The sequence below is a fragment of the Bifidobacterium choladohabitans genome, assembly GCF_016102005.1.
Taxonomy (GTDB): Bacteria; Actinomycetota; Actinomycetes; order Actinomycetales; family Bifidobacteriaceae; genus Bombiscardovia; species Bombiscardovia choladohabitans.
The window spans coordinates 230686-288356 of sequence record NZ_JACFPL010000001.1 but is presented as its reverse complement, the minus strand read 5'-3'; the positions used below and the strand labels follow the sequence as shown (position 1 = coordinate 288356).

Genomic DNA, 57671 nt, shown 5'->3' with positions numbered 1-57671 from the left:
TTGGGACAGTCGGGGTCCACCCCTGTCTGCTCCTTTAGATTGGGCTCTACACCGTCCTATTACGATGCTGCAGCTGGGGTGTGGAAACGAAAATCCACCACCTGGCTGACGGTCAAAGCCTTCAGGACTCTGGCGGTCAATGCCCTGGCCTGTCTGCACAAGGGTGATCCGGTAATGGTTTCCGGCTCCTTGGTAACGGAGGAGTGGACCAGTGACGGTCAGCCGCATAGCAGCCTGGTCTTGGTGGCGGATGGCATCGGTCACGACCTGGCACGTGGACAGGACACCTTCACCAGGATCCGATCTGGTGATGCGTCTATTGATGAGGGGGCCGACGGTCCGGATCCGTGGACCACGCCGCCGTCATCTTCGCCGTCCGAAACTGAATCGGCTCCTGCCTCATCTGTGTCATCTGCAGACGATCGTACATCGGTGAAGAATTCCAATGCCGGATGAGCAAAAGTTGTTGAGGCCGAGCAAGACGAAGGCGGGAGGCCAACTGATTCCCGTCGACCTCCCGCCTTGATCAGCGGGCTGATTGAAACCGTCAACCAACCAACGATCTCAATCGAACCGGTTTACCAGATCTTGACCCGTGCTTGGGGTTCCAGCCACATGCCGTCGTCGGCGGTGACCCCGAAGGCCTGATAGAAGCGATCCACATTCCTGACGATGCCGTTGGTACGGAATTCAGCAGGGGAGTGGGGGTCGATCTGCAGATATTGTTCGGCCAGCTGATCCCTGTTCTTGGTCCTCCAGATGGAGGCATAGGACAGGAAGAACCGTTGCAGGCCGGTGTAGCCGTCCATGACCGGAGCCGAGGCCAGTGCCCGGTCCATGGCGGCATCGTCCGTCCCTTCTGTGCCGCCCTCTTTCTTCTGCAAGGAGAGGGCGTAGGCCTTGATGGCGATGTTGACGCCTCCCAGGTCCCCGATGTTCTCGCCGATGGTCAGAGCTCCATTGACATGAGGTGCCTGCTCGGGCTTGTCGGCGTACTTCTCGGCAAGTTGCTGGGGGACAAATCCGTTGTACTGCTCAATGAGTGCCTTGGTCCGCTGCTCGAAGTTCTCACGGTCCTGCGGGGTCCACCAGTCCTGCAGACGTCCGTCGCCGTCGTACTTGGAGCCCTGATCGTCGAATCCGTGGCCGATTTCGTGACCGATGACCGAACCGATGCCTCCGTAGTTGACGGCGTCGTCGGCTTCAGGATCGAAGAAGGGCGGCTGCAGGATGGCCGCGGGGAAGACGATGACGTTCAGAGTGGGCTCGTAGTAGGCGTTGACCGTCTGAGGGTTCATGAGCCACTCTTCCTTGTCCACAGGCTTACCGGCCTTGCCGAACTGGTAGCCGGACTCGTAGAGGTTGGCCCGCCGCACGTTGTCGACCAGACCCAGCTTTTCATCCACAGCCAGTGCCGTATAGTCGCGCCAGTGCTCGGTGTATCCAATCTTGGGCGAGAATTTGTCCAACTTGGCAAGAGCCTTGACCTTGGTCTGTTCGCCCAGCCAGTCGCTGGAGGTGATGGAGACCCGATAGGCGTCGATCAGGTCTGAGACCAAAGCCTCCATCCGGGCCTTGCTGGAGGCTGGGAAGTGCCGACGAACATATTCGCGTCCGACATCCTCGCCGCAAATGCCGTTGACCAGGGAGACGGCTCGCTTCCAGCGGTCACGCATCTTGGTCGTGCCTGAAAGGACCTTGCCATAGAAGTCGAACCTGGCCTGATCGAAGTCGCCGCTGAGCAGACCTGCCCACTCGATCAGGGTGTGCACGCGGGCCCAGAGTTTCAGATCCTCCAGGTCGCTGGTCTTCCAGAGCTCGTTCAAACCCTGCAGGAAGGAGGGTTCGTGCACGATGGTCCTGGACAGGGCCGAGCTCAGATCGACCGGCTGCAGATTGGCGACAGGGCTGGCTGCGTATGCCTTCTGCCAGGACTCGATCCAGGTGTGCAGGTCGAAATCGGCGAGTGTTGATTCCAGGTCAGTCAGGGTGGTGGGGTTGTAGGTACGATCCTCATCTCTGGTGGACACGTTGTCCCAGTGGCGTGCCGCTATGCGCGTCTCGATCTCGAGGAAGGACTCCGCCTGCCTGTGGGCATCCTCCTGGTCGCCGGCGTAGCCGGAGAGCCTGAGCAGGGAGGCGACCATGTCGGTGTAGGCCTGGCGGACTGGAGCGTAGCTCTTCTCCCGGTAGTAGGCCTCGTCGGGAAGCCCTAGCCCGGCCTGTTCCATATGGGCCACGTTGACACCGGCGTTGCCCGGGTCGCCATAGATGGCAATGCCGAACAGATCGGGGCCGCCAGTGGGATTGAGCCGGCCCAGCAGGCTGGTCAGTGCCTTCTTGTCGGTCACGGCATCAATGGCCTGCAGGTCTGGGCGAATGGGTTCCATTCCAGCGGCTTCGATGGCCTCGGTGTCCAGGAAACTGCGATAGAGCAGGGCTGACTTGACAGCCGGGGATTCCGGGTCCTCGAGGATTTCATGGATCTGGGCCTCGGCATCCTCGGCGAGCTTGTCGAAAGAGCCGAACCGGGAACGGTCCTCGGGCAGACTGTAGGTGTCGATCCAGGGGCCATTGACGAAGCGGAAGAGGTCGTCCTGGGGGCGAATGACCGAGGAGAAGGAGGCCGGATCGAGTCCGGAGGAGGTCGTGGATTCTGTAGATTGTGCCATGCCACAAGCCTAGCCATATTTGGTGACATGCCATGCCCCGGGGTCGCCGGGAATCAGCGGACCGGCGAACCATCCGCCGAAGGAAAAGCTGCGATTGCCTCCTTGGTGATTTAAACTTGGTAGACGGTAACAGGACGGCCGCTCGGTCGCCCTGAGTGAGCGAAAGAGGACGGTATGACGGATCCCATGCAGGGCGGTCAGCCCAATCAGTACGGTGGTCAGGATTCTTCGCAGAATAACGGCCAATACCAGAATTATTACGGACAGAATAATTATGGTCAGTATGGGCAATACCCCGGCTACCAGGGGCGCCCGCCACGGATGGATCCATTCTCCATGATCGCAGAGGATCTGGGATTCAGAACCCTGCGGGCCATCCGCATCATTATGGGCGTCATGGGCGTGATTGGCGTCATCCTGGGCCTGGCTCTTCTGCTCAGACCGGACAAGACCCTCATTGCCGTGACTGTGGTGCTGGGCATCTACTTCATCATCTCCGGCGTGGTCCGTCTGGCCACCTCCATCGTGTCCAAGGGGCTTCCTGGCGGTTGGCGGGTGCTCGGTGTCCTCTTTGGCGCCCTGATCGCCGTCGGCGGCATTGTCATCGTCAGGAACACGGCCCTGTCCGCTTCAGCGCTGACCCTACTAGTCACCATCATCGTGGGCATCAGCTGGATCATGGAGGGCGTGATGAGTCTGGCCGCATCCTGGGGGCTCCCGCATTCAGGCTGGGCCATCTTCTCGGGCATTGTCTCCATCATCGCCGGGATCATCGTCATGATCTACCCGCTGAGCTCCGTCATCTTCCTGGTCATTTTCAGCGGGTGTGCACTTCTGGTGCTGGGAGTCGTCTCCATCATCAGGGCCTTCACCTTCGGTCGGAACTGAGAGCCGGACTCGTCCGACCGACCCGATAATACTGAGTGGTAGTACTTGGGCAGGATTCTGAGGGGCGGCACCCGCGGGCACCAATTATGAAAGGACGCAGAGGATGATCGAGCTCAAAACCAAGCAGGAGATCGAACAGATGAAGCCGGCGGGCAGGTTTGTCGGCAGCATCCTCAAGGAGCTCAAGGCCATGAGCAAACCCGGGGTCAACCTGCTGGAGCTGGACGACTACGTCAAGGACAGGATCAACTCCCGTAAGGGAGCCACCTCCTGCTATGTGGACTACGCGCCTGATTTCGGCACCGGCCCCTTCGCCCACTACATCTGTCTGTCCGTCAACGATGCCGTCCTGCACGGGGTGCCATATGACTACAACCTCAAGGATGGCGATCTGCTCTCCCTGGACCTGGCCATCAACGTGGACGGCTGGGTGGGCGACTCGGCCATCAGCTTCGTGGTGGGCGAGCATGCAGATCCAGAGGATCTGCGCCTGATTCGAACCACGGAAGAGGCCCTGAAGGCGGGCATCGCCCAGGCTCAGCCCGGTAACCGCCTGGGTGATATCTCCGCCGCAGTCGGTCAGGTTGCCCATGAAAACGGATACAGCGTCAACCTGGAGTTCGGCGGACACGGAGTAGGGCGGATTATGCACGGTGACCCCCATGTGCCCAACGACGGCACGCCTCATCACGGCTACAAGCTGCGCCCGGGCCTGGTCATCGCCATTGAGCCCTGGTTCCTGGCGACCACCGATCAGATTTACCAGGATCCCAAGGATGGTTGGACCCTGCGTTCTGCAGACGGATCGCGCGGCGCCCACAGCGAGCACACCATCGCCATCACCGAGCAGGGGCCTGTCATCCTGACGACCAGGGACTGAGTCATAGGTTGCTCGCGGCCGAGCTAGGACTATAAGGGACCCAGGAATGTCCACAATGTGGATGCTCCTGGGTCCCTCTTTGATACCTGCCCTGTTTGACACCGGCCTTTTCTTCCCTGGCCTTGTGCCCCCAGGCTGGTGTGGGAACGAGGACGGCACTGGCCTGGACCTGCGCGTCGTGGGTGGAGGTGACGGATTCATGCTTGTGGTTACAAGCCGGTAATCGAAGTCGTGGTTGTTTCTGCTAGCATGTCGGCAATTCCACGCCGGTACAGGTGCCGGTAGCCTGATCCGGCATGGCCGTCGACTCTCACTGGCACCTCACTGGTTGATTGACAGGAGGTGCGTGGTGTCCACAGCACGGTTGTCCATCGATTCCGAACAGGTTGATCTTCCCCTGGTTCGCGCCACCGAAGGGCCCGACGGCATTCTGGTCTCCTCCCTGCGCAACGACGGCTGGGTCACGCTGGATCCCGGCTTCCAGACCACTGCCCAGTGCGTCTCGGGAATCACCTTCATTGACGGCAAGCGGTCCATACTGCGCTACAGAGGCTATGCCATAGAGGACCTATGTGCCCAGTCCAATTTCCTCGAAGTGGCCTGGTTGCTGTCCCACGGTGAGTTGCCTGATGCCGAGCAGTACCAGCGGTTCCGCAGCCATGTCCTGGGCTACACGGTCGTAGGGGAGGACTTCCGCCATCTGCTCTCTTCCTTCCCCCGCCAGGCGCATCCCATGAGTGTGTTGGCTGCGGCGGTCAATGCTCTGGCCGGCTTCCACCCGGATACCTGTAATGTTGACGATTCCGATCAGCTGGATGAGGCCAGTGCCATCATCATGGCCAAGGTGCGCACCATCGTCTCCCTGATTCACCGTCGTCGCCGTGACCAGCCGCTGCTTTACCCGGACAGGACCTGGGGCTATGTGGAGGACTTCCTGCGGATGAGTTTCGCCATGCCCTACCAGCCCTATCAGGCCGATCCTCTCAAGGTGCAGGCCCTGGACAAGCTTCTGATCATCCATGCCGACCATGAACAGAACTGCTCCACCTCAGTGGTGCGGATTGCCGGTTCGGCCCGGGCCAACCTGTATTCGGCAGTGGCCGCCGGCATCAATACCCTGTCAGGTCCCCTGCACGGCGGGGCCAACGAGGCCGTGCTGCGTCAGTTGAAGAGCATACGGGATTCCGGTCTGGGCGTGCGGGGGTATGTGGACCAGTCCAAGAGCGAGGGGCGAAAAATCGCGGGTCTGGGCCACCGGGTCTATAAGTCCTATGATCCGCGCGCGGCCATAGCCAAGCAGTGGCTTTACAAGCTCATGGACGAACCCGACCAGGATAGGAATGCCGAGGATGCGGAACTCTTCGACGTGGCTCTGGAACTGGAGGACCTGGCCCTGCATGACGACTACTTCGTCGAGCGCCACCTCTATCCAAATGTGGACTTCTACACCGGGCTCATCTACCGCGCCATCGGCTTCGACCCGGAGATGTTCACCACGCTCTTCGCATTAGGACGCATCCCCGGATGGATCGCCCAGTACAGGGAGATGCTGGACGATCCTGACACGAAAATCGGGCGTCCCAGGCAGGTCTATACCGGCCAGGGTCCACGTGACTACCTGCCCATGGAGCAGCGCTGAGTCCGATGAGCGCCTGGGCTCAGTTGGCGTGCAGCCGCTCGTTCAGCTCGATCCCCTTCTTCCGGGGCAGGGCCTTGACCTGGCCGGTGCGGGAGTCGCGGATGAAGAGCAGATGATCCCGTCCGCTCAACTCCGCTCCTTTGACCACTTGGTCGCCCAGGCCGATTTTGGTACCAGCGGTGACATAGAGCCCGGCTTCGACCACGCAGTCATCGCCCAGGGAGATGCCGATGCCGGCGTTGGCTCCCAGCAAGGAGTGCTCACCGATGGAGACCCGATGGCGGCCTCCACCGGACAGGGTGCCCATGATGGAGGCCCCGCCGCCGATGTCCGAACCGTCGCCGACCACAACCCCCTGGGAGATTCGCCCCTCGACCATGGAATGGCCCAGGGTTCCGGCGTTGAAGTTGACGAAGCCCTCATGCATCACCGTCGTTCCCGGCGCAAGGTGGGCGCCGAGCCGAATCCGATCGGCATTGCCGATGCGGACTCCCTCGGGAACCACGTAATCAACCATACGTGGGAACTTGTCCACGCTCATCACCGTTACCTGCGTCACCGGGATACCCGGCATGGACCGGCTGGCTGCATCCATGACCCCTGACCTACGCAGGGCGAAGTCCTCCACGGCGAAGGGTCCGTAGTTGGTCCAGACCACCGTGGTCAGTTGTTCGAAGATCCCATCCAGGTTCATGCTGTTGGGCGGGGTCAGGCGCATGCTGAGCAGGTGAAGCCGCAGATAGGCGTCGGCGGCATCGGCTATCGGGCCATCCAGATCGGCGACGGTGAAGACAGGCACCCTGCGGATGCCGCGGGCGTCGGGCTGGTTGTGAACCTGGTCGCCGAAGTCGTGGTTGGGACGGTTCGCCGGGGTCGGCGGTGTGGAGATCTCGGCCTTGGGGTACCAGACGTCCAGGGTCCGGCCCTGTTCGTCCTGGCTGGCCAGGCCCCAACCCCATGCGGTGCGTGCTGTGCTCATCGTTCCTCCTTCAGGCGGTGCAGTCGTGTTGACATCAAGTTGTCTTACAGGATAAACCGGGTGATGCTCAAACACGGGCGGTCCGTCCGACAGCCGGGTCTGGATCGTCGTCAGCCAGGTCCCAGCCGATAGGTAAAATCATCAACTATGAGTGCCTACAGTCATGAGCGGGAGCGCCGGGAGCGCCGGCGTCGCAATACGGCCAGGGCGGTCTGCCTGGTCATCGCCGTGGCGTTGCTGGCCAGTCTCGTCATCCCTGCCATCTTCAGCGGCCTTTGACCCGGCCCGTCCGGTCGGCGGGAATTCGGCCGTCACAGGCAAAGGCAAACAGGAATGAAGACGGTGGCCGGCTCGTGCGGAGCCGGTCTGGAAAGCGGTGAGACGGTATGGCAGAGATGGATTTTGCTCAAGCATTGGAGCAGGCCAAGGCCAAGTACGAGATGATTTCCAAGGCGCTGGACCCGGAGGGTCTGCGCTCGCGGATTGCTGATTTGGAGCGTCAGGCCAGCGCGCCCGGACTCTGGGACGACCAGGAGAATGCGCAGAAGGTGACCAGCAGGCTCTCGGCCCTGCAATCCCAGCTCAAGCACCTGGAGTCCGCCTCCTCACGGCTGGACGATGTCCAGGCACTGGAGGAGCTGGGCCAGGAGGAGCATGATCAGGACACCCTGGTGGAGGCCCGTAAGGAGATCGACTCTTTGAGGTCCGACCTGGATGACATGGAGATTCAGACCCTGCTGGACGGGGAGTACGACGAGCGCGCTGCCGTGGTCACCATCCGCTCGGGCGCCGGCGGGGTGGATGCGGCCGACTGGGCCCAGATGCTCCTGCGAATGTACATGCGATGGGCTGAACGGCACGGCTTCTCTACCAAGGTCATGGACACCTCCTACGCGGAGGAGGCCGGCATCAAGTCGGCCACCTTCCAGGTGGACGCCCCCTATGCCTATGGGCGGTTGTCGGTGGAGGGCGGCACCCATCGTCTGGTGCGGATCTCGCCCTTTGACAACCAGGGCAGGCGGCAGACTTCTTTCGCTGCTGTCGAGGTCATCCCCCTGGTGGAGCCCACCGACCACATCGACATCCCCGACTCGGACATCCGAGTGGATACCTACTGCTCCTCCGGCCCCGGCGGCCAGGGTGTCAACACCACCTATTCGGCTGTGCGCATCACCCACCTGCCGACCAACATCGTGGTCACCATGCAGGATGAGCGCAGCCAGATCCAGAACCGCGCGGCTGCCATGGCCGTTCTGCAGTCCCGGCTGCTGGTTCTGCGGCATGAGGAGGAGGCCAAGAAGAAGAAGGAGCTGGCCGGCGACATCAAGGCCAGCTGGGGCGACCAGATGCGCTCCTATGTGCTGCATCCCTACCAGATGGTCAAGGACCTGCGCACCGGATACGAGACCTCGGATACCCAGGGGGTCTTCGACGGTGACATTGACGCCTTCATCGAGGCCGGCATTCGCTGGCGGCACCAGCAGCGGGTCCAGGCCCGCGAGGAGGAAGCCGACAAGTAGAGCTTCGTCCGGCTCAGGTCCGGTCGGTGTTTCATGGGTGAGTAGTGTCGGTCTTCTTGATAGCCTCTGTATGGGAATACCGAGGAACGGAGTGTAAATGGCGTTGATTTCGCTCAAGGGCGTGACCAAGATTTACCCCAAGGGGTCCCGTCCAGCCTTGGACAACATCAGCCTGGATGTCAATCGCGGGGATTTCGTCTTTCTGGTGGGTGCCAGCGGGTCGGGCAAGACCACTCTGCTGCGTCTGCTCCTGCGCGAGGAGGAGGCCACCGAGGGGGAGATCCGCGTGGCCGGCAATGACCTGCGACGTCTGCGCAACCGCGAGATTCCCGGCTATCGGCGTTCCATTGGTTTTGTATTCCAGGATTACAAACTGCTCAACAACAAGACAGTATGGCAGAACGTGGCCTTCACGCTGGAGGTCATCGGCGCCCGTCGGTCCACCATCAAGACCCTGGTGCCCCAGGTACTCAAGACTGTGGGACTGACCGGCAAGGAGCACAACTATCCCCACGAGCTCTCCGGCGGCGAGGCCCAGCGTGTTGCTCTGGCCCGGGCCTACGTCAACAACCCGGAAATTCTGCTGGCGGATGAGCCTACCGGCAATCTTGATCCCACCACTTCCTTGGGCATCATGGAGGTCCTGGACGCCATCAACAGGACCGGTACCACCGTGGTCATGGCCACCCACAACGAGGAGATCGTCAACTCCATGCGCAAGCGTGTGGTGGAGCTGCATACAGGTCGGATCATGCGTGATGAGGCCCACGGCTCCTATGATTCTTCTCGCTTCTTCCCCGATGCAGAAGTGGCTGCACGCTCCCATCATGCCATCGGGGATCCCGCTGACGGCGATGCCCTGGATCGTGTGCGTAAGGCTGGAGTTGCAGGGCGCCGTCCGGTGCAGGTCGTTGTGCAGGATGGGAACAGCTCGGCTACCGAGCCCATCGCGGATGGGACCAAGGGGGCCAAGCAGGTGGTCCAAGCGGTTGCACAGGCCGTCAACCAGGGTCAGTATGGCGACGAGGGGATCGCGCGTCTGGCCAAGTCCATGCATTCGGGCAGAACCGGGCGTTATGGACAGGTCTTCACCTCGGTGGAGGACACCCTGACCTGGGGCAAGGGTCTGGGCAGCCTTGAGTCCGCCCAGGAAGATTCCAGCCAGCACGAAGACACGGCTGCAGGGCAGCCCGATCGGAGCAAAGGCTCTGACTCGGATGAGCGGTTCCGCAGGCCTGCGGCCCAGGGCAGCCAGGGTCGGTCAGGTCAATCAAGGGACAGGGACAGGGACCGCGACAAGGCAGGAACTGATCGTGATGAGTCCGCCAATCATCCCCGTGTGGAACGTACAGCCTCCAGAAAATCTCGGAACTCCGCATTTGGTTCGGATGTTGCCGAACCCAAGGCGACCGCTGAAAGCGGGTCCCGGGATCGGCAGACTGAAGATCCGGGCCTTCGGAAGCAGGACGGAAAACAAGGCATTGACCGTGGCCAGGGGGATAAACGAGACAGTGATGGCCAGCCTCAGAAGAATGAAAAGACCGAGGAACGTCCACACTTGAAGAGCTCTTCAGCCAAATCCTCTGATTCTGAACAACGGTTCAAGAGGCCCGATCAGTCTTCGGAGTCCGATGGCTCCAGCCCGGCAGAGCCGACCGGCAAATCAGATCAGACTGCAGGCCGGAAGAAGCAGGGCGTCCCCAAACCCTCAAAACAGTCCTCCAACAAGGCCAGGGCCGATAAAAAGGTATCAATGAGCGAAAATCATCATGATGCTGAGCCCATGGGAGCCCCGCCGGCTCCTCCTGCTCCGCCTGAAATCCCCAAGGCGGCCAGGAAGTCCCATGGAGAGAACGACGCACAGGCTCGGGATGAGCATGATGACAAGAAGAAGGCAGCACGATGAGACTGCGGTTCATCCTTTCCAGCACCTGGGACAACCTGCGCCGCAATGGGTCCATGATCCTCTCGGTCATGCTGGTCACCTTCATCTCCTTTCTCTTCATAGGCGCCTCGGGCCTTATGCAGGCTCAGATCAGCAAGGCCAAGGGAGACTGGTACGACCAGGTGGAGGTGGTGGTCTGGCTCTGCCCGGACGGCACCAGCCAGGCGGCCTCGTGTGCGACCGGCAAGGCGCCCACCAATGACGAGATCGTCAAGCTGGAGAACACCATCAATACCGAGCTGAGCGACTCCGTGGCCAAGATCACCTATCAGAGCCGTGAGGACTTCTTCAAGAACACCTTCCTCAAGCAGTACCCTGACGGTACCTACGAGGGAAGGACCATGACCGCGGCGGACATGCAGGGCTCCCTGCGGCTCAAGCTCAAGGACCCGACCAAGTACCAGGTGGTTTCCGAGGTGCTGTCCGGACGCGATGGGGTGGAGGAGGTCTCCGACCAGCGTCAGATATTCGATCCGGTCTTCAAAATCCTCAACAGGGCCACGGCGGTTACCTTGGTCCTGGCCGTGGTCATGGTGATTGTAGCCATTCTGCTGACCGGCACCACCATAAGAATGAGCGCTGCCGCACGTCGGAACGAGACGGAGATCATGAGACTGGTGGGAGCCTCCAACTGGACCATCCGGCTGCCCTTCATCCTGGAGGGCGTGGTGGCCTCCCTGCTGGGTTCGCTTCTGGCTGTCGGAGCCCTGAGCGCCATCGTCAAGCTCTTCATTACCGACTGGCTGGCTCGCACGGTCCAATGGATGCCCTACGTGGACCAGTCCACGGTCCTGCTCATAGCCCCAGCCTTGATTCTGGGGGCCATGCTCTTGTCCGCGCTGGCCTCCTCCATCTCCCTGCGACGGTATTTGCGGACCTGATTTGTGGCGACCGGCCAATCGATTTGGGGCGCAATCTCTGTCATAATGATGACTAGCATGGATAGTGATAGTGAGGGACTTGACCATGAATCGTACCAAACGGTGGGAGGCTATCTGCGGCCTCGTCGGATCGTTGGCCATGATGCTGGGCGGCGGAATCCTCGGACTGTCCGTAGCGCCTGAACCGGCGCGTGCCGACTGGAGCAGCTACCAGCAGAAAGTCCAGAACCACGCGGCCCTGAAGAGCAAGCTGGCTGGTGTCAGCGCCCAACTTGCCAACCAGATACTAAGTCTCGATGATCTGACCTCCAATCAGATTCCGGCTGCGCAGCAGAGTGCCATCGATGCCCAGCAGAAGGCCGAGCAGGCCGACAGCCTGGTCCAGGCCACCAACGATCGCCTGGAGGCGGCCCGCAAGGATCGCGCAGATCTGGAGGCCAAGATACGTCAGACCGGCCTCGATTATGACGATGCCAAGGCTGGCGTGGCTCAGATGGCCAGAAAGAGTTTCCACGGGTCCGAGACTTCTCAGATCATGGATGTGGTGACCAAGTCCTCAAGCACCCAGGACTTTGTAGACAAGATGCAGTCCGATGCGGCTGTGACCAGGTCCGAAGCCAATACGGCCAATGATGCGGCCAACACCCTCAACTCCTCCATGAACCGGAAGCAGCGTCTGGATGCTATCGAGGAGCAGATCAGCACGCTGAAGGCCAAGGCCGATCAACAGCAGGCGGTAGCCCAGCAGGCTGTAGCGGCGGCCCAGGCCAAGCAGGACCACCTGCAGGCCCTGCGTGACCAGGGGACCGCAGCCCGCAAGCAGCTGGAAAGCCAAAAGGCTGCCCTGACCACACAGTCGGCTCGTGAAGCCGCAGATATCGTGGCCACCGAATCCATGATCGACTCTCTGAACACCGGCAATCCGGGCGGCAGCGCCGACCCGCATGCCGGAGGAGCCCAGCAGATCAGCAATGGCGGCGGATCCCGTCCAGCACAGAATTCACGGCCTAATCCGCCCAGAAACAATGGCGGCGGTGGCAATAGCGGCAGAGGCAACGGTGGCGGCGCCTCCGGCATGAATTACGCAGTGCCGGGCAGTTGTCCCTCAGGTTCCGGATTCTGCTATGGCCATAGCACTGGCTACGACAGCAGGGTTGGAGGTAACGCCTACCCCGCTCGTCAATGCACGCTCTGGGCCTACATCCGTCGCTCGCAGCTGGCTCTGCCTGTGGGTTCCTATATGGGCAATGGGGCTGATTGGGCCAATACGGCACGTGGTCTGGGTTATCTGGTCAACAACACCCCCCATGTCGGTGCTGCCATGGTATTCGCCCGTGGCCAGCGGGTCACTCGTTGGAACGCCAACTGGACCTATGGCCACGTGGCTGTGGTCGAGCGGGTCAATTCGGATGGATCGGTGCTCATCTCCGAAGGGGGCACCGGCTTCGCATCCTTCCCTACCTATGAAACGGTCTATGGGGCAGGCAACTACCAATACGTTCATTACTGATGCCGCTGCGGGCCAGGTCCGTCGCTTGGAACGGTATTATCGCTGTCCGGAGTGCCAGGTAGCCTCCTTGGCGCGATCAGGAGGAGGATATTATGGCTAAGGAAACCGGCACGTCGATGATCGCCCAGAACCGCAGGGCCCGTCATGACTATCAGATTGAGGATCGGTATGAGGCCGGCATCGCGTTGACCGGGACCGAGGTCAAGTCTCTGCGCGAGGGGCGTGCCTCCTTGGCCGAGTCGTTCGTCAGCATTGACAGGCGGCACGAGGTCTGGCTGGAAAACGCCAACATCCCCGAGTACCTCAATGGCACCTGGAACAACCACGCACCCAAGCGCAAGCGCAAGCTGCTCCTCCACGCCCGGCAGATTGTTCGCTTGGAGCGGCAGATTCAGGCCAAGGGCTATACCATCGTTCCTTTGAGTCTGTATTTCAAGGACGGCAAGGTCAAGGTCGAGATCGCTGTGGCCCGAGGAAAGCGCGAGTATGACAAGCGCCAGTCTCTTCGGGAGGAGCAGGATCGCCGCGAGGCCCAAAGGGCCATGCGCTACCGCAACAGGCGCGGCTGAGTTCACAGATCAATTTTCCAATTCCTCAACAAACCGACAGTCGCCCGTTTAAGTCTGCCTGCGCTATGCAGGCTCGACACGCCCGGGGCTGATGGCGATCGACAGTGTCGAATAGCGCCTTTGGCCTGCTATAGAGCCAAAAACACCAGGGTAAGCGGTCTGCAATAACTAGTTAACCTTCATCTGTATGCATAAAAATACAAATGTGTGCATAATAGTGCATGTCACTCAAGAGCAATGAGGGGTCGCTTCGGGGCGGTCCGGAAGAGGAGAAGACATGGGCAAGATCAAGGCGGTGTTGGCGGCGGCTCTGAGTATCACCCTGCTGGCCTCCATCGGAGCCTGCGGAACCACTGACGAGGCGGACACCAGCAGTGCGTCGGGCAAGGCCACCACCAGCTCCCATCCAGCGGCTTTTGACGTCAGTGGCATCAAGAAGGATCCGGCCATTGCGGCCAAGGTGCCCGAGTCGGTTTCCAAGGACGGCAAGCTGACCGTGGGTATGGAGACCTCATATGCGCCTGGCGAGTTCATGAATGAGGATGGAAAGACCCCCATCGGCTATGACGTGGACCTGTCGAACGCCATTGCCAAGGTCATGGGGCTCGAGGGGGAGATGGTCAGCGCCTCCTTCGATACCATCATCCCGGCCATCGGCAGCAAGTATGACGCGGGCATCTCCAGCTTCACCATCACCAAGGAGCGGATGCAGTCGGTCGACTTCGTCACCACCTTCAAGGCGGGCACGGCCTTTGCCGTCAAGAAGGGGAACCCCTCCAAGATCAATCCTGACGACATCTGCGGCGTCAAGGTCGGCGTGCAGACCGGGACCATCGAAGAGCAGCAGGCAGCCGACAAGATCTCGGCCGACTGCAAGGCCAAGGGCAAGAAGCCGGTGGATGTGCAGTCATACAAGCAGCAGACCGATGCCGCCACGGCAGTGGTCAATGGCAAGATCGACGTCTTCTACGCCGATTCCCAGGTGACCGGGTATGCCATCAAGCAGACCGATGGACAGCTGGAGAAGCTGGGCAAGGATACCGATATCGTCCTGCAAGGTGCCGCTCTGAAGAAGGGCAGCGGCATGGCCGAAGCCACCCAGGCGGCTCTTCAGAAGTTGATTGACGACGGCGTCTACGCCAAGATTCTCAAGAACTGGGGCGTCCAGAGCGGTGCGATCGAAAAGGCCGAGATCAACCCTGCGGTCTCTGACTGAGGCAAGGCCAGGCGCGGGTCGTCATATCGGGCGACCCGCGCCTCAGCAGGTGGTTAGGCAGTAGATCAGGCCTCAACAAGTACAGCAGTGCGGAAGGAAGCAGGAGATGCATACCAAGAAGGGGACGGACCAGATTCAGATCCCCGGCAGAATACATGCCAGGCCGGTGCGCAAGCCGGGGCCGATCGTTGCTGCCGTCATCGTGGCCATCTTCGTGGCCATGCTGATCCACGGCATGGTGACCAATCCCAACTTCGATTGGCCCACGGTCTGGAAGTACCTCTTCAACGAGCACGTCCTGGACGGCATCAAGTGGACCCTTCTGCTGACCGTCTACGCCATGGTCCTGGCCACAATCCTGGCCATCATCCTGGCGGTCATGCGCAAATCGTCCAATCCGGTCCTGCGCTGGGTCAGCTGGTTCTTCATCTGGTTCTTCCGCGGTACTCCTGTATATACCCAGCTGGTCTTCTGGGGCCTGCTTTCCGTGCTGATTCCCAAGCTGGCCATCGGGATCCCCTTCGGTCCCGAATTCTGGAGCATCGATACCAAGACCGTGCTGAACGCCACCGTGGCCACGGTGCTGGGCCTGGGACTCAACGAGGCCGCCTATCTTTCCGAAATCGTGCGTGCCGGCATCGAGGCTGTGGACCCCGGCCAGGAGGAGGCAGCCAAGGCACTGGGCATGCCGCCGTCCATGATCATGCGGCGGATCGTCCTGCCTCAGGCCATGCGCATCATCGTGCCGCCCACCGGCAATGAGACCATCGGCATGCTCAAGACCACATCCCTGGCTCTTGCCGTGCCCTTCACCCTGGAACTTCAGTTCGCCACCAACGCCATCGCCAACCGCATCTACAAGACCATCCCGCTGCTGATTGTGGCCTGCATCTGGTACCTGGTCATCACCTCCGTTCTCATGGTCATCCAGGCCCAGCTGGAAAAGCACTATGGCAAGGGCTTCGACTCGCGGCCCCTGGCCGGGTCGGGGACCAAGGACGGCAAGGATGGCGAGGACCCGCAGACCCGTCAGGAGACTGACAAGGTCAACAAGGTCATGATGGCCGGGCTGAACGCCTGAGCGCAGGAGGAGAATCATGGACGAGGACAGGCAGATCAAGAAGGACGGTCAAGGCGGCAAGGATCCGGCCATCGTCATCAGGAATGTGCACAAGGTATTCGGCGACCAGCATGTGCTGCGGGGAATCAACCTGGAAGTCATGCCCGGCACGGTAACGGCAGTCCTGGGACCTTCCGGTTCAGGCAAGTCAACGCTGTTGCGGCTGATCAACCAGCTGGAGACCCGCACAGCCGGCGAGATTTATGTGGACGGCGAGCTGACCGGATACCGGAAGCTCGATACCGGCAAGGGCTTTGTGCTGCAGACCCTGGATGACAAGGCCGTTGCCAGGCAGCGCTCCAAGATCGGGATGGTCTTCCAGCGTTTCAACCTCTTTCCTCATATGACCGCCTTGGAGAACGTCATGGAGGCGCCGGTCCATGTGGGACGGGTTCCCAAGACCGATGCCCGCAAGGAGGCACAGGCCCAGCTGGAACGTGTGGGGCTGGAGGACAGGATGGATTACTATCCCGCCCAGCTCTCCGGCGGCCAGCAGCAGCGTGTGGCCATCGCGCGAGCACTGGCCATGCACCCCGACATCATGCTCTTCGACGAGCCCACCTCGGCCCTGGATCCGGAGCTGGTGGGGGAGGTCCTGGGGGTCATGCGGCAGGTGGCTCAACAGGGCATGACCATGGTGGTGGTCACCCATGAGATGGGCTTCGCCCGCGAGGTGGCCGAGCAGATCGTCTTCATGGACCAGGGCGTCGTGGTGGAACAGGGAGGCCCTGACATCATCGACCATCCTCATACCGAGAGGTTCGCTGAATTCCTGCATACCGTGCTCTAGAAGCAGGCAGGGTTCAGGTTGTAGAAATTCCGGCAAGAAGCCTTTCGGACGGGCAGCGGCGGAATTCCCATGGCTAAACTGGGGCCCATGTGCGGAATCGTCGGTTATGCGGGATCGGTACGGACGGCCTGCGGCAGGCCCCTGGAGGTCTGCCTCAAGGGTCTGGAACGCTTGGAGTACCGGGGTTATGACTCGGCCGGAGTGGCCCTGGCTGCCCCTGGGATGGCGCGGGTGGCCGTGCGCAAGAAGGCCGGGCGCCTGGGCAACCTGATTGCAGATTTGAAGGCCAAGCCCATGCCCGAGGCCACGGTGGGTATCGGCCACACACGTTGGGCCACCAATGGCGAACCCACTGACGTCAACGCCCATCCCCACATCAGCCGTGACGGCAAGGTCGCGCTGATCCACAACGGGATCATCGAGAACGCCTCCAGGCTGCGGTTGGACCTGGAGGCCGAGGGGTACACCTTCGTATCCTCCACGGACACCGAGGTGGCCGCCAAGCTTTTGGGCAAGATCGCCCAGGAGATTATCGATGCCACCGGCCAGCCCGACATCTTCGAAGCCATCAGGCGGCTGGCCCGCATGCTCAAAGGAGCTTTCACCATCCTGGCCGTGGACTCAAGGCAGCCCGATCTGGTGGTGGGCATCCGACACGATTCACCGCTGGTGGTCGGCCTGGGGGACGGGGAGAACTACCTGGGATCCGATGTAGCGGCCTTCGTGGCCTATACCCGTCAGGCCATGGAGCTGGGGCAGGACCAGGCTGTCTGCATCAGCGCGGACCAGGTCCTGGTCACCGACTTCCAGGGGCATCCTGTGGAGCATCCCCGCCGCTACACCATTGATTGGGATGCTTCGGCTGCCGAAAAGGGCGGATGGGACTCCTTCATGGACAAGGAGATCCACGAGGACCCCGCGGCGGTCTCCAACACCCTGCTGGGCCGGTACGACGAGTCGGGCGACCTGGATCTGGATGAGGTCCACATCGATGAGGAGGTCTTCCGCCAGATCGACAAGATCATTGTCGTGGCCTGCGGAACGGCCTCCTACGCAGGGTTGGTGGCCAAGTACGCCATCGAGCATTGGGTTCGCATCCCGGTGGAGGTCGAGCTGGCCCACGAGTTCCGCTACCGTGATCCCATTCTGACCCCGCGCACCCTGGTCGTGGCCATCTCCCAGTCCGGGGAGACCATGGACACGCTGATGGCGCTTCGGCATGCGCGCGAACAGGGTTCACGGGTTCTGGCCATCTGCAACACCCAGGGGTCGACCATCCCCAGGGAGTCCGATGCCGTGCTCTACACGCACGCCGGCCCCGAGGTGGCTGTGGCCTCCACCAAGGCCTTCCTGGCCCAGATTGTGGCGGCCTACCTGCTGGGGCTCTACCTGGCCCAGGTCAAGGGAACCATGTACCGGGACGAGATCCACCAGACCATCGACAACCTCAAGGCCATGCCTGCCAAGATCCAAAAGGTGCTGGACAGCCAGGCCGAGGTCATCAGCCAGACGGCTCAGCGCATGTCCAAGGCCCGCTCCTTCCTCTTCCTGGGGCGGCATGTGGGCTATCCGGTGGCACTGGAGGGGGCGCTCAAGCTCAAGGAGATCGCCTACATCTTCACCGAGGGGTTCGCCGCCGGCGAGCTCAAGCACGGGCCCATCGCCCTGGTGGAGCCGGGTGAGCCCGTGGTGGTCATCGTCCCCAGCGCCCGGGGCCGTAATGTGCTGCACGACAAGGTCATCTCGGCCATCGAGGAGGTCAAGGCCCGCGGGGCCTTCACCATCGTCGTGGCTGAGGAGGGCGATCCGGATGCCGACCGCTATGCTGATGTGGTCTTTTGGCGGCCGCCCTGCCCGACCCTGCTCAGCCCTCTGGTGGATGTGGTCCCCCTGCAGTTGTTCGCCCTGGACATGGCCAGGCTCAAGGGTCTGGACGTGGACAAGCCCCGCAACCTGGCCAAGTCGGTCACTGTGGAATAGAGGCTGTCCATGGTCGTCGGGTCCGAGCAGCGGGGGCATCGGATCGTTCTGGATGAGCCCTTGATTCCCTTCGAACCCAGAGTCATCTACGAGGACCGTCGCATCATTGTGGTTGACAAGCCCCACTTTCTGGCTACCATGCCGAGGGGGATGTGGTACGCGGGCACCGTACTGATTCGAATGCGCCAGCTGTATGGGGAGCCCGACATCATACCCGCCCACAGGCTCGACAGGGCCACTGCGGGCGTGCTGGTCCTGGTGCGAGATCCGGCTGCCAGGCGGGCCTACCAGATGCTTTTCCAGGAGCATCGCGTGCGCAAGGTCTACCAGTGCCTGGCGCCGGTGCGACCCATGGTTCGCCCGCGGACCGGCATTGTGCGACGCCTGGATCCGCCTCGGGTCTTCCCGCTGGAGCGCCGCTCCAGGGTGATCAAACGCCGAGGGATTCTCCAGGCCTGGGAGGAGCGTGGACCGGTCAATGCCGTCACCAGGGTCGAGCTGACGGCGGGCCGGGGATGTCTGGCTATTTACACCCTCTATCCGCAGACCGGCAAGACCCATCAGCTTCGTGTGCACATGAACGCTCTGGGCCTGCCCATCGTGGGCGACGATCTTTACCCCAGAATCCAGACCCGGGCCTACGAGGACTTCTCCCGGCCACTGCAATTGGTGGCCCGTCGTCTGGAGTTCACCGACCCCTTCACCGGAGTTAAACGCATCTTCACCTCCTCCGTTCCCTTCGATTCTCAAGAAGAAGCCTGAACAGTCAGCCTGGTGGGACATAATGGTCAGGGGATACCGGAGCCGCGGGACGACGTGGACGCGGCAGGCATCCCCGTCCGAGGGTTGAGATGGACCAGGAGGTTCTACCCATGAGCAAACCGACAAGGCGGGCCTATCGATGGCCCAAGCATCTCAAGGGTCAGCAGTCCCTCTGGTACGGATGCGACTACAACCCCGACCAGTGGCCCGAGGATACATGGGATGAGGATGTCAGGCTGATGACCAAGGCAGGGGTCAATGTGGTGGCCCTGGCGGTCTTCTCCTGGTCGCGTATTGAGCCCAGCGAGGGCGTTTTCGACTTCGATTGGTTGGACCGGATCATCGACAAGCTTGGTCGTGCCGGCATCGGGGTCAACCTGGCCTCGGCCACGGCTTCGCCGCCGCTCTGGCTGACCCAGGCCCATCCCGAAATCCTGCTCAGGGACGAGCGAGGCGACACGGTCTGGCCCGGGGCCCGGCAGCACTGGCGGCCCACCTCGCCGATCTTCCGCTCCTACGCCTTGAAGCTCTGCCGGGCCATGGCCGAGCACTACCGGGACAACCCCTATCTGGTGGCCTGGCATGTTGGCAATGAGTATGGCTGTCACAATCGCTTCGACTATTCCGACGATGCCATGAGGGCCTTCCAACGCTGGTGTCGTCGCCGCTACAAGGACATCGACGCCGTCAACCGCACCTGGGGCACGGATTTCTGGTCACAGAAGCTGAGCGACTTCTCGCAGATTCTGCCCCCGCGTTTCATCGGCCAGGGGAATTTCCAGAATCCGGGCCGCATGCTGGACTTCGAGCGGTTCAGTTCCGACGCCCTCAAGGATTTCTACATGGCCGAGCGTGACACTTTGGCTGAGATCACCCCGGATATACCCTTGACCACCAACTTCATGGTCAGCGCCGGCGGATTTACCCTGGACTACGACGACTGGGGCAACCAGGTGGACTTTGTGGCCAATGACCACTACGCGACGCCAGGCAGGGATCATCTGGAGGAGCTGGCCTATTCCTCCAGCCTGGTGGACGCCATTGCCCGCCGACGTCCCTGGTGGCTTATGGAGCAGTCCACATCGGCGGTCAACTGGCGGCCGGTCAATCCCCGCAAGGAGCCTGGACAACTGGAGCGCGACTCCCTGGCTCACCTGGCACTCGGTGCTGATGCCATCTGCTACTTCCAGTGGAGGCAGTCCCGGGCCGGCGCGGAAAAGTTCCACTCGGCCATGCTGCCCCATGCCGGCGAGGACACGGCTGTCTTCCGCGATGTCTGTCAGCTGGGTGGGGACCTGCAGGGGCTCTCGCAGGCTGGTTTGGCTGGCACTTCGCTGGCCAAGGCGCCGGTGGCCTTGATCCTCGACTACGCAAGCCAGTGGGCCAGCTCCCACGCGTCCTCGCCCAGCGACCGGGTCGAACATGGCCAGGAGCCGCCGGTCTGGTACCGGGCCTTTCTGGACAACGCCATCCGGCCTGATGTCCTGCCGGTCAGGGCCGCCTGGGAGGAGTACCCGTTGGTGGTCCTGCCAGCCCTCTACCTGATTGACACTGATCTCTCCAAACGGTTGCACAAGTATGTCCATAGTGGAGGGCGGCTGATTGTCACCTGGGGCAGCGGTATCGCCGACGAGCAGGACCGCGTCTGGACCGGTGGGTATCCGGGGCCGCTTCGGGACCTGCTGGGGCTGTCGGTCGAGGAGTTCGCACCCATGGCTTCCGGCATGCCCGGTCTGCAGGACCATCTGGACCTGACCGACGGGGTCACCGCACACGATTGGGCCGATGTCATCGGCAACCTGGACAAGGACACCAAGGTCCTGGCAGGCTACCGGGCCGATCCCTGGACAGGGATGGATGGCATGCCGGCCATGACCGTCCATGATTGGGGTCATGGCAAGGCCGCCTACCTGGGCTGCCGTCTGGATGCCCGGGATCTGGCCAAGGTCCTTCCTGCCCTGTTGGAGGCCCTGGATGTGGCCGAAATGAGGTCGGCCCAGGGCGACCCCGATCTATTGAGAGTTGAGCGGGTCTGCAAGGATGATCGAACGCGTTTCGTCTTTCTGTTCAACCGGACCAGGCATCCGGTGCAGGTTCAGCTGGAAGGCCAGGTCCTGGTGGGTTCGCTGGCCAGCATCGCCGGGGACGGCAAGCAGGCCGATCTGCAGGTCAATGGTGCGCTGGTGCAGCGTGTGGTCGGCCATCGGCATTGAGCTGGTGAATCCTGTACATGCCGGTGAAGATCAGCTCGGGGTCGTAGACCTCGATCAGGTCGGTGTCCTCTGAGAAGGTACGACCCATGCCGCCCGTGGCCACTACGTGGAAGTCCCGGCCTATCTCGCTGCGGTACTGGCGGATGATCCGCTCCAGGCCGCCGAGGAAGTTGTAGTAGAGCCCGGCCTGCATGGCCGTCCTGGTGCCCGTGGCCATGATGGTCTGCGGACGGGTGATCTCCACCTGGGGCAGCTGGGCGGTCTGACCGGCAAGGGCCTGGGCCCCTGAGCGGATGCCCGGCACGATCAGGCCTGAGCGTATGGCGCCCTTGGCATCCACATAGTTGAAGGTGGTGGCCGTGCCGAAGTCGATGACCAGGACCGGCCCTCCGTAGCGGTGGAAGGCGCCCACGCAGTCGGCCAAGCAGTCGGCGCCCAGGGAGCGCGGGTCGTCCAATCGGATGTTCATGCCTGTCTTCACGCCGGGGCCGACCACCATGGGGTCGATGGAAAAGAAACGGATCAAGCAGGACCTCAAGGCGTGCATGACCGCAGGAGCCACCGAGGAGATGATGGCATCCTGCACATCCGCAGTCCTGTAGCCGGCCAGGGCCATGAGCTGTCCCAACAGAAGCCCGAACTCATCGGCCGTGTGATCGATCCTTGTGGTCAGTCTGTAGGAGGCGGCGACCCGGTCGCCCTCCATGAATCCGACCTCGATGTTGGTGTTGCCGATGTCGATGGCCAGCAGCATGTCTTTTCCTCCCTGCCGTCGTCCGGGCGCGTGGCGCTTTCCGAATCCATCCTAAGCGCATAAGCCCAGGTGATGGCTTCGGGGAGTATGCTGGTGGGCGGTGATCGACCAGAACGGCGGTCAACCGCAGCATAAGGATTTGTCAATGAATGCAGATCGACACGGCACGCATGCCCACGGCAGCGTGACCGCAACAGATACAGACGCGGCCCAGGAGTCGGGAGCCAGCACCGATCCCGAACTCAACGCCAGGATCAGGCCCATGAGGTCGGGTGGCAACACCCTGCCCTGGAAGTTGCTCAGCCTCCTGCTGGCTCTGGCCTTGGCTCTCTCCCTGTGGACCGGGCATCGCGGAGCCGTAGGTCAGGCCGAGGGAGGAATCTTGGCGGACACGGTCACGGTGGGGCTCAAGCTGGCTCCCACCAACTTGGACATCCGCAACCAGTCGGGCACGGCGCTGGATCAGCTTCTGATCGGCAACGTCTATCAGGGCCTGGTGTCACGGGATTCCCGGAACCGGGTGCGTCCGGGCCTGGCCAGGACCTGGGATGTCTCCGAGGACGGGCTGGTCTACACCTTCCACCTGCATGAGGGCATCCGTTTCTCCAACAATCATGCTCTTCGGGCCCAGGACGTGGTCGACTCCATACGCGGGCTTATGGCAGGCCACTATCAGGGTAGCGAGATGCTGGAGGGTTTCCAGGGCGTTGATGCCACGGATCCGCTGACGGTGCGTCTGACGCTGTCCAGGCCCTACCAGGACCTGCTCTGGCAGCTGAGCGGCCGGGCTGGCCTGGTCTTTGACCGGCGGGCCCATTACGACATGAAGACCCAAGCCGTGGGTTCCGGTCCATATCTGCTGGAAAGCTTCCGCCCAAACGACTCGGTCACGCTCAAGGCCGATCCGCATTACTGGGGCAGCGACAAGCCTAAGACGCCAACCATCGTCATCCGTTACCTCAATGACGACAATGCTGCCGTCAACGCCCTGCGCAGCGGGGATGTGCAGGTCCTGGCTCCGGTCACTGAGAATCTGGCCAGCCCCTTCCGGAACAGTCCCAATTTCCAGGTCAAGGCGGGCAATGACACCGACAAGTACGTCCTGGCCATGAACGGCAAGGGCGCCGCCACATCCGACCCGCGGGTGCGGAAGGCCATCCGCCATGCCATCGACCATCGGCAGCTGATTGCCTCCCGGGGCGGATCGGACAGTGCCCTGGGTGGGCCCATACCCTCCCTGGATCCCGGCTATCGGGATCTGACCGGGCTCTACCCCCACGATCCGGAGCAGGCACGGAGGCTTCTGGCCCAGGCCGGGTACGGTCCCGAGCACCGGCTCAAGCTTCGGCTGACCTACGCCAATACCTATGGCAGCGAGTTGGGCGATCAGTTGCGCTCGCAGCTGCGTCAAGTGGGCATCGACCTGGATGTCAGGGTGGTGGAGTTCTCGGTCTGGCTCCAGGACGTGCATGCCAACAAGGACTACGACCTGTCTCTGGTGGATCATGGCGAGAGCCACGACTTCCATCAGTGGGCCAACCCCGGCTACTACTACAACTATGACAATCGTCAGGTCCAGGAGCTCTATAGGCAGGCCATGGCCACGACCTCCGCCGATGACTCCGACAGGCTCCTGGCCCAGGCCGCACGGATTGTCAGCAGCGATGCGGCGGCGGACTGGCTCTTCAACTACCGGGTGACCACGGCCTGGCGGACGGGGCTGGAGGGCTTCCCGGTCGACCTGAACCAGTCCCTCATGCCCTTGTCCGACCTGATCTACAGGCGAGGATGACCATGGCCAGATTCCTGATGCGCCGTCTGGTGCTCTTCATCTTGGCACTGATGGGCATCTCCCTGCTGATCTTCCTGGCCCTGCGTATCCTGCCAGGGGATGTGGCCGCCGTCATGGCCGGGCTGGATGCCCCGCCTGAGCGGGTCGACCGGCTGCGTCGGCAGATGGGCCTGGACCGCTCCTATCCCCGGCAGTATCTGGATTGGATCAGCGGCTTTCTGCAAGGGGACCTGGGCAGGTCCATTCTGACCAACCGTTCCATCGCCTCCCAGGTGGGTATCCGGGCCCAGATCACTTTCCCGCTGATTCTTTTGGGACTGGGCATGGCCCTGCTGCTGGGCATCCCCCTGGGTTGCGCAGCCGCCCTGGCGCGCTCGCCGCGGATGCAGTCCTTCAGCCACATGGCAGCCATCGTGGGCGGATCAGTACCGGCCCTCTGGTCAGGACTGCTGCTGATCATGCTCTTCGCCAAGGGAAGCGGCCTGATTGGTTTGCTGCCCTCCCAGGGCTTTCCTGCTCTCGGCTGGGCTCAGCCTGGGCAGGCCTTGGCAGCTTTGATTCTGCCCGCTCTGTCCACCGGAATCATCGTGGGCGCTGGCATCATGCGGTACACCCGCTCTCTGCTGGGCGACATGCTTTCTTCGGGGTATGTGGACATGGGCATGGCCTGCGGGATGACGCGAACCCAGGCCGCCCTGCGGATCGGTCTGCGGCTGGCTTCCCCCCAGCTGGTCTCGGTGATTGGGCTGACCATGGCCGAGATGGTCACCGGGGTCATGGTCAGCGAGAACCTGTTCGCCCTGCCGGGACTTGGCTCCATGCTGGTCACTGACGTGGGCAACCGGGATCTTCCGGCCGTTCAGTCCGAACTGCTTCTTCTGGCGGCCTTCTTCCTCTTCCTGGGACTGCTGGTGGACGTTGTCCATAGGCTGATCGATCCGCGTTTTCGAGGTGTGGCCAGGCAGGAGGTGGCTGACTGATGAGCTGGGAGCATACAGACAGGCCTCGCTTGGGATTGAAGGCCGCCTTCCCCGGCCGACTGGGATTCCTCGGGCGGATGCGGGTGGTGCTGGTCAGCATGTGGTGCAAGGCCTCGGGGCGGTACTCGCTGATTGTTCTGGCCATATGGATCCTGGTCTCCCTGGTCTCCAGGTTCTGGACCCCGGTCCCTATCTGGACCACCGACGGGTACCGGATCTGGCAGGCCCCCAGCCGCACCCACCTTCTGGGAACGGATGGTACCGGAGCAGACATCCTCTCCTGGCTGATGGCGGGGTCGGCAACCAACCTGGTCATCAGCCTTCTGGCGGTCATCCTGTCGGGCGTATTGGGGCTTCTTCTGGTCATGGCCATGGTCTCGCGCAGTTCTGGAGTATCGCAGACGGTCGTGGTCCTGGTAGATGCCCTGATTTCCCTGCCCACGGTTCTGCTGGCCCTGATTCTGGCCGTCCCCCTGGGACCCAGCATCGCCGTGGTCGTCGTGGCCTGCGGATTCGGCTACGGACTCAACCTGGCCCGGATTGTAAGGCCCCAGGCGCTCCTGGCGGCAGAGTCGGACTACGTGCAATCCGCCCGGCACAGCGGGGTCGGGTCCTTCAGAATCTTCTGCACCCATCTGGTGCCCAACATCATTCCGGTCCTGTGCGTGCAGCTTTCCATGTCGGCGGGGACCTCCGTTCTGGCTGAAGCAGGGTTGACCTACCTGGGGGTGGGTGTTCCATCCGGCCTGCCCTCCTGGGGGCACTCGCTGACCACCTCGGTCAAGTTCATCAACGTCTTTCCGCTGACCGTGCTCTGGCCTGGCCTGGTGGTCACCATGGTTGTGGTGGCGCTGAACCTGTTCGGTGATGCCTTGCGTGATGCCATCGATCCGGTCACCAACCCCAGGTTCAGGGTCGCCGTGGCTGCCTCCGGACGATCCGCTCTCCAGTCTGAGCGCCAGACACCTTCTGCGCAATCGGATGACTCCGGTCATCACGTCGAGAATGCGATCCATACAGGCGAAGGAGGTCGATGATGTCGCTGGTTATTGACGGCCTAGGTCTGTCCATCGGTGGTCGCACCATTCTTGACCGGGTGAACCTCAGGGTGGCGGACGGTCAACGGGTCGGCCTGATCGGCTCCTCGGGCTCCGGAAAGTCGATGATCGCCCGCAGCGTTCTGGGTACCGCACCACTGACGGCCTCCCTGTCCGGCTCCATTCTGGTGGACGGGCTCCAGATTCTTGGTTCCGATGACCGGTCCCTGGCGGACCTGCGCGGTTCCCGGATGGGCATGATCTTTCAGAATCCTTCCACGGCCCTGAACCCGGTCAAAAAGGTCTACAGCCAGGTGGAGCTCCCTCTTCGCCGCCACTATCGCCTGAGCGCCCAGGAAAGGCGCAGACGGGTCATGGAGATATTGCAACAGGTCGGGTTGGATGCGGATCTGGCTGGCTCCTATCCGCATGAGCTGTCCGGGGGTCAGCAACAGCGGGCGGCTATAGCCACGGCCCTCGTCACCAAGCCAAGACTGATACTGGCAGACGAGCCCACCACAGCCCTGGATGCCATCACCCAGCGGCAGATTGTGGACTTGCTGGTCTCCCTGGTCGACCAGAGCGGGGCCTCCCTCCTGTTCATCACCCATGACTTCTCCGTCCTGGCCCGGGTTGCTGATTACTGCTACATCCTTGACGCGGGCCGAGTGGTGGAAAGCGGGCAGACGCAGAGCATTCTGCGCGACCCATCCAGTCCACAGGGCAGGACCCTGGTGAGGGCGGCCAGAGAATTGACGCTGCGCGCGGATGGAGGCAAGCATGAGGACGACTGATGGTGCACAGGTCGACCCGATCCTGGTCGGGAAGGGCCTGACCAAGGTCTATGCTCCCGCCGGAAGCGGCATGGCTCGAAAGGCCGCGGTTGACGGAATCGATGTCTCCCTCCTGCCAGGGGAGTGCCTGGCGATCATAGGGGAGTCCGGTTCAGGGAAGACCACGCTTTCCCGCCTGCTTCTAGGGCAGTTGAGGCCTGATGGCGGACAGGTGATGTATCAGGGCAGACCGGTTCTCCACGGTTCTCCGGCCGCCAAGGCGCTTGCCCGGGACTCTGCTCTGGTCTTTCAGAATCCCTTTGCCTCCCTCGACCCCCGGTGGACCATTGGCCGGTCAGTCGCTGAGCCTCTTCTGGCTGCCAGACGCAGGGGGAGCGGGCACCTATGGCATCGTCGTCAGGGTGGGACAGACCTTGCTGAGCGGGTGGCCGAGGTCTTGTCAAAGGTTCAGCTTGATCCGTGCAGGATCATGACGGCTTATCCCTCGGATCTGTCTGGAGGCCAGGCTCAGCGGGCGGCCATAGCCCGGGCCCTGATCGTCAAGCCCCGGATACTCTTGGCCGATGAGCCCATGAGCGCCATCGATGTCTCGGCACGCGTCGGGATCCTCCATACCCTTCAATCCATCATGACCCAGTCCAGGCAGCGGAGTGATTTGTCAAGTGGCATGTCCATGATCATCATCTCCCATGATCTGGGCGTGGTCCAGAACATAGCAGACAGGGTCATGGTGCTCGTCCAGGGGAAGGTGGTGGAGGAGGGTCCGGTGAAAGCCATCCTCAATCATCCCAGGCAGTCCTATACCCGGCAGTTGCTGGCAGCTGCAACCCTGTAGGTATCCGTCTTTGTCAGGCAATCGGAATACCAGTCATCGATAGCTGCCCGTGATCCAAGGATACGACCTTCTGGATTGGCTACCGGGGAATCGTGAAGCTCGGAGACGATCGACCACATGGTCGTTCGCCCACTGCTTGACTCCTGCCGGGGCAATAGACTGGGGAACCATGGTGGACATCCAGGATGCAGGGCAGGCGCTGAAGCGGTATTTCGGATATGAGTCCTTTCGCCCGGGTCAGGAGGATCTGGTCAAGGCCATCCTGAATGGGCGGGACTGCCTGGGTGTTATGCCGACCGGGGCCGGCAAGTCCATCTGCTATCAGATTCCTGCCACCCTCCTGGACGGTCTGACCATCGTCATCTCTCCCTTGGTCTCCCTGATGAAGGACCAGGTGGACGGGCTGGAGGATGCCGGCATCCCGGCTTCCTTCGTCAATTCCACCCAGGATATGGATGAGCAGTCCCTGGCCCTGGCTCAGGCTGCCCAGGGACGCAGCAAGATCCTCTACGTGGCCCCCGAGCGGCTGGATGCCCCCAGGTTCAGAGATTTCGCCCAGCATACGAAAATCTCCCTGCTGGCAGTGGATGAAGCCCACTGCGTATCCCAGTGGGGTCAGGACTTCCGCCCTGCCTACTTGGGCATCGGCGACTTCATCAGGTCCCTGCCTAACCGGCCCACGGTGGCGGCCTTCACCGCTACGGCGACCGAGAAGGTCCGGCGCGATATCGTATACATGCTGGGTCTGAACGATCCTTACGTAGCAGTGACGGGATTCGACAGGCCCAACCTTTTCTTCGACGTGATCAAGCTGGAGAGCAAATACAAGAATCGCTGGGTGGTCCGGTACGCCCTGAAGCATGGAGACGATTCGGGCATCGTTTACTGCGCCACCCGCAAGGAGACCGAAGCCCTGGCGGATGATCTGACCAAGGCCGGTGTCAGCGCTGTCAGCTATCACGCTGGCATGGATACCCAGGACAGGGAGCAGGCGCAACGGGACTTCGTCAACGACAAGGTGCAGGTGGTCGTGGCCACCAACGCCTTCGGTATGGGCATCGACAAGTCCAATGTGCGCTATGTCATTCATCACAACATGCCTGAGAGTATCGAGGCCTACTACCAGGAGGCAGGCAGGGCGGGACGCGACGGCGAGCCCGCCAGATGCTCACTGCTGTGGAACGAGAGCGACATCGTCACCCGCAGGCGCCTGCTGGACATGGACAACGGCAATGACAGACTGACCGGTGAGCAGGCCGAAGCGGTCAGGGCCGAACACCGGCGTCTGCTCAACGTCATGATCGGCTACTGCAGGACCACCGGCTGCCTTCACCAGTACATGCTGCGGTACTTCGGTGAGGAGGTGGACCAGGCTGCCGCGGGTCTTTCGCCTGCCGAGGCCGACAAGGGCAAATCAGTCCCGGTCGGGCATCCCGACACGGGCAGCGGCGGCTGTCAGAACTGTTCCAACTGTCTGAGCACCTTCACGACCATCGACGTCAGCGACGTGGCCCGTGCCATCAGCAGGTGTGTGCATGATGTGAACCAGGGGTTCGGCTCCGGCAAGATCGCCCAGATCCTTCGGGGTTCGCGCTCGCAGGACCTTCTTCGGCGCGGGCTGGATAGGTGCCCCAGCTATGGCGCTCTGGCCCAGGTTCCAGAGGCGCGGATTCGCGACGTGCTCAACCAGATGGCCTCGGACGGGTATCTGTATATCACCGAAGGACGGCTGCCCATGGTCCATTTCGGGCCCAAGGCCGCGCAGACGGTCAGTCCGGACTTTCACTACGAAATCAAGCGGACGGAACGACCACGTGCCTCGGGCAAGGTCTTCGGCGGCAGATCCTCTTCAACAAACGACGATGATGGTCTCGACCAGGCCGGTGCAAGCGATGCCAGCCCAGAGGATGAGGAACTTTTCCAGAAGCTGCGCGATCTGCGGACCAGCATAGCCCGCAAGATCGGCAAGCCTCCCTACATCGTCTTCTCCGACAAGGCACTGCGAAATATGTGTCGCCTTCGGCCCGTCGATGATGCGACCTTCCTGGCTGTCAACGGAGTGGGGCAGCACAAGCTGGAGCAGTATGGGCCCCAGTTCATGGGGGTCATCTCAGAGTTCTCGGCCAGAAAAGCAGTGAATGTGGTCATGGGTGCCGCCGGATCTGATAGGTAGGTCGGCCTACCATGAGATATACATGACTTCATCAAGGTTGCCTTTCATACCGGGCGCCCGACAGGAAAGGAAATAACAATGGCTGACAAACCTATTGTAGAGAGCTTCCAGCTGGATCACACCAAGGTCAAGGCGCCCTACGTTCGTCTGATCGACGAGGAAAAGGGTCCCCAGGGAGACATCATCTCCAACTATGATCTGCGCCTGGTCCAGCCCAACCAGAACGCCATTCCAACTGCAGGCCTGCACACCATCGAGCACACCATCGCCGTGCTCCTGCGCGAGCGCATCCCCGGCTACATCGACTGCTCTCCCTTCGGTTGCCGGACGGGCTTCCACCTGCTCGCCTGGGGCCGTCATTCAACCGAGGATGTGGCCAAGGCACTGAAGGAGTCGCTGGAGTTCATCGCCGAAAAGGCCACCTGGGACGACGTACCCGGCACCGAGATCACCTCATGCGGCAACTACCGCGACCATTCGCTCTTCTCGGCCAAGCAGTGGAGCCGTGACATCGTCGCTGCCGGCATCAGCTCCGATCCTTACGAGCGCAAGCTGGTCTGAGCGCTGACAGACAAACAACCGGGCCTGAGGAAGGGTGGGTTCCCTTCCTTAAGCCCGGTTCAATGAAGAGACGAAAGCTCAACTACGCAGTATGGTTTCGATCTGTTTCATCTGGTCGTCATCAATCTGCATGGCAGGTTCGCGGATGCGTGTGCTGATGGGCAGACCCTGCAGTCGCACGGCTCCCTTGATGGCCGATACGAACAAATCCGCAGTGTCGTAAATTGCCATCAAGTGGTTGATGCGTCGGGCCTTGTCTAGCGCAGTCCGGTAATCGCCCTCTTGATAGGCCCGATGCATGGCAACGAAGGTTTCCGGCTCCACGTTGGTCAGGCCCGATAAAACACCGTTGCCTCCGCAAATGCGGTTGACCATATAGTATTCGTCGAATCCAGAGAACACCGAGAACTCAGGGCTGACACGTCTGACTGCTGATACGACCCGACGTGTGTGGCTGATTGTGTCCACCGTGTCTTTGATGCCAACGATGTTTGGACATTCCTGAGCCAGTCTCGCGACCAACTCCGGTGAGCAGTCGTTACCTGTACGAGCAGGGAAGTTGTAGAGGATCACCGGTACAGCCGAGGCCTGGGCGATGCTGATGAAATATCGGTAAGCGGTCGGTTCCGAAGGACCGAAATAATAGGGACTGACAGCCACCACGGCATCGGCGCCGATTTGTCCAGCAAACTTGGTCAGATCCATAACCCGGTCCATGTCAGTGTCGCCTACTCCGACGAATACTTTCATGCGCCCCCGTATATGGTCGACGGCGAATTGCAGGGCTGAGCGCTTCTCTTGGAGATCATAGGCATAGAACTCGCCGATGCTTCCGAACAGGAGCACCCCATTAATGCCAGCCTGGATCAGATGGTCCAGATGTCGTCCCCACAGGTCGGTGTCGATGACTCCTTGATCGTCGCTGACGGTTATCGATGGGCAGAATATTCCCTCGAATTTGGCTGATGATGTGCTCATGTTCACCCTTTCACAGTAAGCATATCGGCATCGATCCCATAGGCCCTCATGGCATTGTGCTTGAAGAAGTCCTCATCAGGGCCAAAGATGTCCAGCATCAGTTGCCAGTGTTCCCTGAGTGAGGAGTGCACGGTGACGACCGGCCAGTTGGAGGCATAGAGGATCCTATCCGGGGGAAATGTGTCTCTGACGAAGGCGACGATATCGCGATCGACCGGCAAGTCGCCTGACACCTTGATATAGCAATGCGGCAGGGCCGCCATGGCCTGCATGGCCTTTCTGCAGGCCGGCGACAAGTCGGGCATGTTGCCCAGATGGTCCATGATGACAGTCAGGGAAGGAACCTGAGAGAAAGCCTGAGCCATGTCCGGCAGTTCTACCCCCCGGTTGCATAGCTCAAAGGGCAGGCCCTTATCAGCCATGGCGCGGAGCCCAGCGATGAAGGAGGGTTCCATGCAACGGCCGCGAGGGGCAGAGTCAGTATGCAGTGGCTCTCTGATGCCCGTAGCGTTGATGGGCACTCTCATATAGGGCCCTACCTGGGCTCGGAGCATTCGGGCAAGGATTTTGGGGTCATTGTTCTCATAGACCAAGCGGTCCTCTAACAGGGGGTCATCCGAGTCTACTTCCACATAGACTCCGCCCAGAAATTCCGCTCCCAGCTGCTCGTACTCGTTTTCGAGCTCATGAAGGGGAAAGCTTCGGTTCAGTAAGGGCATTCCGTCCAGCCAAGGCAGATGCTGCCGCTCAAGATCCCACATATGGAAGTGAGCATCGATGACCTGTAGTTGTCGTGTCATGTCAGGCTCCCTGCTTAAGACCTATGCGGCACCCACGGAAGGCATACCAGGCGATGTAGAGGAATCCGGGCACGGTCACCAGCATGGCGATTTCGATGCCCATGGCATCCTGAATGGCACCCAGCAGCAGCGGGATCAGGGCTGCTCCGACAATACTCATGACCAGCGCCGAAGAGCCGGTCTTGGCATCGTTGCCCCTGATGCCCTTGAGCGTCAGCGAGAAGATGGTGGGGTAGCCGATTGATATGAACAGATAGGCAACCAGGAAGCAAATGACCGAGAATCGTCCCAGACCTAGGAATACCAGAACCATCAGCACGGCTGTGATGCACATGTAGATGCCCAGTATCTTGCCGGCATCGAATTTGGTCATTAACGGAGTGGTCAGGAACCGCCCAAGGGTGAACAGTAGCGACAGCAAGGCCAACAGTGTGGCAGCCAGACCGGCGGTGATGCCGGCGCCCCAGTGTTTGAGGGCATAAGCGGAGAACATGGCCATGCCTGCCACCTGCAAGCCGATAAAAATGAACTCGGCAATCACGCCCAGTACGAAGTAAGGGCGTTTCAACAGACTTGAGGTGCCGGAACCGGTGCCAGTTTCCCCCTCCTGCTCGTCATCGCCGGGCGGTGTTGGCAGTTTGAAGACGATGAAGACAGCTAACACCAGCAGCAGGACGATGCCGATGACGATATAGATCATTCTGGTATCAGACAGGAACTTGACCTTGGCTTGCTCAAAGCCCGGCTCTTTTGGGGTCAGGGTTTTGGACAGGACTCTGCCCAAAATCAGAGGCCCTACCACGTTGCCGACGCCGTTGAAGCTCTGTGCCAGATTGAGTCTGAAGGATTCGCCTTTTTCGTCGCCCAGCTTGGTGACATAAGGGTTGCAGTTGGTCTCCAGCGAGGAGGCTCCCAGCGCTACCACGAACATGGCGAATAAGAAGAGTCCGTAGCTGGCCATATTTGTGGCTGGCACCACGATGAATGCTCCAACCGCGAACAGTATCAGTCCGGAAATGACCCCGCCCTTGTAGCCGAAGCGCTTGGAGATGATTCCTGCTGGGATGGCCATGACGAAGTAGGCTCCGTAGTAGGCCACCTGCAGCAGCGATGCCTGGGTGCTGTTCAGCTCCATGTAGTTGCTGAATGGGCTGTTGAGGGCGTTGACCAGATTCATGGTCAATCCCCAGATGAAGAAGAGTCCGATGACCAGGGTTATGGCGACAGTGGCCTTGGACCCGCCCTTGTTTCGTGTATTTGTATTTTCCATGGCAGAGCTCAATTCAGTGCCCGGTCCAGGTGGACGTATCCGCCATCGACGAACACCCATTGGCCGGTGGTGTGTGATGCGCGATCAGAGAGCAGGAAAGTGGCGGTGTTCCCGATCTCCTCGGGTGTGGTCATGCGATGTTCCAGAGGAATCTTGTCTGTGATGACTGAGAGACGGGCCTGCTGGGCCTTTTCATCGCCAAAGGTCTTGATCCAGTCGGCATAGAGCGGGGTCCAGCATTCCGAGACCACGATGGCGTTCACTCGTACGTCATCGTGCACCAAGGCCGCAGCCCATTCTCTGGTCAGGCCCAGAACTCCGCCCTTGGCTGCCGCGTAGGCGCTGGTCTTGCCCTGACCGGTCACGGCGGTTTTGGAGGTGATGTTGATGACGGATCCGTGGCTTTCCTTGAGGTAGGCACAAGAGGCATGCATGAGCTCGTAGTAGTGGGTGAGATTGCCGTGTACGGAACGCTCGAACTCCCGCCAGTCAGTGGTTTCCAAAGCTTTGTTGTCGTTGACTCCAGCGTTGTTGACTATGCCATCGATATGGCCGAATTCCTTGTGTACCTGCTCCACAATGGGGGCTATGCCGTCGGTGTCATTCAGATCCAAAATGAAGGTCCGGTAGGTATCGGTATAGGCCTCGATGTCTTTGCAGAACTGGTCCCTGGCTGACTCGTCACGGTCTATGACTGCGGTTATGGCGCCCTCCTGGGCCAGTTGTAGGGTTATGCCCCTGCCGATGCCCTTGAAGCCACCGGTGATGATGAATACCTTGTTCTTGAGATGCAAATCCATGAGAACTCCTTTGTCTATATGGATGGATGATTTGTTAGAGGTCCAGTGATTGGACCGGATTTTGATTGAGGTGGCCCGAGGTCACTTCTGATGGAGGTAGCGCTGTGCAGTCTCCACGGTCATTTCAGCCCCATTGCCGGGAGCGGTCGGTGCCTGATACATGCCTTGGCTGATACGCACGGGGTTCACGAAATATTCGTGCTGGTTGTCTACGTATTCGATCATTCGGCCCTGTGTGGTGCAGGAGACGGCTGCGTAGTCGAACATGGCGAAGTGGCAGACCATCTCGCACAATCCGACCCCGCCGGCGTGGGGGCAGACTATCTTGTGGAACTTGCGAGCCAGAAGGTATTCCAGAACTATCTCCTGGGGGCCTGCCACTCTGGTGGCGTCGATCTGCATGATGCCGAAGGCGTTAGCCTGCAGGAATTGCTTGAACATGATGCGGTTCTGCATCTGTTCGCCGGTTGCCACGGGGATGGGATTGATGGCCCTGGCAATGGTTGCGTGGCCGATGATGTCGTCGGGGCTGGTGGGCTCTTCGACCCATGCCAGGTCGAAGTCATGGAAATGGTTGATCCAATCAATGGCTTGCGGGACATCCCAGACCTGATTAGCGTCGACGGCCAGGCGGACGTCGGGACCGATGGCATCCCTGGCCAGTCCCAGGCGGCGTATGTCATCATCGAGGTTCTGGCCCACCTTGAGCTTGATCTGCTTAAAGCCCTTTTCCTGCGTCTCCCGTTTAGCGATCTCCACCATTTTTTCGTCGCTATAGCCAAGCCAGCCTGGTGCTGTCGAATAACCGGGGTACCCGTGCTGGCGAATGTCCTCGATGCGCTCCTGCTTGCCGGATTGCCCATCCTTGAGGATGTCTATGGCCTCCTCGGGGCGCAGGGCGTCAGACAGATATCGAAAGTCCAATGTGCTGACAAGATCCTCAGGATCCATTTCAGCCAGCAGCAACCACAAGGGTTTTCTCGCCCTTTTGGCTTTCATGTCCCAAAGGGCGCTCAGCAGTGCGCCAATGGCCATGTGCTCGACTCCCTTTTCGGGCCCCAGCCAGCGCAGCTGTGAGTCATGGACCAATAGGTCCCAGGCCAGACCCATGCTGTCCAGCAGACGTTCAACCTCTAGGCCATGCAGAGTCTCTCCTATGGAATCTATGGCTCTGCAAACAACATCGTTGCCTCGTCCGATGGTGAAGACCAAACCACAGCCTTTGATCCCGTCGTCAGCCGAGGTGTGTATTTCCACATAGGCGGCTGAATAGTCGGGGTCCTTGTTCATGGCATCCGATCCTGACAGGGTCAGAGAAGTGGGAAAACGAAAGTCATACGTTTTCACCGCAGTGATAGTACTCATCGTGGCTCCTTTGCCAATCTTGTGAACGTATACGTCAGTATAGGCGCAGAAATAGAAATTTGAAAATTAAGAATATAAAAATTCTAAATCCAGCGTGGGTACTATTGCAGCTTCGTTGGTTACGATAAGTGGGTAATGGAAAGGATGCACATGGCCAGACAGGAACCCGGCAATCCGCACGTCGGCGCTATAGCCGAGCAGCTCGGCATCTCAGCGTCGACCGTCTCCAAGGTGATTAACGGTCGACCGGGTGTGGCGGCAAAAACCCGTCGGAGAGTCGAAAAGGCTTTAGCCGATCAGGGCTATGCGCATCCGCTCGTCAGTACCAAAATCGCCCAGACCATTGAACTTGTGGTGGATTATATCGCCAACAATGGCACCATCGAGATGATACGCTATGCCTCAAAGTGGGCTTTGGATGCCGGTCTGGCTCTGACGGTGACACAGACTGACCACCAGCGGCGTGCCGAGGAATGTCTGAGGGGGATCATTGATCGAAACCCGCTGGGTGTGATCACTCAGATGTCCTCCATAGACCAGGAGGGCAAGAACGTGCTCAAAGCAAGGGGTATCCCCTTGGTGGCGGTCGATCCGGTGGACTTGGTCAGCGATGAGGACATGAGCATAACGCTCGACAATTGGACTGGCGGATACCAAGCGGCCAAATGTCTTCTGGATGCCGGACACCGGTGCATAGGCGTCATCGCTGGACCGGCGAATGTGCAATCCGCGCAAGCCAGACTTGCAGGATACCGAGCAGCACTGGCAGCCATCGGTGCCAGCCTGCCGTCGGGTATGGTTCAGCAGGGAGACTATCTGCCTGACAGAGGGTACCAAGCTGCCTGTGATCTGCTGGACCGTGCTCATCGTCCGACTGCGATTCTGGCATGCAACGACTTGACAGCCGTCAATATCTACAGAGCAGCGCGCGAACGTGGACTGGAGCCCGGGCGGGACCTGTCTGTGGTCGGATTCGACAACGTCTATCCATCCTCTTATCTGATGCCTTCACTTACCACGGTGGACCAGCCATTTGATTTGATGGCCAGGATGGCGGTGGGAATGATTCTTGATGCACGCCAAGGCAAGGAGTTCCAGCGGCATGTGGTCATGCCAACTCGACTGGTCAGCCGACACAGCGTGGTCAATCTGACCCGTGCCCGTCATCTGCGCTCGGAAAGTCGGGTTCAAGAGACCGCACAATAGCCCAAACTATTCCCCGATTCGCTCAATGCGTACTCACTTCGTGACAGCTTCCTGATGGATACACTCGTACTTCGGCAATCGCGGGGGCGGGTTTTGCCCCTGCCGCACCGGTCGAGAAAGAGGTAGCCACAGTGAGCAGGTACGCGATGGAAACTGCACGTTGGATCCGTCATGCCACCATGGACGACTTTGAGGCGATCATGCCCGTCTACGCCTACGCCAGAAAGCGGATGGCCGAGACCGGCAACCCCCGTCAGTGGGGGGACAAGTACCCCCTGCCCGAACGCATCCGCGAGGACATCGCCGGGGGTCACACCATGCTCTTGGTTGACGATGCAGCTGGTATGGATCAAATCCCTGAGGATCCCGTCTACCCTGAACCTGAGTTGGACGAGCACAAGGGCAGTCACGAGCGCATCATCGGCGTCTTCGCCCTCTTCCATGACCCGGAACCCGATTATAAGGTCATTGATGGCAGCTGGCTTGACGACCGGCCCTATACCACCATCCATCGGGTGGCTGCCTCGGGACTGGGGCGTCACGCGGCCGGGGACCTGCTTGACTGGAGCATGCGCCGGTACGAGAATATCCGCGCCGACACGGGACTGAAGAACTATGCCATGCAGCACATCCTGGAGACCCATGGCTTCACTCGCTGCGGCAACATCATCATGCCTGAGAACAAGGAGATCGAGAACGTGCGGGTGGCCTACCAGCGGCACGATCGGCCCCTTGACCTGGCTGAGCGCGAAAGAGCCGCCAGGCGCCTGATCGCCGTCTGAGGGCGGGTGCCGACCGTCGCAGCGGCGTCGCACAATGGAGCCATGACTTTGAGTGCAGCACCGGCATGGCAGTTCTCCGGGCCCGAGGGCCAGCGGCATTACGAGCAAGCTCTTCGGGCCTATCCTGGGCAGATCATCGTGGACTTGCGGACCTTGAAGGCCAATATGGCCACCCTGGTTAAGCTGGTTCATTCCACGAACCCCGGTGCTGCAGTCATGGGTGTGGTCAAGGCCGATGCTTACGGCCATGGGCTCATCCCTGTTGCCCTGGCTGCACTGGCTGGCGGGGCCACCTGGCTGGGCACGGCCCAGTCCAGCGAGGCCCTGCGTCTGCGTCGTGCAGGCATCGGCCCCGACCGTTCCCGGATTCTGTCTTGGATGTTCAACGGGGATCGCGCCCCCTTCGATCAGCTGATTCAGGCTGACATCGACCTGGGTGTTGGTTCCCTGAAGACCATGGACATGGCGGCGCAGGCGGCAGATCAGGTCGGCAGGCCTGCCCGCGTCCACATCAAGGTGGACACCGGCTTCGGACGCAACGGTTTTACTCCCGAAACCTTCGGGGATGCCCTGCGCGAGCTCTCCCGTCTGGCCGCCCAGGGTCTGTTGGAGCCTGTGGGGCTTTTCAGCCACCTGGCGGTGGCCGACATGCCTGGCGTGGACGAGTTCGTGTCGTCCACTGACGAGCAAATCGCCCTCTTCGAGGAGTTCTCCGATAGGATGACGGCCGCAGGTATGAAACCCGAAATCCGGCATTTGGCCAATACCGCTGCCACACTCACCCGTCCCGGGATACGTTACGACCTGACCCGTCCGGGCATCGGCCTGTATGGATACGAGCCCGATCCCTCCATGGGGGTTTCGGCCGATTATGGTCTGCGTCCGGCAATGACCCTTCAGGCCCAGCTGGGCACCGTCAAGGACATGCCGGCCGGTCATGGCGTATCCTATGGACGCACCTATCTGACACAGCAGCCGACAAGCACGGCCATCATGCCCCTGGGCTACGCCGACGGAATCCATCGGTCAGCCTCGGGCTTCGACCGGGAGGGTGCTATAGGCCGAGAGCACTTGGGCGGCCCCGTCCGTCTGATGACTCTTCAAGGGCCCAGGTTGGTTCGCGTCGCTGGCAGGGTCTGCATGGACCAGTGTGTACTTGATCTAGAAGGCATGGCCTCTGACTTGGGAGTGCGCGAGGGCGATACCGTTGTTCTCTTTGGGCCAGGCCAGGGGGAGGATCGGGCTGAGCCAACTGCTGATGACTGGGCCCGGGCCGCCGACACCATCAGCTATGAGGTCTTCACTTGCCTGCGTAGTAGGATTCCACGGCTCTACCTGGGCGTGCATGATGTGGTCAACCCCTCCGACCTGCACCTGATTGCCCCTGAATCGATTCTTTGAGACCACGATTTTGAGACCACTATCACAGGTCGAACCCAGGCTTGGGGCCTTGTCAAGGGGCAATATAAGTGGTGAGATGAGGTTATGACTACATATTCAGGAAATGAACCAAGCAATATCTCATACACAGCCGTAGCTGACATCACCGGTGGCCGTGAGGGCCATGCGGACAGCCACGAGCCCGATCTCTCCCTGGACCTGGACACACCCAAGGCCATGGGGGGCAAGGGCCAAGGCACCAACCCCGAGCAGCTCTTCGCCATCGGTTGGGGCGCCTGCTTCCAGGGAGCCATGGGACTGGCCGGCAAGGAGTTGCGCGTGCCGGCCACCAAGCTGGCCCAGAGCAGGGTACGTACCCATATCTCCCTTGGCGACCAAGGCGAGTCCTTCGGTATCAAGGCTCTGATCGAGGTCTGCCTGCCCGGCGTCGATCGTGATCTGGCCACCCGCCTGGTGGAACGCACCCAGGAACTCTGCCCCTACTCCAAGGCCACGGCGGGCAATGTGCCCACTGAAGTGGTGGTCGTGGACAATCTGGACTGAACGGAGCGGACGGGCCTGATGGGCACTGACGAGGAGGGCGGATCCCGCCTGCTGGCCGAGGGCTACTCCGCCCGGGATCAGGAACGGTGGGCTCCAGAGCCTCCAAAGACCAGCGGCAGGACTCCCTTCGAACGGGATCGGGCGCGTCTGGTCCATTCTTCGGCGCTCCGTAGGTTGGGGGCCAAGACGCAGATCCTGGTCGCCGGCACTGACGACTTTGCCCGCACACGGCTGACCCATACTTTGGAGGTGGCCCAGATCGGTCGGCAGATTGGGACCATGCTGGGCTGCGACCCCGATGTGGTGGACTGCGCCTGTCTGGCCCATGACCTGGGTCATCCGCCCTTTGGCCACAACGGCGAACGTGCCCTGTCCTCGCTGGCCTCGGATATTGGGGGGTTCGAGGGCAATGCGCAGACCCTCCGACTGCTGACCAGACTGGAGCCCAAGGTCTTCCATCCGGACGGACGTTCAGCAGGAGTCAACCTGACCAGGGCCGCCCTGGACGCTGCGGTCAAATATCCCTGGACCCTGGCCGAGGCCTCGGCTCATCCCAAGGGGGAGAGGACCGCCAAGTTCTGCGTCTATCCCGACGACCGGGAGGTCTTCCATTGGCTTAAGCAGGGGGCGCCTCAGGCCAGCACGCCTATGGAGTGCCAGGTCATGGACCTGGCTGATGACATCGCCTACAGCGTCCACGACGTGGAGGATGCCATCGTAGTCGGCTCCTTCATGCCTGAGCGACTGGCTGAGCCTCGAATCATCGATGGCGTGGTCCGGGCCGCCCGATCCTGGTATGGCGACCGCTGGGATGCCGACCAGTTGGTCCGAGCCCTGGAGGCTGTCCGTGGCATGTTGCCGACGGGCTTCGATGGTTCACGCCGGGCCCTGGCTACTTTGAAGAACACAACCAGCTATCTGATTGGCCGCTTTGCCGACTCTGTGGAGGAGGCCACCCGAAGCCGCCACGGCCAAGGTCCTCTGACCAGGTACTCGGCGGGGCTGGTCATTCCTCCCCGGACCTCCTATGAGATTGTGGCCTTGAAGGGGATCGCTGTCTACTTCGTCATGGCTCCTCGTGAGAAGGAGCCCTTCCACGCTGAGCAGCTGAAAATCGTGACCGACCTGGTCGAGGTGATGATGGCCGACTCGCCAGCCCCCTCTGATGCCTTGGAGGATGTCTTCCTGGAGGATTGGCGCCAGGCGGGTTCGGATGCGGAGCGTCTGAGGGTGGCCATCGACCAGGTGGCCTCCCTGACCGACGGTTCGGCGCTGGCCCTGCATTCCCTGGTCTGCCCCTAGGCCAGCGGCATTTATGCCGGGCGCAACACATCGCCCTGGCCCGGTAGGCTGGGTGTCATGTCCGGAATGATCAAGAAGGAAGACATCGAGAAGGTCAGAGCCAAGGCCGATTTGTATGAGATCGTATCCGAAAGCGTGACCCTGAAGCCCTCCGGTTCCGGCACTTACATGGGCCTGTGCCCTTTCCATGACGAGAAGTCGCCCTCCTTCTCGGTGCGTCCTTCCATGGGGGTCTGGCACTGCTTCGGTTGCGGTCTGGGCGGCGATGTCTTCACCTATGTTGAGCAGGAGGAGAACGTCGAGTTCGGCGATGCCGTCGAGATCCTGGCTGACAAGTACCAGATCGAGCTGCATTACGAAAACTCCCGTCAGGACAAGCGTCGCGGGTCCAAACGTTCCCGGTTGCTGGAGGCCAACGAGGAGGCCCAGCGGTTTTTCGTCTCGCAGATCATGAGCAAGGAGGCGCTGGCGGCGCGAAAGCTCTTGGCGGGCAGGACCTTCTCCCAGGCTGACAGCGCCCATTTCGGCTGCGGATACGCCCCACGCGGATGGGACAACCTGGTTCGCCACCTGTCCACCAAGGGTTTCACCCAGCAGGAGATGCTGGATGCCGGACTGGCCAGGCAGGGGCAGCGGGGAGTCTACGACTACTTTCGGGGCAGGGTCACCTGGCCCATCAGGGATTCCACGGGCCGGACCCTGGGCTTCGGCGCTCGCAAGCTCTACGAGGACGACGGCATCAACGCCAAGTACATCAACACGCCTGACACCCAGCTCTACCGCAAGAACCAGGTGCTCTACGGCATCGATCTGGCCAAGGACGCCATCGTCAAAAAGCGGCAGGTGGTCATCGTTGAGGGTTACACCGACGTCATGGCCTGCCACCTTGCCGGCGTCGACACGGCTGTAGCCACCTGCGGTACCGCATTCGGCGAGGACCATGCCAAGATCGTCCGCCGGCTCATCTCCGACGACGCCCTTGGCGCCATCCAGCTGGTGGGGCCGGTCCAAGGCTCCCGGGTGGTCTTCACCTTCGACGGGGATGCAGCCGGACAGAAGGCCGCCCTGCACGCCTTCGGCCTTGACGGGAGCTTTCTGACGCAGACCTTCGTGGCGGTGGCCCGGGAGAATCTGGATCCCTGTGATCTGCGCATCCAATATGGCGATGAGGCCGTGCGATCCCTGGTGGAGCATGCCCGACCGCTGTACGACTTCGTCATCGACACCGCCGTGGCCATGTTCGATACCCAGTACACCACCGGACAGATGGGTGCGGTCAAGGCCGTTGCACCCATCCTGGCCCAGATCAGGGATCGCTCCCTGGTGGGGGCCTATACCCGCAAGACCGCCAGAAAAATCGGCGTGGATCTGGATCTGCTGCGCCAGGAGGTCCACAGGGCCCGTCGCAAGCTGCATGTGAAGGACCAGGATGCTTATGCGGTCCGCACTCCTCACCGCGGTGCGGGCGAATCGGAGGGTCGCGCGGGCCATGGCAGTGACGATGCCATGCGACGCCGCAGGGTACAGCGTGAGGATGCCCTCCGACAGGGCTATCATCACATCGATGATTCTGTCTTCATCTGCGAGCAGCAGTTCATGGGCGTGCTTATACAGATTCCCAGAGCGGTCGGGTCGGATGCCTTCGGCCAGCTGAGTCCGGACAGTTTCGAGGTTCCGATCTTCCGCTCGCTCTATCGGGCTGTGCAGGCCGCCGGGGGGCTGCCCGACAGGAAGACGCCCCAGGGACTGTGGATGCATAATTTGACCAAGGCAGGCGGGCCCATGCTGGAGTCGGCCATCAACGAGCTGGCCGTCATGCCCTTGCCGCTGAATTTGGATAAGCAGGAGGATAGGCAGAGGGGCACAGGGCCGGGCTCCAAGAAAGGTGATAAGGGGGACAATCAGGGCGCGGGCTCCGAGGACGCGGATGTTCAGCTGAAGCAGCCTAGCCCGGAGGAGCGTCAGTATGCCTCCGAGCTGCTGGCAAGACTGCTGGACGCCACATACATGCGGCTGATTGCCTCGGCCAGGCACCGGATGAATCAGTTGCCTGACGGTCAGGAGAAGTTCGACCTTCTTGGTCAGCTCACCCAGTACGAGACCCAGCGCAACGAATTGCGCAACCAGGTCTTCGGCAACGCCGAGTGAACTGGTGGTCGAATAAGTTGGTCCTCCCTGTCCTTGTCGAAGTTTTGCTTGTAGACAGGGGCAGGAAGGACTTAGGTTAGGTGTGGTCTCCCCGTCAGGCGGGGAATGATATCTGTGAGTTGATGCAGGTCATCACGGTGACAATGATCGCGGTAATGATGCCACCCAGATAGGGTTTTCTGGTGTGACGGTAGATCGCCCGGGTCACCAGAGGCATGACGGCCAGCGGGACCAAGGGTGTCAGCATCCAGTCCGGTATCTGTGTGTTGTTACCGAACAGGCCGTTGACTCCAGTGACGAAGAAATACCCGTATCCAACTACAGCTATAAGCAGGGCCGGCAGCATGTTGAAGAATGCCAGCAGATCTATGTTGGCTGTTGAGTTCCTCTCGAATGAGGTGGAGTAATTCAGACTATTGATGAAGACCGATGTGGTTCCGTAGGCTACAAGGAAGAAGGGCAGTAGCTTGAACTACGTCAGACCCAATTTTGGTGTAAGACAGAGCACGGTATTCGTCTCTCGTTTAAATAACCAGTAATGCCTTACTGATATAGTATTACCGGTAAGGCATGACAATTTGTCTCTGGTCTCTATCTTGGCTTTGTGGCACATTCTCAAGTACCGAGTGGATGGGCGGAATACGCCGTAATAATGGGCATGAACATACAACGCAGAAGGACGGCTCTGCACTACAGCCAAGAGTTCGTCGCCTACAATGCCAACCTTTCCCGGTTCGCATACCAACAGTTGGAGCATGGCCAGTCGCGACCCGGGAGTCCAGCCAATCCCAGTTTGATCAACATCATGGCAGTTGCCCAAGTGCTTAATGTAAGTCTGGATGAGCTGTTGCCTGATCCGTGGCCTGATCTTCATGCCAAGTAATTTGGGTGGCACCATTGTCAAGACAAGCCCTGCCGATAGGGTGAATGCATGAACATGGAGCATCAAATAAAGGAAAGTCGTGCCGGGTCGACTGACAAAGCCCGGTCTGCTGTGAGTCGCCGACCGCTCGCGGTCTTTTGGGACATGGACGGAACCCTGATCGATTCAGAGCCCTACTGGCATCAGGCGGAGGTCGATCTGGTGCGCGAGCATGGGGGGGACTGGAATGCTGACATGGGTTGGCAGGTTTCCGGCAGACCCCTGACCAAAGTGGCAAGGGTGATGCGCGATCGTGGTCTTGACCTTCCTGAGGATCAGATTCCAGATCTGCTGATTGATGGAGTGATCGCCATGGAGGAGCTTCGCATGCCATGGATTGAAGGGGTTCGTGCCATCCTGACAGACCTGGTTGAGGCTGGCATCCCCTCGATTCTGGTCACTACTTCGCCACGCCGCATGGCTCAGGCTGTGGTCGCCAAGGCGCCCAAGGGGGCTTTTGCCGACTATGTTTGCGGGGATGATGGGCTGGCCCAGAAGCCCGATCCTGCCCCCTATCTGCATGCAGCCGGTCTGGTGGGCATCAAGAGCCCTGATTTGATGGTATCCTGCCTGGCTTTCGAAGATACCTTGACCGGTATCACCTCGGCTGTGGCATCAGGAGCCACCACTGTAGCCTATACCGGCACCAACCCGGTCGACACCTCATCGGGCCCTCAGTTCGCTTCCATAGATAGCTATGTTGGAGTCACCTTGGATGATCTGTCCGCACTGATCGCCAAGCGACTCGGGCAATCGGGGTTGCCGGCTGCGCAGACTTGCTGAATCGATCCGCCTACTGCAGCGGTCGGTATTTTCGGCTGGAGCCACGCGAGGTTGCCACCGGATATCTGTCGGCCGTCCTTTGCAGTTTGTCCAAGATGATTCGATCCATATCCAGATCCAGCCGATCTGCCAGCTGGATGCAATAGGTGAGCACGTCAGCCAGTTCGTCGGTAACGTGGCCTTCATCTCCGTCCCTGGGATCATCCCCCCACTGATAGCATTCCAAGAGCTCGGCGGCTTCGATGCAGATTGATTTGGCCAGGTTGGCGGGCGTGTGGAATTGATCCCAGTCGCGCTCGTGCACAAAATCCATCACCGCTGTTTCCGTTTCCTTGCTGATCATGATTTCGAGCCTATCAGTCGGCCCTCCTGCCATCAGATTGGTGTGGGTTCGTGGCATAGTGAAAACCATGGATTCATCAAGCGCGCCGCAGCCTGTGGTGATGACGCTGCCTTATGGCGATTTCAGAGATGAGGATTTTTCCAAGGCCATCGCTGAGTACAAGCAGGCGAAAGCTGTTGGCAGTCAGGGCAGTAAGTTGGAGGGGAGGCTGCTTGAGGAGCTGTTCCTGCGCTATCCCACTGTATATATTGTCTCTGCCGACGAAAGGGACAGCAGCAAAAAGCATGGCGGTGGGCCACCTTATGTGGTTTACGTCGGTGAGACCAACGACATCCGTTCTCGAACCAGGCAGCACATCGAGCTGGATCCACGTACACGAACGGATTGGGAACGCCTGGTGCGATTCATGCGCAATCATCAGGACAGGGTCTGCCAGTACATCATCGGTGATCGCCACTTCAATAAGTCCCTGACGCTGGATATGGAAAATCGGTTGATGGGGTATATGCAGAGCGTAGACGCGGTCAAGCTGGTTATGAACCGTAGAACCAACGCTCAGGATATGTATTACACCAGCGATGAGTTCGACAGCATCTTTTCCAAGGCCTGGCAGACCCTGCACGAAATGGAGCCCGATCTGTTCCCGGAAGAGAAGGCCATCCTGGACTCTGCCCTGTTCAAGGCCTCGCCCTTCCGCAAACTCACCGACGAACAACGGCGGGCTGAAGAGGCTGTTCTGCATGTGCTGGAGTCGGTCATTATTCAAAACCGTGACGAGGGTTTCCACTCGATGACAGAATCCATAGGCCCGGTTCGAATCAATGACAAGGCACGTACCCAGGTCATTGTTGTTCAAGGCATGTCAGGGACGGGCAAGACTGTTTTGCTCAGCCATCTCTTCTATCAGATATGTGCCAGATATGGCATCTACGGGAATTTGAACGGCAAGGACGATAACCGTTCGGCAAACGCCAGGCAGCGTTCCTACATCATTGTCAACCAGGCCGAGCAGGCTAATGTATACAATCAAATGGCTCTGAAGCTGGGACTGCAAAAGAAACGCGGCCAGTGCGTGGTTGGCGCTGTCCAGTTCATCAACCGGTTCAGCAAGCACACCAATCGAAATGGTCGGTCTACAGGCAGGGCGGCGGACCCCATGAATAGCGTCGACGCTCAGGCGGATGTGGTGCTGATTGACGAGGCGCACCTGCTGCTGACGCAAGGGTCGCAGAGCTACTCCGGAGGCAACCAGCTCTATGACATTCTGCGGCGGGCAAAAGTAGCCATCGTGGTCTTCGACCCGGAACAGGTCTTGCGCGGATCCCAGTTCGTGGATGCCCAGGAAAGTCGGCTTCTGGGATTGACGGGTTCCGAACATGACAAGACCTTCTCGCGCCCCATGCTCATCCGCGAAAGGTCAAGGGACGGTCAGCATGTACGCGAGGATACCTTCCAAGTCAGTCATGTTCGCTTGGATCAACAGATGCGCATTCAGGCTGATCCCGCAACATGCGCCTGGCTGGATCGGATGACAGCCAAGGATGGCGTCATCGGTCCACTGCGTCCGGATCCCTGGGAGCATACTTACGAGATCAAGGTTTTTGATTCGCCTAAGGATTTGAGGAAGCTCATCCGTCAAAAGGACCAGGAGCAAAGGGGCGAGGGCTCCTTGGGCCTCTGCCGACTTCTGGCCACCTATGACTGGCCTTACAGCAGCAGGAATCACCCGGATCCACAGAATCCCTCCAGACACTGGCAGGTTGTACTGCGGCAAGAGGATTCAGGCCGGTGGGTGTGGGCCGAAGAGGGTCGGGACGGCGATGGTGTATTCGCCATGCCCTGGAATTACGAACTGTATGAGGCACAAGGAAACTCTGCTGCGAATCACCGGATCGCCTGGGCCGAGTTGCCCTTCACCATTGATGAGGTGGGTTCCATCTTCACCATCCAAGGTTTTGACCTCAACTATGCGGGGGTCATCATCGGGCCCTCGGTCACTTACAGGAATGGAAAGGTCGAATTCGAACCGAAGCTCAGTTGCAATACATTGGCGACCAATCAGCGGTCGGAGCCGGAGATGAATCCTGTGGATAATCTTCGGCACGAGTTCAATGTGCTGCTCAAACGAGGGGTGCACGGATTGGGGCTATTCGCGGTGGATCCCGAGCTTCGGAACCGACTGGCCTGGGCAGTGGGTGGGTTCGCCCAGGTCCGGGACTGACCGGTCTAACGCGCCTACATCGATTGAATGCCAATCAGCGGTATCATGTCCTGGGCCATAGTCAATGGCCCAGGACATATTCATGAGAAAGGTGTAGGCGAGTATATGACGACGCGCAAGATCATCCTGGACTGTGATCCAGGTCATGACGATGCGGTGGCTATCCTTCTGGCGGTAGGCGATCCGCGGATCGACCTGATCGGAGTGACTACGGTTGGCGGCAACCAGAGTCTGGACAAGGTTACTTACAACGCAAGAGCCGTGTTGGAAAAGGCTCATGCGCGCCAGGTGCCAGTCCATGCCGGATGTGATAGGCCGTTGGTGCGTCCTCAGGAGGTGGCCGCTTCCATTCATGGCCAGACCGGCCTGGACGGTGTCGAGCTGCCTGAGCCTACCCGGCCCCTGGATCCCGGCCATGCAGTCGATTGGATTATCGAAACCATCATGCGCGAGGAGCCCGGCACAGTGACACTGGTCCCCACCGGGCCCCTGACCAACATCGCCATGGCTGTCCGCAAGGAGCCCCGCATTGTCGACCGCGTCCGCGAGGTCGTGCTCATGGGTGGCGGTTACCATGTTGGCAACTGGAGTGCTGTCGCCGAATTCAACATAAAGGTGGATCCCGAGGCCGCGCATATCGTCTTCAACGAGCCCTGGCCAGTCACCATGGTTGGGCTGGATCTGACCCATCAGGCCCTGTGCACCCCGGAGGTCCAGCAGCGCATCGAGGGCATCGGCACCGATCTGGCCCATTTCGTCAGCGGGCTGATGGACTTCTTCCGCAAGTCCTACCAGGACAACCAGGACTTCGTTGATCCGCCGGTACATGATCCCTGCACTGTGGCCTACCTGATCGACCCCTCTATTGTGAGCACCCGTCGTTGTCCGGTCGATGTGGAGCTGCGCGGGGACCTGACCTGCGGGATGACCGTGGCCGATCTGCGCGGCCCGGAGCCCTCTGCCGAGGACTGCCACACCCAGGTGGCCGTCAAGCTGGACTTCCAGGGATTCTGGGACCTGGTGGTCAAGGCCATCACCGCGATTGGATGAGATCGATGAAGGCTTCGAACACAAACGCTTCCAAGACCGACAAGCCCGCTGCCACGACCGGTGGCGGCTCAGGCTCTTCCATCGTCGCCTTGATGACGGCCCTGATGGCTGCCGTCTTCGCCTTCCAGCTCAACGCCTCCATGCTGTCGCCGGCCCTGACGACCATGGGGACCGAGCTCAATGCCAGCAGCTCCAGCATCGGTCTGACCCAGACGGTGTTCTTCACCTCCTGTGCGGTCTTCTCCCTCTTCCTGCCTCGGCTGGGCGATCTGGCCGGCCGCAAGAAAGTACTGCTGGGCATGCTGAGCCTTACGGCGCTGGGATGCGTGGTCTCCGCTTTGGCTCCCAATGTGACGGTGCTCATGATTGGGCGCGTCATTCAGGGGGTTGCCGGTCCGGTCGTGCCCATGACCCTGATCATGCTGCATGCAGAGGTGACCGATGAGGCCCGATACGCCAAGCTTATGGCCATTTTGACGGCGGTCAACGGCGGCATCGGCGGCGTGGATGCCATCCTGGGCGGTTGGCTGGCCGGCACCTTTGGCTTCCGCTCGGTCTTCTGGTTCATGGTGGCCATCGCCGTGATCGCCGTACTCCTGGTGGCCCTCTTCGCCCGTGAGAGCTATGCAGACGATCGTCCCCGCATGGACTGGGCCGGTGTGGTCTTCCTCTGCATCGCCTTCCTGGCGGCCTACTTGGCCATCAATGAGGTCGAGAAGTTGGCCCAGGCGCGCTGGATCCTGGTGATCGTCGAGATCCTGGTGGCTGCGGTCTTCTTCATGATTTTCTGGAAAGTCGAGAGCACCACGTCGGCACCCATGGTCACCACCACCTACCTCAAGCAGCGGCGCACCTGGGGCCTTCTGCTGACGACTCTGACCACCATGGTCGGCGTCTTCGCCATCATGAACGGGATCGTTCCGGCGCTTGCTCAGGATGGCGAGGTCGGCGTCGGCTTGAAGGCCAGTATCGTCTCCTTCGCGACGCTGACTCCATACGCCCTGGTTGGCCTGGTCTTTGGCCCGGTTGCCGGGATGCTGGCCTCGCGCTTCGGCTACCTCAAGGTTCTGAGGGTGGGTCAGCTGGTCAGCGTGCTGGGACTGGTCTTCGGCATCTACGTATGCCTGGTGCCCAGCATCTGGAGCCTGGTGCTCCTCTCCCTGATCCTGGGCGTTTCCTATGCGGGGACGGCCAACATCATGCTCAACGGGCTGGGCGTGGTTCTGTCTCCTTCGGACAACACCGGGTATCTGCCGGGACTCAACGCCGGAGCCTTCAACCTGGGCTCAGGCCTGAGCTATGCGGTCCTCTATGCATTCATGAGCGGCTTGGCGGCTTCCGGTGGAGCCCGTACCGGCTATGTGGCGGCCATGATCGGCGGCGGCGTGCTGGTGCTGATTGCCCTGGCTCTGTCCTATCTGATCCCCGATCCGGAACGAATGGACGACAAGTAATATTGACAACTGATGGGGGCCCTGCGAATACAACCTATCCGCGGGTCCCCTTTCCATGCTTTACGGGCATCCGACTTTATGCGTATCCGACCAAGGGCAAAAGTCGGGGCGGGACAGGCTAGCAGCCAGTAGCTCGCAAGTGTTCCGACCGTAGGCTCAGCAGCGGAAAATAGCGCCAGGAGAGGTCCTGTAAGCCATGGGCCGGCGCGTAAACTAAGTGAGGAATTCGTTCGCCGGAGGTGACCATGCAACATCGGGTGATCGGACTGCTGAAAAACGAGACCGTCCTGGTCGTCGCTGCAGTCATCGCTCTCGTATCCTGCATCCTCATTCCTCCCGACCGGCAATATCTGGGTTACATCCACGTCAATACCCTCACCCAGCTGGGATCCCTGATGATGGTGGTTTGCGGATTTCAGCGCATCGGGGTCTTCCATGCCATCGGAGCCGGCCTGCTGAGTCGTGTCCGCTCGGTGCGGGGCCTGGCCTTGGTCCTGGTTTCTCTGCCTTTCTTCTCCAGTATGTTCATCACGAATGATGTGGCCCTGGTTACTTTCGTGCCTTTTGCCATCGCTGTTCTCATCATGGCTGGTCTGGAAAACCATGCCCTGCTGATCGTCACCCTGATGACCCTGGGTGCCAATGTAGGCAGCATGCTGACCCCCATCGGCAACGCTCACAACTTATATCTCAAGGCCCGCTCCGAGATGCCTACTGGTGAATTCCTGCTCCTCATGGCCCCTTACGCCCTGGCTGCAGCCCTGATGCTCTTCCTGTGCTGCTGGTTCGCCTTCAGGAATCAGCATCTGAACAAGTTCGAGGGGATGGATCCGCAGCAGATTCGCCGCAGCATACTAGCACCCAGGGAGGAGGGGATACAGCCTCAGGTGAAGGAGATGCAGCGGTCCAGCGGATGGCGCATCACCCTCTATCTATTCCTTTTCCTTGTTTGCCTGCTGGGTGTGGCCAAGCTGATTCCCCAGTGGGCCATGGTCCTGGTGGTAGCGGTGACCTTTCTGATCTGCGACAGGCGGGTCTATCTTCATGTGGATTGGGGACTGCTGCTGACCTTCGTGGCTTTCTTCATTTTCATCGGCAATGCCAGAAGGATTCCCCAGTTTTATAATCTGGTCAGTGGTCTGGTCAATATCCACCCTCTGATTACCTCGGTCCTGTGCAGCCAGGTCATCAGCAATGTGCCCACAGCCCTCCTGGTCTCAGGTTTTTCGACAGCCTGGCGCTCGATCATTCTGGGCACCAACCTGGGCGGGCTCGGAACCCTGGTCGCTTCAATGGCCTCGCTGATCTCCTACAAGGCTGTAGTCAAGCAGTATCCTGACAGGAAGGGCGATTATCTGAAGATCTATACATCACTTAATATGCTTTTCCTGGTTGTTTTGGTTGGCATGGCTCTGCTGCTGGAGTAGACTGCCCTCCATCAACCAAATGGTGCCGCTGATATTGAGAAGGAGGCAAGAACGATGGAACCGGCCCAAGGCACGTCTAAGTCCAAGGACACAGGGGTATTGGCCAGACGGAATCTTGGGGTTCTGGTCGGAATCATGGCCTTGGCCGTCATGTCGCGGTTTGACTCCATTATCTCCCCTTCCGTAGCGGCCATTCAGGCATCCTTTCCTCATGCTGATCCTTCCACCGTTGAGTCGGTGGTTTCCATCGGCTCTTCGGCTGCCATAGTTTCCGCCCTTTTATTCGGTCAGCTCTTGACCAGAATGAGTTTCAGAACCGCCGGCTGCATCAGCTGCCTGTGTGTCGCACTGGGTGGCTTGATGCCCCTTTTCGTGCACAGCAGCGTAAGCCAGCTGCTCCTGTTCGCTCTGGTCGTCGGGTTCGGCGTAGGTATCGCCACTACTGTTCTCCCCAGTCTGTCGGCCAGGTTCTTCCGCGGGAAGAAGTTGGCGGCGCTGATGGGGCTGGTCTTGGCTGTTCAGGATGGCTCTTCCATGCTGGTTTTTGCTCTGGGTGGTGTTCTGGCCAAGGGAGGATGGCTGCACAACTATTGGCTCTATTTCCTGGCCTTGCCTGCCCTGGTCTTGGTCATCTTCATGGTCCCCGGTGTCGGTGCCGTCGAGGAGGAGTCGGAAAAGGCCGTAGGTTCTAAGGCATCGTGCTCCCAGAAAAGAGGACAATGCTGGTGGGCTACAATTTCCTGTATTCTCATCGGGTTTCTGAGCATTTTCCTGGTCGCGGTCCTGTACAACAAGCTCGCGGTCTACATAGCCAAGTACGGTCTGGGCGGCACCAGCGCAGCCGGGGTGGCCCTGATGTTCAACACGGGTTCCTCGGTCGTCATCGGGCTTAGCATCAACGCCATCAAGCGGATTTGTCGACAATGGACCATTCCGGTCGCCTTCCTTCTGATGGCCCTGGGTGCCCTGCTCTTCCTGACCACCCGCTCCTTCCCGCTGGTTTGTTTATCGGCCTTTTTGGTTGGTTCGGGCAGTGCCATCAATATGGCTACCTGCCCCTTCCTCCTGTCCAATCTGACTCCACGCAAGCGCTATCCACTGGTAATGGGAATCTTTTCGGCCACCACCAGCCTCGGTTTTACGGCATCCACCTGGGCCTTCAAGGCTTTTTCATCAGTGTTTGGTCTGGATCCGGTAACAGGCAGTTTCATAGGCATGCTGATCATCGCTCTGCTGGCTGCTGTCATTCTCTCGCTTGTCCGCTTCCAGAGCTGTGTTGAATCCCGCTACATTGAGCAATAGCCACCTTTTAGGCTGTAGAAATCAGAAGTATAGGATTCCGTCCTTTCATCGCGACAGGTAGCGGTTACCGGTGATGACGAACCGTCGTAGGGTCTCTTTGGCATGGGAGATGCCTATTCGCGGGGTTGCCGTGATGGTCTCGTCCTGATTCAGCCCTGCGGCTGCCAGGCGTATGGGCGGTTTCCTGAGGTCATGGCCGTAGTTACGCTTGTCTATGTCCAATGCCTGGCAGAGCTTGGCGGGGCCGTTGGTTAGTTCCCGATCCGGGTGACTGCCGTGCCTGTGGCTGCGTAGAAGATCCAGACCCTGCACTGGCTGGCAGGCTCGAATCAGTACCCCGGCGCCGAATCCGTCCTCCTGACAGGAGACGTTCATGCAGTAGTGCATTCCATAGGTAAAGTAGACGTACATGTGTCCGCTGGGGCCGAAAAGGGCATCGTTGCGGGCCGATCGCCCGCGATAGGCATGGCTGGCCGGATCATTCTGATCGTAGGCCTCGGTTTCCACGATCCGAACCCTGGCCTGTTCACCTTCCGACTCGTAGTCCCGGATGATCAGGCAGCCCAGAAGCATCCGGGCGGCCTGATCCACAGGGCGGTCCAAAAAGTCAGGGAAGACCAGGTGACCGTCCTGGCTTGAACCGGCCTTCATTCCGTTTGGTCCTTGCGTACCCAGACCGCGCGCTGGCCGCGTGATTCCGCCTGGATGCAGACGAAGTTATCCTGGTGGGGCAGGGCGGCGACCTGTGGATGGTCGTGATCATAGGGTCCCCGGGCCTGGGCGCCGCCGGCATCACCGACCTGGGCAAAGAAGTCTTCGGAGGCATCCTTGAACCAGGTCCATTCCTCTGGCAGGTCCTCTTCGTAGAAGATCGCCTCCACGGGGCAGACCGGCTCACAGGCGCCGCAGTCGATGCATTCGTTGGGGTTGATGTATAGATTCCTGGGGCCCTCGTAGATGCAATCCACCGGGCATTCGTCCACGCAGGCCTTGTCCTTGACGTCCACGCAGGGCTGGGCAATCACGTAGGTCATTGCTTTACTTTCCTCCTTGGTTTGTTGTCCACTTTCGCTACTTTCAAGAAGCATCCTTTTGGCGATGACAGGGGTTTCAGCAATACACGGGCCTTTTGATCCTTGGCCGCCTTGCTGCTGCCCTCCACGATTCCTTGGACCATACCCAGATGGATTGTGCAGATAATGGGATGGGCGTTGACGCTGTCCAAGAAGGGGCATGAGGTCAGATACAGACTCGCTGAATCCGGTTCTGCCGTAACCGGAGCAAACCCCAGGGTGGCCAAAGTGTTCAACAGTGTCTGCTTCATGCTCGATGACACACCCTTTTTTGCATTCCCCCTGCTTTGTCTGGCCAGGGCACGGCCCCAGGCCTGACCTGCTTTCAGTGCAGCCCTATCCCTACTGCCAGTATCGGGGCAGGCGGTTTCCAGAGCCATGCAGAGCGAGGAGATCATATCCTCCTGGGTGTGGTTTGTGGATGTGGGGGAGTAGATGACAGGCGGTCTGCCCCGTCCGGCTGATTGACCATCGCTGTCGTTTCTCCGGCGGACTGCTTCGCCCTGTTCGACCAGATGTTCAAGATGGAAACGAGCGGTCGTCGGATGGATGCCAAAGGCAGCTCCGATCTGCTGTGCGGTCAGACCTGTGCCGGTCTGTTCGGCCGCCATATGCAGATAATCCAAGATTGCGGAGCGGATCTCCTCACCGCTTCTGCGCTTGCCGTGGGCTTGGACCAGTTGTTTACGGGCTTGAATTTCCTGACTCATCGATTAAATTGTATAACTATCAAATTTATTATCAAACCAGGACAAGGCGGACAGACCCATGCACAATGACCCGAAGATGCGCAAGTCCGGCGGCAGGACGGCCTTGCCCAGGTCCAGGATGGTCCTCCTCATCGGCGCAGGCCTGGCTGCGATGCTTGGCCTTGTTGCTGCGCTGATCCGCGCGGATCTGATCCATCCCTCAGGCAAGGTACCCCTGGCTGATCTGCACGGCGGGCTCATGGTCTATGGGTTTTTGGGCGCTGCCATTGGTCTTGAAAGGGCAGTGGCCTACCGCAGCGGGGGATCCAGCAAACCTACATGGGGATTTCTCGCTCCTGCCTCGGGTCTGCTGGGGTCTTTGCTCTGCCTGCTGTCGCTGATGGTTTCGAGCCCCGCTGCTGCCCCGGCATGGGTCAGAGTGGAGTTTTTTGGCGGCATTCCGTGGACTTTGTCCATGTTGGTCCTGACAGCCATGTACTTGGCCATCTGGCGTCGGCAGCCTTCTGCGGAGGTGCTCATACAGGTTCTCGGATCCCTGGTTGGTCTGGTCGGGGCCGCTGGCTGGGTTGCAGGATTGGACGCCGCGGTTCTGGCTCCGACCTGGCTCTTCTTTCTGGTTCTGACCATCGTCGGTGAGCGGGTGGAACTGGCCAGGGCGGTCTTTTCGGATGTCCGTCTTGAATCGGGGATTCTGGGACTCAGCCTCCTGGCGGTCCTGATGCTGCCGGTCCAAGCCATGGCGCCTTCGGTCGGCTATCCGCTTCTGGGGCTGTCCCTGGGTCTGCTCCTCCTGGTCATGGCCAGTCACGACGTAGCCAAGGGCACCTTCCGTCATGGCGGCCTGCCAGGATTCATGGGTACCTGCATGCTATCGGCCTACGCCTGGGGACTTCTGGCTGCCCTCATCTGGATGTTGGCACCCCTGGATTCCAGCACCTACTGGGGCGACATGGCACTGCACGCGCTGGCTGTGGGATTTATCATGACCATGGTCATCGCCCATGTCTGCATGATCGTCCCCTCCGTCATTCGCAGGCCTCTGCCATTTCATCCGCTCCTTTGGGGTGCCTGGGCGCTTATGCAGGTTGGCTTGCTAATCAGGCTCCTGGGAGCCATCCGGCTCTATACGCCCTTGTGGAAGGCGGGGAACCTGCTGAATGTCCTGGGAATCCTCTCCATGATGCTGACCGTGGTCTACCTGGCTGCTCGTGGCAAGCAGGTCCTGGCATCCAAGCGCTACCGTCGGCGCCAGCCAGAGGATTCACAAGCCGAACATGTTGGGACCCTGGCCCTGCTGATGGACCTGATTGCCACCTCGGCTACAGTGCTGGTCCTGGTGGCCGCCGTTGTTTTGATGGCGTTGCGGCCGACGCTGGCCGTCTCGGTCGGGGCGGCGCCCAGTGCCGGAGGCATTCAGGAGGCATCGTCGAAGAGCGTCCAGCCGACGGGTCACACCAGCAGAGCTTCAATCAAGGTAAAGGGGATGGCTTTTGTGCCGGATGTCATCACCATCAAGGCAGGCGACCGGCTGGTTGTGGATTTCCAAAACACCGGAGATCAGCGGCATGACTTGGTTTTCGCCAATGGCAAGAGCACAGGGTCGGTTCCGGTGGGCCAGAGCGTCTCGGTCGATGTCGGAGTCCTGGGGGGCGACACACTGGGCTGGTGCTCCTTGGCAGGACACCGCCAGATGGGCATGGAGCTCAAGGTCGAAACACAGGGCGGAACTGTTGCCGAGCAAGGTCAGTCCTCTCTAGGGAAGGCGGCGCCAAGCCATGTCCCATCACCCGCCAAGCTCAAGTCGCAGGCCGAGAAGAGCGATCCTGCCATGGCGGCTCTTCCACCCTTGAATGATCAGGGGAAGGCTGGAACAAGAAAGTACACTTTGGAGGTCAAAGAGCGCAAGGAGCAGGTGGCGGCAGGGCTTGAGCGCACGGTCTGGAGCTTCGACGACGCGGGCGATCCACGGGATAAGGGGTCACGGCCCCTGGCTCAGGGTCCGGTGCTCAGAGGCCGGGTGGGAGACACCTTTGAAGTAACCATCAGAAACAAGGGAAGCATGAGTCATTCCATTGATTTTCATGCCGGTCCGGCCGTTCCGCAGACCATGATGCGCAACATAGAGCCAGGCAAGGAGCTCCTGTACACCTTCACCGCTGATCGGGCCGGCATTTGGATGTACCACTGCAGCAGCGACCCCATGTCAAACCATATAGCCAACGGCATGTACGGGGCCGTGGTTGTCGATGACGGCACCCTGCCACCGGTGAATGCGGAGTATGTTCTGGTCCAGTCCGAAATCTATCTGGGGCCCAATGGAGGGACAGCCGATGCTGAAAAAGTGGCGGCCATGAATCCGGATATCATGACCTTCAACGGACGGGCCTTTCAATATGACGCCCACCCCCTCAAGCTGGAGAAGGGGCAAAGGGTCCGCATCTGGGTCCTGGATGCCGGACCCAACCAGCCGCTGTCCTTCCATATCGTGGGAACCCAGTTCGAGGCGGTCTGGACCGAGGGCCGCTACCTGATTGGCGGAGGCACAGGTGCGAATTCCGCCGGTGCTTCATCGGCCGGAGCGCAGGTCCTTCCTCTGCTGCCGGCCCAAGGCGGATTTGTCGAGCTCAAGGTCGATCAGCCGGGCGACTATTCCATAGTCAATCACGTCATGAGCCTGGCCGAAAAAGGCGCGCATGGCATTCTTCGGGTGTCGTGACGCGATTACACGACGTCTGTCGTCTTCAATCCTGCAGCTGGAGTCCCTTGCCGTCCATGTGGTAAGGCGAACCTGGATGTGAGCCAAGAATCTGTGCTCCTTCAACGATGGCCCAGACCGAGGAGATGAGAGGGCCGACGAAGAGCACGAAGATGGTGATCAGCAACTGTGCGACCCCACGCCCGGTCTTACCCAGATAAAAGTTGTGTATGCCGAAGCCGCCCAGGAAGAAAGCCAGAATGGCCGCCGTGACCTTCGACTTGTTCGACATGCCGGGTCCGCTGACATATTGTGTCTGAAGCTGCCAAGGCTGAATTTGGACCGGTCCGCTGGTGCCGCTGGATTGAGGAGTATATGCGGTTTGGCCATAGGGATCCTGTGGACCTCCCTGGGCGTTTGAAGCCTGCCAGGACTGATCCGCATCAGGGTAGCCATCGGCAGCTGTCGAGGGATTCCCTTGTTGGGAAGCGGACTCGTAGTTGTTGTTGGCAGGCTCCTGGCTGTATCCCTTGTGGCCAGAGTCATTATTGTTTTCCTGAGCCGGGTCTTGGTTGTCGCCTGCTTGCTGATCTGTTGGTTTATGCC

At 60.3% G+C, this 57671-nt stretch carries 50 protein-coding genes and 1 pseudogene (2 of these 51 only partly in view); 37 read left to right on the top strand and 14 right to left on the bottom strand.

Features of this window, described 5'->3' with window-relative positions:
• Positions 1 to 456, top strand: the 3' portion of a protein-coding gene (locus tag H3S97_RS01185; RefSeq protein ID WP_198219393.1) for a single-stranded DNA-binding protein. 60 nt of this gene lie to the left of the window's left edge; the window shows 456 of its 516 coding nt (coding positions 61-516); the start codon falls outside the window, past its left edge; it ends in the stop codon at positions 454 to 456.
• Between the two features lie 122 nt (positions 457 to 578).
• Here H3S97_RS01185 and H3S97_RS01180 read toward each other — a convergent pair whose 3' ends face one another.
• The gene (locus H3S97_RS01180) at positions 579 to 2672 is read right to left on the bottom strand and encodes a M13 family metallopeptidase (RefSeq protein ID WP_198219392.1); all 2094 of its coding nucleotides are present in this window, start codon (positions 2670 to 2672) and stop codon (positions 579 to 581) included.
• A gap of 174 nt (positions 2673 to 2846) precedes the next feature.
• Between H3S97_RS01180 and H3S97_RS01175 the strand changes: the two genes are divergently transcribed.
• From H3S97_RS01175 to H3S97_RS01165, 3 genes are all read left to right on the top strand, one after another.
• Positions 2847 to 3560 carry a DUF308 domain-containing protein gene (locus H3S97_RS01175; protein WP_198182770.1) on the top strand — a complete coding sequence of 238 codons (714 nt, stop codon included), beginning with the start codon at positions 2847 to 2849 and terminating at the stop codon, positions 3558 to 3560.
• Between the two features lie 103 nt (positions 3561 to 3663).
• The gene (gene map / locus H3S97_RS01170) at positions 3664 to 4440 is read left to right on the top strand and encodes a type I methionyl aminopeptidase (protein WP_024626681.1); all 777 of its coding nucleotides are present in this window, start codon (positions 3664 to 3666) and stop codon (positions 4438 to 4440) included.
• 349 nt (positions 4441 to 4789) lie between these two features.
• Positions 4790 to 6079, top strand: coding sequence for a citrate synthase (locus H3S97_RS01165; RefSeq protein WP_198219652.1), 1290 nt, complete (start codon positions 4790 to 4792; stop codon positions 6077 to 6079).
• Between the two features lie 19 nt (positions 6080 to 6098).
• Here the strand turns inward: H3S97_RS01165 and dapD are convergent, their stop codons facing one another.
• Positions 6099 to 7058, bottom strand: a complete 960-nt coding sequence (gene dapD / locus H3S97_RS01160) for a 2,3,4,5-tetrahydropyridine-2,6-dicarboxylate N-succinyltransferase (protein WP_198177401.1) — start codon at positions 7056 to 7058, stop codon at positions 6099 to 6101.
• A 147-nt stretch (positions 7059 to 7205) separates the two neighbouring features.
• On the opposite strand from dapD, the gene H3S97_RS08460 reads away from it, so the two are divergent.
• The 12 genes and pseudogenes from H3S97_RS08460 (at position 7206) to H3S97_RS01105 (ending at position 21564) form a co-directional block, all read left to right on the top strand.
• Entirely contained in the window at positions 7206 to 7337 is a 132-nt protein-coding gene (locus H3S97_RS08460) for a hypothetical protein (RefSeq protein WP_255297770.1), read from the top strand.
• 107 nt (positions 7338 to 7444) lie between these two features.
• A complete protein-coding gene (prfB, locus tag H3S97_RS01155; RefSeq protein ID WP_198177402.1) occupies positions 7445 to 8578 on the top strand; it encodes a peptide chain release factor 2 in 1134 nt (377 codons plus the stop codon).
• 97 nt (positions 8579 to 8675) lie between these two features.
• Positions 8676 to 9704 (top strand): annotated as a pseudogene (gene ftsE, locus H3S97_RS08345) (cell division ATP-binding protein FtsE); the annotation flags it as partial.
• Positions 9705 to 10480: 776 nt separating this feature from the next.
• Complete coding sequence (gene ftsX, locus H3S97_RS01145; RefSeq protein ID WP_154312669.1) at positions 10481 to 11404, top strand: permease-like cell division protein FtsX; 924 nt, start codon at positions 10481 to 10483, stop codon at positions 11402 to 11404.
• 85 nt (positions 11405 to 11489) lie between these two features.
• A complete protein-coding gene (locus H3S97_RS01140) occupies positions 11490 to 12914 on the top strand; it encodes a CHAP domain-containing protein (protein WP_198219390.1) in 1425 nt (474 codons plus the stop codon).
• Between the two features lie 92 nt (positions 12915 to 13006).
• Positions 13007 to 13483: an SsrA-binding protein SmpB gene (gene smpB, locus H3S97_RS01135; RefSeq protein ID WP_198177406.1), complete on the top strand. Its 477-nt coding sequence runs from the start codon at positions 13007 to 13009 to the stop codon at positions 13481 to 13483.
• Positions 13484 to 13760: 277 nt separating this feature from the next.
• Positions 13761 to 14699, top strand: coding sequence for an ABC transporter substrate-binding protein (locus H3S97_RS01130; protein ID WP_198219389.1), 939 nt, complete (start codon positions 13761 to 13763; stop codon positions 14697 to 14699).
• A gap of 106 nt (positions 14700 to 14805) precedes the next feature.
• On the top strand, positions 14806 to 15780 hold the full coding sequence (locus H3S97_RS01125; protein ID WP_198180262.1) for an amino acid ABC transporter permease: 975 nt from the start codon (positions 14806 to 14808) through the stop codon (positions 15778 to 15780).
• 16 nt (positions 15781 to 15796) lie between these two features.
• Positions 15797 to 16609, top strand: a complete 813-nt coding sequence (locus H3S97_RS01120) for an amino acid ABC transporter ATP-binding protein (protein WP_198219388.1) — start codon at positions 15797 to 15799, stop codon at positions 16607 to 16609.
• Positions 16610 to 16696: 87 nt separating this feature from the next.
• Positions 16697 to 18589, top strand: coding sequence for a glutamine--fructose-6-phosphate transaminase (isomerizing) (glmS, locus tag H3S97_RS01115; RefSeq protein WP_198177628.1), 1893 nt, complete (start codon positions 16697 to 16699; stop codon positions 18587 to 18589).
• A 9-nt stretch (positions 18590 to 18598) separates the two neighbouring features.
• Positions 18599 to 19351 carry a pseudouridine synthase gene (locus H3S97_RS01110; protein ID WP_198187371.1) on the top strand — a complete coding sequence of 251 codons (753 nt, stop codon included), beginning with the start codon at positions 18599 to 18601 and terminating at the stop codon, positions 19349 to 19351.
• 110 nt (positions 19352 to 19461) lie between these two features.
• Positions 19462 to 21564: a beta-galactosidase gene (locus H3S97_RS01105; protein ID WP_198219387.1), complete on the top strand. Its 2103-nt coding sequence runs from the start codon at positions 19462 to 19464 to the stop codon at positions 21562 to 21564.
• Here H3S97_RS01105 and H3S97_RS01100 read toward each other — a convergent pair.
• Positions 21521 to 22318 carry a type III pantothenate kinase gene (locus H3S97_RS01100; protein ID WP_198187369.1) on the bottom strand — a complete coding sequence of 266 codons (798 nt, stop codon included), beginning with the start codon at positions 22316 to 22318 and terminating at the stop codon, positions 21521 to 21523. The genes H3S97_RS01105 and H3S97_RS01100 overlap by 44 nt on opposite strands.
• A 145-nt stretch (positions 22319 to 22463) precedes the next feature.
• On the opposite strand from H3S97_RS01100, the gene H3S97_RS01095 reads away from it, so the two are divergent.
• The 7 genes from H3S97_RS01095 (at position 22464) to H3S97_RS01065 (ending at position 30490) form a co-directional block, all read left to right on the top strand.
• Positions 22464 to 24110, top strand: coding sequence for an ABC transporter substrate-binding protein (locus H3S97_RS01095; RefSeq protein ID WP_198219386.1), 1647 nt, complete (start codon positions 22464 to 22466; stop codon positions 24108 to 24110).
• A gap of 2 nt (positions 24111 to 24112) precedes the next feature.
• On the top strand, positions 24113 to 25090 hold the full coding sequence (locus H3S97_RS01090) for an ABC transporter permease (protein WP_198219385.1): 978 nt from the start codon (positions 24113 to 24115) through the stop codon (positions 25088 to 25090).
• A 77-nt stretch (positions 25091 to 25167) separates the two neighbouring features.
• Positions 25168 to 26127, top strand: coding sequence for an ABC transporter permease (locus H3S97_RS01085; RefSeq protein ID WP_232356243.1), 960 nt, complete (start codon positions 25168 to 25170; stop codon positions 26125 to 26127).
• A complete protein-coding gene (locus tag H3S97_RS01080; RefSeq protein WP_198219650.1) occupies positions 26127 to 26921 on the top strand; it encodes an ABC transporter ATP-binding protein in 795 nt (264 codons plus the stop codon). The genes H3S97_RS01085 and H3S97_RS01080 overlap by 1 nt, the downstream gene beginning before the upstream one ends.
• On the top strand, positions 26908 to 27756 hold the full coding sequence (locus H3S97_RS01075) for an ABC transporter ATP-binding protein (protein ID WP_198219384.1): 849 nt from the start codon (positions 26908 to 26910) through the stop codon (positions 27754 to 27756). The genes H3S97_RS01080 and H3S97_RS01075 overlap by 14 nt, the downstream gene beginning before the upstream one ends.
• Positions 27757 to 27925: 169 nt before the next feature.
• Positions 27926 to 29929, top strand: a complete 2004-nt coding sequence (locus H3S97_RS01070) for a RecQ family ATP-dependent DNA helicase (protein WP_198219383.1) — start codon at positions 27926 to 27928, stop codon at positions 29927 to 29929.
• A 78-nt stretch (positions 29930 to 30007) separates the two neighbouring features.
• Entirely contained in the window at positions 30008 to 30490 is a 483-nt protein-coding gene (locus H3S97_RS01065) for an S-ribosylhomocysteine lyase (RefSeq protein WP_029678668.1), read from the top strand.
• 78 nt (positions 30491 to 30568) lie between these two features.
• Here H3S97_RS01065 and H3S97_RS01060 read toward each other — a convergent pair whose 3' ends face one another.
• The 5 genes from H3S97_RS01060 to H3S97_RS01040 all read right to left on the bottom strand — a co-directional run bounded on the left by H3S97_RS01060 (position 30569) and on the right by H3S97_RS01040 (position 35703).
• Entirely contained in the window at positions 30569 to 31468 is a 900-nt protein-coding gene (locus tag H3S97_RS01060; protein WP_198219382.1) for a dihydrodipicolinate synthase family protein, read from the bottom strand.
• A gap of 2 nt (positions 31469 to 31470) precedes the next feature.
• Positions 31471 to 32268, bottom strand: a complete 798-nt coding sequence (locus H3S97_RS01055; protein ID WP_198219381.1) for an amidohydrolase family protein — start codon at positions 32266 to 32268, stop codon at positions 31471 to 31473.
• Between the two features lies 1 nt (position 32269).
• Complete coding sequence (locus H3S97_RS01050) at positions 32270 to 33538, bottom strand: MFS transporter (RefSeq protein WP_045935611.1); 1269 nt, start codon at positions 33536 to 33538, stop codon at positions 32270 to 32272.
• Positions 33539 to 33546: 8 nt separating this feature from the next.
• Positions 33547 to 34338, bottom strand: coding sequence for an SDR family oxidoreductase (locus H3S97_RS01045; RefSeq protein WP_045924701.1), 792 nt, complete (start codon positions 34336 to 34338; stop codon positions 33547 to 33549).
• Between the two features lie 81 nt (positions 34339 to 34419).
• Positions 34420 to 35703 (bottom strand): enolase C-terminal domain-like protein, encoded by a 1284-nt coding sequence (locus H3S97_RS01040; RefSeq protein ID WP_198219380.1) that lies wholly within the window; start codon positions 35701 to 35703, stop codon positions 34420 to 34422.
• A gap of 150 nt (positions 35704 to 35853) precedes the next feature.
• Between H3S97_RS01040 and H3S97_RS01035 the strand changes: the two genes are divergently transcribed.
• The 6 genes from H3S97_RS01035 to dnaG all read left to right on the top strand — a co-directional run bounded on the left by H3S97_RS01035 (position 35854) and on the right by dnaG (position 43085).
• Positions 35854 to 36909 (top strand): LacI family DNA-binding transcriptional regulator, encoded by a 1056-nt coding sequence (locus H3S97_RS01035; RefSeq protein WP_198219379.1) that lies wholly within the window; start codon positions 35854 to 35856, stop codon positions 36907 to 36909.
• A 146-nt stretch (positions 36910 to 37055) separates the two neighbouring features.
• Entirely contained in the window at positions 37056 to 37691 is a 636-nt protein-coding gene (locus tag H3S97_RS01030) for an N-acetyltransferase (protein WP_198219378.1), read from the top strand.
• Between the two features lie 42 nt (positions 37692 to 37733).
• The gene (gene alr, locus H3S97_RS01025; protein ID WP_198219377.1) at positions 37734 to 39092 is read left to right on the top strand and encodes an alanine racemase; all 1359 of its coding nucleotides are present in this window, start codon (positions 37734 to 37736) and stop codon (positions 39090 to 39092) included.
• An 84-nt stretch (positions 39093 to 39176) separates the two neighbouring features.
• Complete coding sequence (locus tag H3S97_RS01020) at positions 39177 to 39635, top strand: Ohr family peroxiredoxin (protein WP_198177425.1); 459 nt, start codon at positions 39177 to 39179, stop codon at positions 39633 to 39635.
• Between the two features lie 18 nt (positions 39636 to 39653).
• Entirely contained in the window at positions 39654 to 40937 is a 1284-nt protein-coding gene (locus H3S97_RS01015; RefSeq protein WP_198177426.1) for a deoxyguanosinetriphosphate triphosphohydrolase, read from the top strand.
• A gap of 57 nt (positions 40938 to 40994) precedes the next feature.
• Positions 40995 to 43085, top strand: a complete 2091-nt coding sequence (dnaG, locus tag H3S97_RS01010) for a DNA primase (protein ID WP_198219376.1) — start codon at positions 40995 to 40997, stop codon at positions 43083 to 43085.
• A gap of 94 nt (positions 43086 to 43179) precedes the next feature.
• On the opposite strand, the gene H3S97_RS01005 is transcribed toward dnaG, so the two are convergent.
• Positions 43180 to 43431 carry a hypothetical protein gene (locus tag H3S97_RS01005; RefSeq protein WP_198219375.1) on the bottom strand — a complete coding sequence of 84 codons (252 nt, stop codon included), beginning with the start codon at positions 43429 to 43431 and terminating at the stop codon, positions 43180 to 43182.
• A 306-nt stretch (positions 43432 to 43737) separates the two neighbouring features.
• Here H3S97_RS01005 and H3S97_RS01000 point away from each other — a divergent pair, with 306 nt between their 5' ends.
• Both H3S97_RS01000 and H3S97_RS00995 read left to right on the top strand, forming a co-directional pair.
• Positions 43738 to 43968, top strand: a complete 231-nt coding sequence (locus H3S97_RS01000; protein WP_198219649.1) for a helix-turn-helix domain-containing protein — start codon at positions 43738 to 43740, stop codon at positions 43966 to 43968.
• A 48-nt stretch (positions 43969 to 44016) separates the two neighbouring features.
• On the top strand, positions 44017 to 44790 hold the full coding sequence (locus H3S97_RS00995; protein WP_198219374.1) for an HAD family hydrolase: 774 nt from the start codon (positions 44017 to 44019) through the stop codon (positions 44788 to 44790).
• 10 nt (positions 44791 to 44800) lie between these two features.
• Here H3S97_RS00995 and H3S97_RS00990 read toward each other — a convergent pair whose 3' ends face one another.
• A complete protein-coding gene (locus H3S97_RS00990; RefSeq protein WP_198177431.1) occupies positions 44801 to 45133 on the bottom strand; it encodes a nucleotide pyrophosphohydrolase in 333 nt (110 codons plus the stop codon).
• Positions 45134 to 45233: 100 nt separating this feature from the next.
• On the opposite strand from H3S97_RS00990, the gene H3S97_RS00985 reads away from it, so the two are divergent.
• The 5 genes from H3S97_RS00985 (at position 45234) to H3S97_RS00965 (ending at position 52587) form a co-directional block, all read left to right on the top strand.
• On the top strand, positions 45234 to 47354 hold the full coding sequence (locus tag H3S97_RS00985; protein ID WP_198219373.1) for a DUF2075 domain-containing protein: 2121 nt from the start codon (positions 45234 to 45236) through the stop codon (positions 47352 to 47354).
• Between the two features lie 105 nt (positions 47355 to 47459).
• Entirely contained in the window at positions 47460 to 48404 is a 945-nt protein-coding gene (gene uriH, locus H3S97_RS00980) for a uridine-preferring nucleoside hydrolase UriH (RefSeq protein ID WP_046323844.1), read from the top strand.
• A 5-nt stretch (positions 48405 to 48409) separates the two neighbouring features.
• A complete protein-coding gene (gene uriT, locus H3S97_RS00975) occupies positions 48410 to 49858 on the top strand; it encodes a uridine transporter UriT (RefSeq protein WP_456298288.1) in 1449 nt (482 codons plus the stop codon).
• A gap of 245 nt (positions 49859 to 50103) precedes the next feature.
• Positions 50104 to 51285: an SLC13 family permease gene (locus H3S97_RS00970; protein ID WP_198187354.1), complete on the top strand. Its 1182-nt coding sequence runs from the start codon at positions 50104 to 50106 to the stop codon at positions 51283 to 51285.
• Between the two features lie 54 nt (positions 51286 to 51339).
• Positions 51340 to 52587, top strand: a complete 1248-nt coding sequence (locus tag H3S97_RS00965) for an MFS transporter (RefSeq protein WP_198219372.1) — start codon at positions 51340 to 51342, stop codon at positions 52585 to 52587.
• Between the two features lie 45 nt (positions 52588 to 52632).
• Here H3S97_RS00965 and H3S97_RS00960 read toward each other — a convergent pair whose 3' ends face one another.
• From H3S97_RS00960 to H3S97_RS00950, 3 genes are read right to left on the bottom strand one after another with little or no spacing between them, the layout of a single operon-like run.
• Positions 52633 to 53238 (bottom strand): DNA-3-methyladenine glycosylase, encoded by a 606-nt coding sequence (locus H3S97_RS00960; protein ID WP_198180221.1) that lies wholly within the window; start codon positions 53236 to 53238, stop codon positions 52633 to 52635.
• The gene (gene fdxA, locus H3S97_RS00955; protein WP_198180219.1) at positions 53235 to 53621 is read right to left on the bottom strand and encodes a ferredoxin; all 387 of its coding nucleotides are present in this window, start codon (positions 53619 to 53621) and stop codon (positions 53235 to 53237) included. Before fdxA ends, H3S97_RS00960 begins: the two co-directional genes overlap by 4 nt.
• The gene (locus H3S97_RS00950; RefSeq protein ID WP_198180217.1) at positions 53618 to 54370 is read right to left on the bottom strand and encodes a helix-turn-helix transcriptional regulator; all 753 of its coding nucleotides are present in this window, start codon (positions 54368 to 54370) and stop codon (positions 53618 to 53620) included. Before H3S97_RS00950 ends, fdxA begins: the two co-directional genes overlap by 4 nt.
• 58 nt (positions 54371 to 54428) lie before the next feature.
• Between H3S97_RS00950 and H3S97_RS00945 the strand changes: the two genes are divergently transcribed.
• Positions 54429 to 57086, top strand: coding sequence for a multicopper oxidase domain-containing protein (locus H3S97_RS00945; protein ID WP_232356201.1), 2658 nt, complete (start codon positions 54429 to 54431; stop codon positions 57084 to 57086).
• 25 nt (positions 57087 to 57111) lie between these two features.
• Here H3S97_RS00945 and H3S97_RS00940 read toward each other — a convergent pair whose 3' ends face one another.
• Positions 57112 to 57671, bottom strand: partial view of a TM2 domain-containing protein gene (locus H3S97_RS00940; protein WP_198219371.1) — the 3' portion only. The gene runs 10 nt beyond the window's last position; 560 of the gene's 570 nt are visible here — the last part of the coding sequence; its start codon lies off the right edge, out of view; the stop codon is at positions 57112 to 57114.

Bases quoted from the DNA above. Each gene is read 5' to 3' on its own strand.
- H3S97_RS01180 (WP_198219392.1), bottom strand. From the start codon at position 2,672: ATGGCACAATCTACAGAATCCACGACCTCCTCCGGACTCGATCCGGCC.
- H3S97_RS01175 (WP_198182770.1), top strand. From the start codon at position 2,847: ATGACGGATCCCATGCAGGGCGGTCAGCCCAATCAGTACGGTGGTCAG.
- map (WP_024626681.1), top strand. From the start codon at position 3,664: ATGATCGAGCTCAAAACCAAGCAGGAGATCGAACAGATGAAGCCGGCG.
- dapD (WP_198177401.1), bottom strand. From the start codon at position 7,058: ATGAGCACAGCACGCACCGCATGGGGTTGGGGCCTGGCCAGCCAGGAC.
- H3S97_RS08460 (WP_255297770.1), top strand. From the start codon at position 7,206: ATGAGTGCCTACAGTCATGAGCGGGAGCGCCGGGAGCGCCGGCGTCGC.
- prfB (WP_198177402.1), top strand. From the start codon at position 7,445: ATGGCAGAGATGGATTTTGCTCAAGCATTGGAGCAGGCCAAGGCCAAG.
- ftsX (WP_154312669.1), top strand. From the start codon at position 10,481: ATGAGACTGCGGTTCATCCTTTCCAGCACCTGGGACAACCTGCGCCGC.
- H3S97_RS01140 (WP_198219390.1), top strand. From the start codon at position 11,490: ATGAATCGTACCAAACGGTGGGAGGCTATCTGCGGCCTCGTCGGATCG.
- smpB (WP_198177406.1), top strand. From the start codon at position 13,007: ATGGCTAAGGAAACCGGCACGTCGATGATCGCCCAGAACCGCAGGGCC.
- H3S97_RS01130 (WP_198219389.1), top strand. From the start codon at position 13,761: ATGGGCAAGATCAAGGCGGTGTTGGCGGCGGCTCTGAGTATCACCCTG.
- H3S97_RS01125 (WP_198180262.1), top strand. From the start codon at position 14,806: ATGCATACCAAGAAGGGGACGGACCAGATTCAGATCCCCGGCAGAATA.
- H3S97_RS01120 (WP_198219388.1), top strand. From the start codon at position 15,797: ATGGACGAGGACAGGCAGATCAAGAAGGACGGTCAAGGCGGCAAGGAT.
- glmS (WP_198177628.1), top strand. From the start codon at position 16,697: ATGTGCGGAATCGTCGGTTATGCGGGATCGGTACGGACGGCCTGCGGC.
- H3S97_RS01110 (WP_198187371.1), top strand. From the start codon at position 18,599: ATGGTCGTCGGGTCCGAGCAGCGGGGGCATCGGATCGTTCTGGATGAG.
- H3S97_RS01105 (WP_198219387.1), top strand. From the start codon at position 19,462: ATGAGCAAACCGACAAGGCGGGCCTATCGATGGCCCAAGCATCTCAAG.
- H3S97_RS01100 (WP_198187369.1), bottom strand. From the start codon at position 22,318: ATGCTGCTGGCCATCGACATCGGCAACACCAACATCGAGGTCGGATTC.
- H3S97_RS01095 (WP_198219386.1), top strand. From the start codon at position 22,464: ATGAATGCAGATCGACACGGCACGCATGCCCACGGCAGCGTGACCGCA.
- H3S97_RS01090 (WP_198219385.1), top strand. From the start codon at position 24,113: ATGGCCAGATTCCTGATGCGCCGTCTGGTGCTCTTCATCTTGGCACTG.
- H3S97_RS01085 (WP_232356243.1), top strand. From the start codon at position 25,168: ATGCGGGTGGTGCTGGTCAGCATGTGGTGCAAGGCCTCGGGGCGGTAC.
- H3S97_RS01080 (WP_198219650.1), top strand. From the start codon at position 26,127: ATGTCGCTGGTTATTGACGGCCTAGGTCTGTCCATCGGTGGTCGCACC.
- H3S97_RS01075 (WP_198219384.1), top strand. From the start codon at position 26,908: ATGAGGACGACTGATGGTGCACAGGTCGACCCGATCCTGGTCGGGAAG.
- H3S97_RS01070 (WP_198219383.1), top strand. From the start codon at position 27,926: ATGGTGGACATCCAGGATGCAGGGCAGGCGCTGAAGCGGTATTTCGGA.
- H3S97_RS01065 (WP_029678668.1), top strand. From the start codon at position 30,008: ATGGCTGACAAACCTATTGTAGAGAGCTTCCAGCTGGATCACACCAAG.
- H3S97_RS01060 (WP_198219382.1), bottom strand. From the start codon at position 31,468: ATGAGCACATCATCAGCCAAATTCGAGGGAATATTCTGCCCATCGATA.
- H3S97_RS01055 (WP_198219381.1), bottom strand. From the start codon at position 32,268: ATGACACGACAACTACAGGTCATCGATGCTCACTTCCATATGTGGGAT.
- H3S97_RS01050 (WP_045935611.1), bottom strand. From the start codon at position 33,538: ATGGAAAATACAAATACACGAAACAAGGGCGGGTCCAAGGCCACTGTC.
- H3S97_RS01045 (WP_045924701.1), bottom strand. From the start codon at position 34,338: ATGGATTTGCATCTCAAGAACAAGGTATTCATCATCACCGGTGGCTTC.
- H3S97_RS01040 (WP_198219380.1), bottom strand. From the start codon at position 35,703: ATGAGTACTATCACTGCGGTGAAAACGTATGACTTTCGTTTTCCCACT.
- H3S97_RS01035 (WP_198219379.1), top strand. From the start codon at position 35,854: ATGGCCAGACAGGAACCCGGCAATCCGCACGTCGGCGCTATAGCCGAG.
- H3S97_RS01030 (WP_198219378.1), top strand. From the start codon at position 37,056: ATGGAAACTGCACGTTGGATCCGTCATGCCACCATGGACGACTTTGAG.
- alr (WP_198219377.1), top strand. From the start codon at position 37,734: ATGACTTTGAGTGCAGCACCGGCATGGCAGTTCTCCGGGCCCGAGGGC.
- H3S97_RS01020 (WP_198177425.1), top strand. From the start codon at position 39,177: ATGACTACATATTCAGGAAATGAACCAAGCAATATCTCATACACAGCC.
- H3S97_RS01015 (WP_198177426.1), top strand. From the start codon at position 39,654: ATGGGCACTGACGAGGAGGGCGGATCCCGCCTGCTGGCCGAGGGCTAC.
- dnaG (WP_198219376.1), top strand. From the start codon at position 40,995: ATGTCCGGAATGATCAAGAAGGAAGACATCGAGAAGGTCAGAGCCAAG.
- H3S97_RS01005 (WP_198219375.1), bottom strand. From the start codon at position 43,431: ATGCTGCCGGCCCTGCTTATAGCTGTAGTTGGATACGGGTATTTCTTC.
- H3S97_RS01000 (WP_198219649.1), top strand. From the start codon at position 43,738: ATGGGCATGAACATACAACGCAGAAGGACGGCTCTGCACTACAGCCAA.
- H3S97_RS00995 (WP_198219374.1), top strand. From the start codon at position 44,017: ATGAACATGGAGCATCAAATAAAGGAAAGTCGTGCCGGGTCGACTGAC.
- H3S97_RS00990 (WP_198177431.1), bottom strand. From the start codon at position 45,133: ATGATCAGCAAGGAAACGGAAACAGCGGTGATGGATTTTGTGCACGAG.
- H3S97_RS00985 (WP_198219373.1), top strand. From the start codon at position 45,234: ATGACGCTGCCTTATGGCGATTTCAGAGATGAGGATTTTTCCAAGGCC.
- uriH (WP_046323844.1), top strand. From the start codon at position 47,460: ATGACGACGCGCAAGATCATCCTGGACTGTGATCCAGGTCATGACGAT.
- uriT (WP_456298288.1), top strand. From the start codon at position 48,410: ATGAAGGCTTCGAACACAAACGCTTCCAAGACCGACAAGCCCGCTGCC.
- H3S97_RS00970 (WP_198187354.1), top strand. From the start codon at position 50,104: ATGCAACATCGGGTGATCGGACTGCTGAAAAACGAGACCGTCCTGGTC.
- H3S97_RS00965 (WP_198219372.1), top strand. From the start codon at position 51,340: ATGGAACCGGCCCAAGGCACGTCTAAGTCCAAGGACACAGGGGTATTG.
- H3S97_RS00960 (WP_198180221.1), bottom strand. From the start codon at position 53,238: ATGAAGGCCGGTTCAAGCCAGGACGGTCACCTGGTCTTCCCTGACTTT.
- fdxA (WP_198180219.1), bottom strand. From the start codon at position 53,621: ATGACCTACGTGATTGCCCAGCCCTGCGTGGACGTCAAGGACAAGGCC.
- H3S97_RS00950 (WP_198180217.1), bottom strand. From the start codon at position 54,370: ATGAGTCAGGAAATTCAAGCCCGTAAACAACTGGTCCAAGCCCACGGC.
- H3S97_RS00945 (WP_232356201.1), top strand. From the start codon at position 54,429: ATGCACAATGACCCGAAGATGCGCAAGTCCGGCGGCAGGACGGCCTTG.